The organism is Cellulosimicrobium cellulans (assembly GCF_007679345.1).
GTDB lineage: Bacteria > Actinomycetota > Actinomycetes > Actinomycetales > Cellulomonadaceae > Cellulomonas > Cellulomonas cellulans_A.
The window spans coordinates 56,498-114,168 of sequence record NZ_VEGH01000009.1 but is presented as its reverse complement, the minus strand read 5'-3'; the positions used below and the strand labels follow the sequence as shown (position 1 = coordinate 114,168).

Below are 57,671 nucleotides of genomic sequence, written 5' to 3'. Positions count from 1 at the left end.
ACACCTTCGGGCCGGGCAGCTGGCCGCCCTCGCCCGGCTTGGCGCCCTGGGCCAGCTTGATCTGGATGTCGTCCGCGAACGTCAGGTACTCGGACGTCACGCCGAACCGGCCGGACGCGATCTGCTTGATCGCCGAGCGCCGCTCGGGGTCGTGCAGCCGGTCCGGGTCCTCGCCGCCCTCGCCGGTGTTCGACTTGGCGCCGAGCCGGTTCATGGCGATCGCGAGGGTCTCGTGCGCCTCGGCCGAGATGGACCCGTAGGACATCGCGCCGGTGCTGAACCGCTTGACGATCTCGCTGACCGGCTCGACCTCGTCGACCGGGACCGGCGTCCGCTCGCCGGTCTTCAGCTCGAGCAGGCCGCGGAGCGTCATGAGGCGGGACGACTGCTCGTTCACCCGGTGCGTGTAGTCGCGGAACACGTCCATCTGCCGCGTGCGGGTGGAGTGCTGCAGCCGGAACACGGTCTCCGGGTCGAACAGGTGCTCCTCGCCGTCCCGGCGCCACTGGTACTCGCCGCCGGTCGCGAGGCGGCGGTGCGCCAGCCGGTTGCCGTTGGCCGGGTACGCGTCGTTGTGCCGCGCCGCGACCTCGGCCGCGATGACGTCCAGGCCGATGCCGCCGAGCCGGCTGGTGGTGCCGGTGAAGTACCGGTCCACGAGCGGCTGGGACAGGCCGATGGCCTCGAACACCTGGGCGCCGCGGTACGACGCGATGGTCGAGATGCCCATCTTGGACATGACCTTGAGAACGCCCTTGCCGAGCGCCTTGATGAGGTTCTTGACGGCCTGCTCCGGCGCGACGCCCGCGAGGTAGCCGTTGGCGGCCAGGTCCTCGACGGTCTCCATCGCCAGGTACGGGTTGACGGCTGCTGCACCGTAGCCGATGAGCAGCGCGACGTGGTGCACCTCGCGCACGTCGCCGGCCTCGACGACCAGCGACACCTGGGTGCGGGTGTGCCGACGCAGCAGGTGGTGGTGCACGGCCGAGAGCAGCAGCAGCGACGGGATCGGTGCGCGGTCGGCATCGGAGTCGCGGTCGGACAGCACGAGGAAGCTCACGCCGTCGGCGATCGCCTGGTCGCACTCGGCGAAGATCTCCTCGAGCCGCTGCTCGAGCGCCTCGCCACCGCCGGCCGCGCGGTACAGGCCGCGGACGATCGTCGACCGGAACACGCCCGCCATCGCGGGGTCCTTGTCGATCTTGACGATCTTGGCCAGGCCGTCGTTGTCGAGCACCGGGAACGGCAGCACGAGCTTGCGCGCGTGCAGCGGGGTGTCCTCCAGCAGGTTCGGCTCGGGGCCGATCGCGCCGCCGATGGACGTCACCAGCTCCTCGCGGATGGCGTCCAGCGGCGGGTTCGTCACCTGCGCGAACATCTGCGTGAAGTAGTCGAACAGCAGCCGCGGGCGCTGGGACAGCACGGCGACAGGGGTGTCCGAGCCCATCGCGCCCAGCGGCTCCGCGCCGGAGGCGCCCATGGGCGTCAGGAGGATCTTCAGCTCCTCCTCGGTGTACCCGAAGGTCCGCTGGCGACGGCGCACGGAGGCCGAGGAGTGCGCGATGTGCTCGCGCTCGGGCAGCTGCTCCAGGTGGACCGAGTTCTCCCGGACCCACTCGGCGTACGGCCGCTGCGCGGCGAGCTGCGCCTTGATCTCGTCGTCCTCGACGATCCGGCCCTGGTTGGTGTCGACCAGGAACATCTTGCCGGGCTCGAGGCGGCCCTTGCGGACGACCGTCGCCGGGTCGAGGTCGAGCACGCCCGCCTCCGAGCCCATGACGACCAGGCCGTCCTCCGTCACCCAGAACCGCCCGGGGCGCAGGCCGTTGCGGTCCTGCACCGAGCCGATGAGCGTGCCGTCGGTGAAGGTCATCGCCGCCGGGCCGTCCCACGGCTCCATCAGCGACGCGTGGTACTCGTAGAACGCCCGCCGCGCGGGGTCCATCTGCGCGTGGTTCTCCCAGGCCTCCGGGATCATCATCATGATCGCGTGCGGCAGGGAACGGCCGCCCAGGTGCAGCAGCTCGAGGACCTCGTCGAACGAGCCCGAGTCCGAGCCGCCCGGCGTGCACACGGGGAGCAGCGGGGCGAGGTCGCCGAGCAGCTCCGACTGCAGGGTCCCCTCGCGCGCGGCGACCCAGTTGCGGTTGCCGCGCACCGTGTTGATCTCGCCGTTGTGGGCGATCATCCGGAACGGCTGCGCCAGCGGCCAGGACGGGAACGTGTTGGTGGAGAACCGCGAGTGCACCAGCGCGATCTCGGAGGCGTACCGCGGGTCGGACAGGTCCGCGAAGAACGGCTCCAGCTGCCCGGTGGTGAGCATGCCCTTGTAGGACAGCGTGCGGGCCGACAGCGAGGCGAAGTACACGGCGAGCTCGCGCTCGGCGCGCTTGCGCAGCCGGTACGCCCGGCGGTCCAGGTCGATGCCGGCGAGCTCGCGCGACGGGTCCGCCACCACGAGCTGGCGGAACACCGGCATGGACGAGCGCGCGGTCGGGCCGACCAGGTCGGCCGTCACCTGCACGTCGCGCCACGCGAGCACGTCGAGCTTCTCCTCGGCCGCGATCGCCTCGACGGCGCGCACCGCGACGGCACGCTCCTCGTCGTCCTGCGGCAGGAAGGCCATGCCGATCGCGTAGTGGCCGGCCGGCGGCAGCTCGGCGTCGACGACGTCCCGCAGGAACGCGTCCGGGATCTGGGTCAGGATGCCGGCGCCGTCGCCGCTGTTCTCCTCCGCACCGACCGCGCCGCGGTGGTCGAGGTTGAGCAGCGCGGTGAGACCGGCGTCGACGATGTCGCGGCCGGGGGTACCGCGCAGCGTCGCGACGAACGCGAAACCGCAGGCGTCGTGCTCGGCAGCAGGGTCGTACAGACCGTGCTGCTGCACGGGAGAAGCACCGGGACGCACAGGCGACGCGGGCATCATCGGCACCGTCCTCACGGACCCGGGGACCGGGCCCAGGTAGAGCAATGGGGGGAGGCTGGGACGTCATCGGCCCGGGCTACAAGTGTGGCGACGATACCTGCCGGAAACACGGGCGCTCACATCGCGAGAAAGTGAGGTGGGTCACACGAGCGTTCCCCGCGGTCAGCGGGCCGAGCCGTGCTCCGCCACCTCGTCGTCCTGCGTCTCGGTCTCGTGCAGGAGGGGCGTGGTCTCGCGTCCAGGATGACGACGTCCGACGACCACGAACGCTACCAGCGCCCCGAGGAGCACGATGATCGACGTCCAGACGTTGAGCCGGAACGGGCCGATCATCTCCGCGGGGTCGATCCGGACCAGCTCGATCCAGAGCCGGCCGGTCGTGTAGACGATCACGTACAGCCAGAACGCCCGGCCGTGGCCGAGCCGCAGGCGGCGGTCCAGGTAGACGATCAGCGCGGCCCCGGCCAGGTTCCACAGCAGCTCGTACAGGAACGTCGGGTGGAACAGCGTGCCCGACTCGTAGCCGGCCGGGAGGTGCGCGTCGTCGATCCGCAGGCCCCAGGGCAGGGTCGTGGGGCCGCCGAACAGCTCCTGGTTGAACCAGTTGCCGAGCCGGCCGATCGCCTGGGCCACGAGCAGCCCCGGCGCCAGGGCGTCCGCGAACACCGGGAACGACACCCCGGCGCGGCGGCAGCCGATGTACGCGCCGACCGCGCCGAGCGCCACGGCGCCCCAGATGCCCAGGCCGCCCTCCCAGATGTACAGCGCGCGCACGGGGTCGCCGCCCGCGCCGAAGTACGCGTCCGGGCTGGTGATCACGTGGTAGAGCCGTCCGCCGACGATGCCGAACGGCACGGCCCAGAACACGATGTCGAGGACCTGCTCGGGGTCGCCCCCGCGCTCCTTCCAGCGGCGCTGGGTCATGATCACCGCGACCACGATCCCGGCGAGGATCGCGAGGGCGTAGGCGCGCAGCGGCACGGGGCCGAGGTACCAGACGGCCTGCGGCGGGCTCGGGATCGCGGCGGGGATCATCACACCGGCACTGTATGCGACCTGGGCGCGCGGACGGGACGAGGGTCCCGGGCGCGGACGGGGCTCAGCGGGCGGTGCGGACGCCCTCGGCCAGCCCGGCGGCGACGGCCGCGACCGCCTCCAGGCCCGCCTCGCGCGTCTCGGCGCCCGCGAGGGCCCGGACGAACGCCGAACCCACGATGACGCCGTCCGCGTACCGGCCGATGTCGCGCGCCTGCTCGGGCTTCGACACGCCCAGCCCGACGCACACGTGCTCGGCGCCGGCCGCGCGGGTGTCGGCGACCAGCTGCTCGGCGCGGGCGCCGACCGTGGTCCGCTCCCCCGTCACGCCCATCGTCGACGCCGCGTACACGAACCCGCGGGACGCCGCGGCGGTCATCGCCAGGCGCTCCGGCGTGGACGAGGGCGCGACCAGGAACACCCGGTCCAGGTCGTGCGCGTCGGACGCGGCCAGCCAGTCCTGCCCCTCGTCGGGGATCAGGTCCGGCGTGATGAGACCCGCGCCGCCGGCTCCGGCGAGGTCCCGCGCGAACGCGTCCACGCCGTACCGCAGGACCGGGTTCCAGTAGGTCATGACCAGCACCGGGGCGCCGGTGGCGGCGATCCGCTCGACGGCGCCGAACGCGTCCCGCACGCGGGTGCCGCCGGACAGCGCGACGTCGACCGCGTGCTGGATGACCGGGCCGTCCATGACCGGGTCGGAGTACGGCAGGCCGAGCTCGATCACGTCGACGCCGGCCTCGACCATCGCGACGGCCGCGCGGACCGAGCCCTCGACGTCGGGGAAGCCGAGCGGCAGGTAGCCGACCAGGGCGCCGCGGCCCTCGGCCTTCAGCCGGTCGAGGGTGGCGCCGGTGCGGGACGTGGTCGCCTGGACGTCGCTCACAGCTGCTCCCCCTCGTCGGCCTGGACGACCGGCTTGTCCTCGATCAGGTCGAACCACGCCGCCGCGGTCGCCACGTCCTTGTCCCCGCGCCCGGAGAGGTTCACCAGGATCACCGGCTCGCGGCCGTCCGGGGTGTCCCAGGTCGCGACCTCGCGGCCGAGCTGGATGGCGCCGGCCAGGGCGTGCGCCGACTCGATGGCCGGGATGATGCCCTCCGTCTGGCACAGGACGCGGAACGCCTCCATCGCCTCGGCGTCGGTCACCGGGCGGTACTCCGCGCGGCCGATGTCGTGCAGCCAGGCGTGCTCGGGGCCGACGCTCGGGTAGTCGAGGCCCGCGGAGACCGAGTGGCTGGGCAGGGTCTGGCCGTCGTCGTCCTGCAGCAGGTACGACTTGGTGCCCTGCAGCACCCCCGGCGAGCCGCCGCTGAACCGCGACGCGTGCCGGCCGGAGGAGATGCCCTCGCCGCCGGCCTCGAAGCCGAACAGCCGCACCGACGGGTCGTCGAGGAACGCGTTGAAGATGCCCATGGCGTTCGAGCCGCCGCCCACGCACGCCGCGACGGCGTCGGGCAGCCGGCCGATCTCCTCCGCGAGCTGGACCTTCGCCTCCTCGCCGATGATCTTGTGGAAGTCGCGGACCATCTCGGGGAACGGGTGCGGGCCCGTCACCGTGCCGAGCAGGTAGTGCGTGGTGTCGACGTTCGCGACCCAGTCGCGCAGCGCCTCGTTGATCGCGTCCTTGAGCGTGCGGGAGCCGATCGTCACCGGGACGACCGTCGCGCCGAGCAGCCGCATCCGGGCGACGTTGAGCGCCTGCCGCTGGGTGTCCTCCTCGCCCATGTAGACGACGCACTCGAGGTCGAGCAGCGCCGCCGCGGTCGCGGTGGCCACGCCGTGCTGGCCGGCGCCGGTCTCGGCGATGACGCGGGTCTTGCCCATGCGCTTCACGAGCAGGGCCTGGCCCAGCACGTTGTTGATCTTGTGCGAGCCCGTGTGGTTGAGGTCCTCGCGCTTGAGGAACACCCGGACGCCCGGCGCCACGTGCTCGGCGAACCGCTTCACCTCGGTGAGCGGGCTCGGGCGGCCGGTGTAGGTGCGGTGCAGCCGCGCCAGCTCCGCCGCGAACGCGGGGTCGGCGGCAGCCTTGTGGAACTCGGTGTCGAGCTCGTCCAGGGCGGCGATGAGCGCCTCCGGGACGAACCGGCCGCCGAAGTCACCGAAGTACGGCCCGGCGTGCGTGGCCAGCGGCCCGCCCGGGCTGCTCGTCACCTGCGGACCCGTGCGTCCCGTCGTCACCCTGGTGCTCCTCGTGGTTCGTGCTGCGGGGCCGCGCTGCGGCGGCCGCCCTCGCTGGCTGGACCCGGCCGCGGGGCCGGGCCGGTGGCTACTGCCGGACCGCGCGCAGCGACGGGTGCGCGCCCGCCGCCACCAGGTCCGCGACCGACTGCCGCGGCGCGTCGTCCGTCACCAGCGCCTCGCCGACGAGCACGGCGTCCGCGCCGGCCCGGGCGTAGTCCATGACGTCGTGCGGCCCGCGCACGCCCGACTCGGCGACCTTCACGACGTCCGCCGGGATGGCCGGGGCGACCCGCGCGAACGTGCCGCGGTCCACCTCGAGCGTCTTGAGGTCCCGCGCGTTCACGCCGATCACCCGGGCGCCGGCGTCGACGGCCCGGACGACCTCCTCGGCGTCGTGCACCTCGACCAGGGCCGTCATGCCCAGGGAGTGCACGCGCTCGACGAGCGAGGTCAGCACCGTCTGCTCCAGCGCGGCGACGATCAGCAGGACCAGGTCCGCCCCGTGCGCCCGCGCCTCCCACACCTGGTACGGCGTGACGACGAAGTCCTTGCGCAGCACCGGGATGTCCACGGCGGCGCGGACGCTGTCGAGGTCCGCCAGGCTCCCGTTGAACTTCCGCTGCTCGGTGAGCACCGAGATGACGGTCGCGCCGCCCTTCTCGTACTCCGCGGCCAGGGCAGCCGGGTCGGTGATGGTCGCGAGCGCGCCCTTCGACGGGCTGGACCGCTTGACCTCGGCGATCACCGTCACCGCGTCCTCGACGCGCAGCCGCTGCACGCAGTCCAGGGCGCCGGGGACGCGCGCGGCGCGCTCCTTGAGCTCGGCGAGGGGCGTGGCCGCCTCGCGCACCGCGAGGTCCTCGCGCACGCCCGCCACGATGTCGTCCAGCACGGTGCCCATCGGCGTCTCTTCTCCCCCGAGAGTCGGCGGCGGCGCGCCTCAGGGCACGGGAGCCGGCGGGGCTCCTCGGCGGGACCGCCCGCGGCTGACCACCGTGACGCGGGTCTCGTCCGACCACCTCGGCCATCGTACGGGCGGCGCGCACCACTCCCGACCACGGGGCCAGGGGGTGGGACGAGGGGGCGCGCGGGGGCTGCCGGTGCCGAGATCGGCGGTTCCGCCCGAGATCGGTGGTCCGGACGACCGATCTCGGCGCGGAGCACCGATCTCGACGGCGCGGTCAGTAGCCGGAGTAGCCGTCGCTGAAGCCCTGGATCACGTCGGGGAGGCCGGTGAAGAAGCCGATCAAGCTCCACGCGCAGGCCAGGGCGCCGAGGATGATCCCGGTCAGGGCGAGGCCGCCGTTGTTCGCCTCACCGCGCTCGACCGCCTTGCGGGACAGCACTCCCGTGATGATCGCCGGGATGCCGGCGAACAGGCCGCAGCACACGAGGCCGGCGATGCCCAGCGACAGGGCCCAGACGCCGAGGCCGTTCTTCGGGTAGCCGTACACGGGCACGTAGGGGGCGTTGCCGTACGGGGTCGCGGGGTACGCGGCGCCCGGGAACGGGGAGCCCGGGTACCCCGACGGGGACCCGGGGTCCTGGCCGTAGGGCTGCTGCGCGCCGTAGGGCTGCTGGCCGTAGGGCTGCTGGCCGTAGGGCTGCTGGCCGTAGGGCTGCTGGGCACCGTACGGGTCCTGCCCGGGATACGGCTGCTGCTCGCCGGACGGCTGCTGCCCCGGCTGCCCCCAGGCGAGCTGGGAGCCGTCGCCGGTCCCGCCGGCGCCCGGCTGCTCGCGGTACGGGTCCGTGGGCTGGTCGGGCGTGGTCACGAGAAGGCCTCCTGGTGGGTGGGTCGGCGCGCGCCGCGCCGGTCGGCATCCTAGGGACGCCGACCCGCCCGGGGACGCGCCGAGCTGCCGGTTCACCCGCCCGCCGAGGTCGCGGGCGGCGTCAGGGGGCGAGGACGGCCGCCCAGGCGGGGACGTTGCGCGCGACGCTGTAGAGGACGAGCACCGCGGCGACCGTGACCGCCACCCACGAGGGCGGCGCGGCCGCGCGCCGGCCGGTGCGCAGCGCGCGGACCAGCCAGCGCAGCCACAGCGCGAGGAGCACCGGGACGAGCAGCACCCACAGCGGGTTCATCGCCCAGGCCCCGGCCAGGTCGCCGACGAGCAGGTCGTGCGTCGCGCGCAGGCCGCCGCAGCCGGCGCAGTACAGGCCGGTGAGCGCGTACAGCGGGCACACGCCCCACGAGCCGGGCTCGTGCGGGTCGACCAGGACGAGCCCGAGCGCGGTGACGGCCGCCCCGCCGACGACCAGCAGCGGCGCCCGGGCGGCGCGCAGCCGCGCGCGGGGCGCGAGGGTCTCGGGTGGGGCGGCCGTCGCCACGTGCCGTCAGTACGTCGAGTTGTTGATGGTGTCGAGGTACGCGGCGAACCCGCCGGTCGCGAGCAGGATGATGAAGAGGATGATCCCGACGACGCCGAGGGCCGTCACCACCCAGGACACGATGTACCCGGCGTTCGCGAGCGAGCCGTTGTTCGCCTCGCCGCGGGCGACGGCCTGCTTCGCCTTCGAGCCGACGATGATGCCCGGGATGCTGGTGAGGATCGAGCAGACGAAGAACCCGACGATCCCGAGGACCAGCGACCACACGGCGAGGTTGTTCTTCGGGTAGAAGCCGGCGCCGTAGCCCTGCGCGCCGCCCGGGTACGCGGGCTGGCCGTAGCCGCCCTGGCCGTACCCGCCGCCCTGGCCCTGGTCGCCGCCGGCGTAGGCGCCGTACTGCGGCACGCCGCCCGCCTGCCCGGACTGGCCCGGCTGCCCGTACGGCTCACCCGAGGACGGGGTGCCGCCCGGGTACGGGGGGACGGAGCCCGACTGGTCCCCGGAGCCCTGCCCGTCGGGGGCGGAGTAGGGGTCCTGCGGCTGGTTCGGGGTCGACATGATCGGCTCCTCGTTCACTCGTGGTCCGGCGCGGCGTCCGCCCTGGTGGGCGGCCGTCCGACATCCCCACAGGTGTACCGGAGCGGCCGCGCGGCGTCCACCGCGATCACCCGTCGTCCCGGGAGTCGGGCCTCAGTGGCCGCCGGTGCGGCGGGCCTTCTCGATCGTGTGCTTGCCGCCCTGGCCGTAGCCGAGCACCTGGAGCACCTTGCCGACGACGACGCCGAGCAGCGCGACGGCCAGGCCGGCCCAGAACAGCCACATGAGGGCGAAGATCAGGCCGAGCGCGCCGGCGACGGAGCCGACGAGCACGACGACCGTCGTGGTCCAGGCGGCGGTGGTGTGCCCGTGGTTGGTCGGCGGGGCCTTCGGCGGCAGCCGCAGCGTCTCCGTCCCCGGGACCTGCTGGGCACGCCCGGTCACGACGCCGGAAGAACTGAGCGACTGCTCGACCATCGTGGAACACCTTTCATGACTGTGTGTCGCAAACCCTAGCGGACGGCCGGGGCCGGCTCAGGTCGGGCGCGCGGCCGGGGACGCCCGGGCCCGCTCAGGTAGGGTCGTCGCCCCGGCTCAGCGCGTCCCAGGTGCTCCGCTCGTCCGGCTCGGCCTCCCCCGGTCCCGGCGCCCCCGCGGCGCCCGCACCGGCGCCCGCGGCGCCCCCGGCCGCGGCCCCTCCGGCGGGCGACGCCGCACCGCCGGCCGGCTCCGCGCCGGAGCGCTCGTACCGGTCCGTCGGCGCGACCCAGCGCGCGGACGCGCGCGCGAGGCCGGCGGCGGCCAGCACCACGACCGCGCCCAGCGCCACGGCGACCCACGGCCACGCGGCCACCTGCACGGCGCCCGTGAGGTTCGACACGCCCGTGGCGTCCGCCGCGGCGCGCTCCGCGGTGGCCGTCGCGCCCGAGCGCGCGCCGAGCGCCGACGCGGCGACCAGCGCGCCCGCGGCCGCCACGACGACGACGACGACCCACCGGCCGGCCCGCCCGACCAGCCCGAGCGCACCCGCCGCGGCGAGCAGCACGAGGGCGGCCGCCACGAGGCCGGGGGCGGCGGTCGTGCCGCGGACGGCGATCGCCACCGCGTCACCGAGCGCGTTGGCGCCGGTCGCGGTGATCCACACCGGCAGCGCGGTCAGCGCCACCAGCCCGGAGAGCAGGAGCAGGACGAGCACCCAGCGGCCCCGCCGGCCGCGCGCCCGCGGCCCCGCCGTCCCCTCGCCGGCCACCGGCGCAGGTCCGCGGGTCACGGCGCCCCGACCGGCCGGAGCCGGGACGCCACCTGCACCGCGCGCACCGCGGCCGCGGCCTTGTCCCGGGACTCCTGGTACTCGGCGGCCGGCACGGAGTCGGCGACGATCCCGGCGCCCGCCTGGACGCTCGCCCGGCCGTCCCGGATGAGCGCGGTGCGGATCGCGATGGCCATGTCCATGTCGCCGGCCAGGTCGAAGTAGCCGACGGTGCCGCCGTAGATGCCGCGGCGCGCGGGCTCGATCTCGTCGATCAGGGCGATGGCGCGCGGCTTCGGGGCGCCGGACAGCGTGCCGGCGGGGAACGTCGCGGTGAACGCCCCGAGCGCGGTCGCCCCGGCGCGCAGCCGCCCGACGACGGTCGAGCAGATGTGCATGATGTGGCTGAACCGGCGCACGGCCATGAACTCGACGACCTCGACGGTCGCCGGCTCGCAGACCTTCACCAGGTCGTTGCGGCTGAGGTCGACCAGCATGAGGTGCTCGGCGCGCTCCTTGGGGTCGGCCAGCAGCTCGTCGTGCAGCGCGCGGTCCTCCTCGGGGGTGGCGCCGCGCGGCCGGGAGCCCGCGATCGGGAACGTCGTGACGTGCCCCTCGGTGACCTTGACCAGCGTCTCCGGGCTGGAGCCGACCACGGCGAAGTCGCGCCCGTCGGCGTCCTGCAGCTGCAGGTAGTACATGTACGGGCTCGGGTTGATCGTCCGGAGCACGCGGTAGACGTCGAGCGGCGCGGCCGGGCAGTCCAGGTCGAGGCGCTGCGACAGCACGACCTGGAACACCTCGCCGTCGACGATGGCCTCCTGGCCGCGCGCGACGGCGGCCTCGTACTCGGCGGCGGTCGACCGGAACTCCAGCTCCGGCGCGGGCGCGTCCACGAGGTGCGCCGCGGCCGGCGCGGCGGGGCGCAGCAGCGCCTCCTGCATCGCGTCGAGCCGGGCGACCGCGTCGGCGTGCGCCTCGTCCACCCGCGCGTCGGTGCCGTCGAAGTTGATCGCGTTCGCCACCAGCCACACCGAGCCGTCCCGGTGGTCGGTCACCGCGAGGTCGCTCGCCAGCAGCAGCGTCATCTCGGGCACGCCGAGCTCGTCGGGCGCCGCCGCGGGCAGCGTCGGCTCCCAGTGCCGGACGACGTCCCAGCCGAGCGCCCCGACCAGGCCGCCGGTCAGCGGCGGCAGGCCGGGCACGGCGGGCGTGCGGAGCACCTCGAGGGTCTCCCCCAGCACCGCCAGCGGGTCGCCCTCCGTCGGGACGCCGGCGGGGACGTCGCCCGTCCACACCGCGCGCCCTTCGCGGACGGTCAGCGTCGCCCGGGACCGCACGCCGACGAACGACCACCGGGACCAGGACCCGTCCTGCTCGGCCGACTCGAGGACGAACGTGCCGGGGCGGCCGGCCGCGAGCGTGCGGTAGAGACCCACGGGCGTGGTGTCGTCGGCGAGCAGCCGGCGCACGACCGGGATGACCCGCCGGGTGGCGGCGAGGTCGCGGAACTCGCCGAGCACCGGCCAGGTGGCGCCCCAGGGGACGTCGACGGGGGTCGTCGCGGGGGCGGCGGGCGCGCCGGGCGTCGCGGCGGTCATCCGTGCTGCTCCGTCGCAGCCGGGCGCTCCCCGACGACGGCGCCCAGCGAGCCGCCCGCCTCGAAGCACGTGCGCGTGCCGGTGTGGCAGGCCGCGCCCACCTGGTCGACCCGGACGAGCAGCGCGTCGCCGTCGCAGTCGAGCGCGACGGACTTCACGTACTGCGCGTGCCCCGACGTGTCGCCCTTGCGCCAGTACTCCTGCCGCGACCGGCTCCAGAACACGACGCGGCCGCCGGTGAGCGTGCGGTGCAGCGCCTCGTCGTCCATCCAGCCGAGCATGAGCACCTCGCCGGTGTCGTGCTGCTGCACGACCGCCGCGACCAGGCCGGACGGGTCGCGGCGCAGGCGCGCGGCGAGCTCCGGGTCGAGGGGGCTGGGGGTGCCCGCGGGGGCGGGGGTCTGCGTCTCGCTCACGCCCCCGATCCTCCCACGCCGCGCGTCCCGACCCGCGAGCCCGCACGATCCGCGCGAGCCCGCCAGCCGTCACGTGCGGGCCCGTGCCCGGAGCTGGCGCGGCGCGCGGTCAGCGGGTCTGAGCCACCCAGGCGCGGTGCATCGCCGCGTATACGCCGTCGCGCGCCACCAGGTCCTCGTGCGGGCCGAACTCGACCACGTGCCCCGCGTCGACCACGACCACCAGGTCCGCCGCCTCGGCGGTCGACAGCCGGTGCGCGATCGTCACGGTGCTGCGGCCGGTGGTCAGCGAGTCGAGCGCCCGGGCGATCCGCACCTCGGTGGCCGGGTCGACCGCCGAGGTGGCCTCGTCCAGGACGAGCAGGTCGGCGTCCGCGAGGTACGCGCGCGTCAGCGCGACGAGCTGCCGCTCCCCCGCCGACAGCGCCTCGCCGCGCTGGCCGACCGGCGTGTCCAGCCCGGACGGCAGCTCGGCGACCCAGTCGGTCAGCCCGAGCTCGGCCAGCGCGGCGCGCAGCCGGGGCTCGGCCTCCGCCGGGTTGGGCGCCGCGTGGTCGTCGCCGTCGCGCAGGCCGTAGACCAGGTTCTCCGCGAGGGTGGCGTCGAACAGGAAGCCCTCCTGCGGCACCATGACGACCCGGCGGCGCAGGTCCTCGGTGCGGACGGTGCGCAGGTCGGTGCCGTCGAGCAGCACGGCGCCCCGCGTCGGGTCCATCAACCGTGTGACGAGCTTGGCGATCGTCGTCTTGCCCGAGCCGGTGGCGCCGACGACCGCGACGGAGCGGCCGGCGGGCAGGTGCAGGTCGACGTCGTGCAGCACGGGCGGGCCGTCCGGGTAGGCGAAGCCCACGCCCTGCAGCTCGACCGCGGCCGGGCCGCGCGGGGACGGCACGCCCCGCGGGCCGGGGTCGGCCACCTGCACGGGCGTGTCGATGATGCCGAGCACCCGCCGCCAGCCGGCGACCGCGTTCTGCAGCTCGTTGAGCACCTCGGTCGCCTGCTGCACCGGGCCGGTGAACAGCTGCACGAGGAACAGGAACGCGAGCAGCTTGCCCACGCTGAGGTCGCCCGCGACGCCGAGCGCGGTGCCCGCGACGACCACGACCGCCAGCACCAGGTTCGCGACCAGCACGCCGGAGGAGAACACCAGCGACACCGTGTTCTGCGCACGGACCATCGCGTTCCGCGTCGCGCCGATCCGCTCGTCGACGTTCCGCTGCACCCGGCGCTGCACGCCGTACGCCCGGATGGTCTCCGCGCCGACGACGGCCTCGGACACGGCGCCCAGCATCGCGCCGACCCGCTCGCGGACGGTCGTGTAGGCCACGTTGACCCGGCGCTGGAGCGGGCGCAGCGCGAGCACCAGCGGCCCGAAGCAGAGCCAGACCAGGAGGGTCAGCTGCCAGGAGTAGACCGCCATCAGCACGGTCGCGACGAGCACCTGCAGCGTCGAGACGAGCAGCATGATGCCGCCCCACTGCACGAACATCGAGATGGTGTCGACGTCGGAGGTCACGCGCGACACCAGCGAGCCGCGGCGCTCGGTGTTCTGGGTCAGCACCGACAGGTCGTGCACGTGCCGGAACGCGCGCACCCGGAGCTGGGCCAGCCCGGCCTCGCTGGCGCGGAACAGCCGCACGTTGACCAGCGCGGAGCACAGGCCGCCCGCGACGAGCGCGAGGGTCGCCGCCAGCACCAGCGTGACGACCCGGCGCACGTCCGGGCCGCCGTCGGCGAGGATGCCGGTGTCCATCACCTGCTGGACCGCGATCGGCACGACGACCTTGCCCGCGGCGGCGAGCGTCGCGAGCAGGAACGTCACCCCGATGCCCTGCACCAGCTGCGGCGACACCTCGATGCCGCGGCGCAGCGTGCCCATGACCCCGCGGTGCGTGCCGCCCAGGCCGGCCTGCGCCTCGGCCTGCTGCTCGGCGCTCATCGGGCCCCCTCCGCGTCCAGCTCGTCCTCGTCCTCGTGCTCGAGGTCGGCGCGCTCGTCGGCGGCGGCCGCCTCGGCGTCCAGCGCCTCGGCCCGGCGCGCCGCGCGGCGCTCGGACTCCTGCTCGTAGGCCGTCGCCAGCTCGGCGTAGCCGGGGTCCCGGGCGAGCAGCTCGGCGTGCGTGCCGTGGTCGACCACGCGGCCGCCGGCCAGGTGCACCACCTCGTCGGCGAGCAGCACCGACGACATCCGGTACGCGACCAGCAGCACGGTGGGCCCGCTCGCGTCGCCGCCGGCGTGCGCCCGCAGGCCGGTGAGGATGTCCTGCTCCACCCGCGGGTCGACCGCGGACGTGGCGTCGTCCAGCACCAGCAGCCGGGGCCGGCGCACCAGGGCGCGCGCGATCGCGAGCCGCTGCCGCTGGCCGCCGGACAGGTTCGAGCCCCGCTCGCCCAGCCGGGCGTCGAGACCGCCGGGCAGGTCGCGCACGACGCCGTCGACCCTGGCGAGCCGCAGCGCGGCCCACACCTCGTCGTCCGACGGGGCGTCCGGGTCGTCCGGGTCGCGCAGCGTCACGTTGCCGCGCACCGTGTCCTCGAACACGAACGTCTGCTGGCCGACCAGCACGACCTGGTCGGTGAGGTCGTCCGGTACCAGGTCGCGCACGTCGGTGCCGTCCACCTCGACGGTGCCGGTGCTGGGGTCGGTGAGGCGCGGGACCAGCGACACGAGCGTCGTCTTGCCCGCGCCCGTCGGGCCGACCACCGCGACCACCCGGCCGGGCGCGACGTCCAGGTCCACCCCGCTGAGCAGCGGGAGCGGGCCGGCGGGCCCCGGCACCTGCACGCCGACCCCGGACAGGCGCAGCGCGGCCCCGCCCCCGGCGCCGCGGGCCAGCGGCCGCGCGCCGGGCACCAGCTCGCCCTCGGCGTCGACCACCCGCGCCACGCGCTCGTGCCCGACCAGGCCGCGCGGCAGCTCGCCGAGGACCCAGCCGAACGCGCGCACCGGCACCGCCATGAGGGTGAGCAGGTAGGCCGCGGACACGATGTCGCCCGTGCCGACCGCGCCGGCCTGCACGCGCCAGACGCCGACCAGCAGGACGAGCAGCGTGCCGAGGTTCGGCAGCATGTCGATGACCGGGTCGAAGTAGGCGCGCACGACGCCCACCCGCACGTTCGCGTCCCGGAGCTGCCCGGCGCGCTCCGCGAACCGGCGCTCCTCGCGCTCCTCGGTGCCGAGCGACTTGACCAGGAGCGCGGCCTCGAAGCTCTCGTGCGCGATGTCGGCGACCTCGGCGCGCAGCTGCTGCGCGCGGGTCGCGGCCGGGGACATCCGGCGCTGGAACACCAGGTTGGCCACCACGGCGGCCGGCAGCACGGCCATCGCGGCCACGGCGAGCCACACGTCGGTGCTGAACAGCGCGACGGCGGCGACGCCGATCATCACGACGACGCCGAGCGCGAACGGCAGCGGGTTGAACACGCCGGTCGCGGCCTCGACGTCGGCGGAGGCGTTGGACAGCAGCTGGCCGGTGGGGTGCGCGCGGTGCCAGGTCATCGGGAGCCGCAGGTACTGCCGGGTGACCGCGCGGCGGTGCATCGCCTGCTGGTCGGCCACACCCATGCCGGCGAAGATCCGCCGACCGGCGACGGCCGCGGCCAGCGAGACGGCGACCAGGGCGAGCACGCCGCCCGCGACCCAGATCCGGCCGCGCGCGTCGGGGTCCCCGCCGAGCGCCGGGACGACCACGCTGTCGGTCGCCCACCCCAGCACCCGGCTGATCGCGACCGTCAGCGCGCCGTACGCGGCCGAGGTGCCGATGGCCAGCACGTACGTCCGCGGCTGGGAGGCGATGCCGCGCCCGAGCAGCAGCAGGGAGCGCCGCAGCACCGACCCGGTGAGCATCGCCGGACGGGGCGTGGTGGAGCGCGCGGGCACAGCACGGCCTTTCACGAGAGGAGGTGGCGGCGCCGTCGATCCTCTCACGGGCCACCCACAGGTGAGACGGCGGGGTCGCACCAGGTGAGACGGCGGCCCGCCCGCGGCGACCGGTCCCCGGAACGCCGACGGGCCGGCCACCCGGAGGTGGCCGGCCCGTCGGACCGGTGGCCGGGCGGGACGCCCGGCGGTCGGCTCAGTTGCCGGTGAGCTTCTCGCGCAGCGCGGCCAGGGCCTCGTCGGACGCGAGCGTGCCGGTCGCCTCCTGGGCCGGGGCCGAGGAGTACGAGGAGGACGACGAGGACGACGACGAGCTCGAGGCGGCGGCGTCGCCACCACCCTGAGCGGCCTCCGCGTCGGCCTGGACGGCGTCCAGGACCTGCTTGCGGTGCGCCTCCCAGCGCTCGTGGGCCTGGGCGTACTGCGCCTCCCAGGTCTCGCGCTGGGACTCGTAGCCCTCGAGCCACTCGTTGGTGGTCGGGTCGAAGCCCTCGGGGTACTTGTAGTTCCCCTCCTCGTCGTACTCGGCCGCCATGCCGTACAGCGCGGGGTCGAAGTCCTCGGAGGTCGGGTCGAAGCCCTCGTTCGCCTGCTTGAGCGACAGCGAGATGCGGCGGCGCTCCAGGTCGATGTCGATGACCTTGACGAACACGTCGTCGCCGACCTGGACGACCTGCTCCGGGATCTCGACGTGGCGCACGGCCAGCTCCGAGATGTGCACCAGGCCCTCGATGCCGTCCTCGACGCGCACGAACGCACCGAACGGGACGAGCTTGGTGACCTTGCCGGGGACGACCTGGCCGATGGCGTGCGTCCGGGCGAAGGCCTGCCACGGGTCCTCCTGCGTCGCCTTCAGCGACAGGGAGACCCGCTCGCGGTCGAAGTCGACGTCCAGGACCTCGACCGTGACCTCCTGGCCGACCTCGACGACCTCGGACGGGTGGTCGATGTGCTTCCAGGACAGCTCGGAGACGTGCACGAGCCCGTCCACGCCGCCCAGGTCGACGAACGCGCCGAAGTTGACGATCGAGGACACGACACCGGGGCGGACCTGGCCCTTCTGCAGGGTCTGCAGGAAGGTGGAGCGGACCTCGGACTGCGTCTGCTCGAGCCAGGCGCGGCGCGACAGGACCACGTTGTTGCGGTTCTTGTCGAGCTCGATGATCTTCGCCTCGATCTCCTTGCCGACGTACGGCTGGAGGTCGCGGACACGACGCATCTCCACGAGGGAGGCCGGGAGGAAGCCGCGGAGGCCGATGTCGAGGATGAGGCCACCCTTGACCACCTCGATGACGGTGCCGGTGACGACGCCGTCCTCCTCCTTGATCTTCTCGATCGTGCCCCAGGCGCGCTCGTACTGGGCGCGCTTCTTGGACAGGATCAGACGACCCTCCTTGTCCTCCTTCTGGAGGACGAGGGCCTCGACCTCGTCACCGACCTTGACGACCTCGCCCGGGTCCACGTCGTGCTTGATGGACAGCTCGCGGGACGGGATGACGCCCTCGGTCTTGTAACCGATGTCGAGCAGGACCTCGTCGCGGTCGACCTTGACGATGGTGCCCTCGACGATGTCGCCGTCGTTGAAGTACTTGATCGTGGCGTCGACCGCGGCGAGGAAGTCCTCGGCCGAGCCGATGTCGTTGACCGCGACCTGCGGGGTGCCGGGCTTGGCGGGGGTGGAGATGCTCATGTAGGGATGGGCTCCGATGCGGACATGAAGTAGTGGGAACGGGTTCGGCGGGGCGCCAGACGGGCACGCCACACCGGCGAACACCTTACCCGCGGTGACGACAGCGGGTCAAAGCCGCCCGGGCGCCGCGGTGACGGCTCCCGGGCGGCCGGGCCGCGACGGTCCGGGGCGGTCAGGCGAGCGCCCGGACCACCTGCAGCAGCTCGGCGGGCACGCGCTTGACCTTGCCGGCGATCTCCTGCAGCGGCACCAGCACGACCTCGTCGCCGCGCAGCGCCGTCATGACGTCGGTCTCGCCCCGGCTGACCGCGTCGATCGCGGCCACGCCGAACCGGCTGCCGAGGATCCGGTCGGCCGGGACCGGGCTGCCGCCGCGCTGCACGTGGCCGAGCACGGTCACGCGGGTGTCGAACCCGGTGCGCTGCTCGATCTCCGCCTTGACCCGCGCGGTGATCGCGCCGGCGACGATCTCGCCGAACTGGCCGACCGGGGCCTCGTAGGACATCGAGGTGCCCTCGGCGGGCACGGCGCCCTCGGCCACGACCACGATCGAGAAGTTGGCGTGCGCGCGGTGCCGGTGCTTGAGGAACTTGATGACCTTGTCGATGTCGAACGGCTCCTCGGGGGCCAGCACGACCTCGGCGCCGCCGGCGATGCCCGCCGTGACCGCGATCCAGCCGGCGCTGCGGCCCATGACCTCGACGATCATGACGCGGTTGTGCGACTCCGCCGTGGTGTGCACCCGGTCGATCGCCTCGGTCGCGATCTCCACCGCGGTGTCGAAGCCGATGGACCGGTCGGTGCCCCACACGTCGTTGTCGATGGTCTTCGGGATGGCGACGATCTTCACGCCCGCCTCGGCGACCTTCGACGCGGCGTGCAGCGTGCCGTCGCCGCCGATGCAGATGAGGGCCTCGATCCGCTCGGCCTCCAGCGTCGCGAGCACGGCGTCGATGCCGCCGTTGGACGAGTGCGGGTGGAACCGCGCCGTCCCCAGCAGCGTGCCGCCGACCGGCAGCACGTTGCGGATGTGGTTGCGGCTCAGCGGGATGATGTCGCCGTCCACGACACCGCGCCACCCGTTGCGGAACCCGATGATCGAGTGCCCGTACTCCCCCTCCCCGCGCTTGACGACGGCGCGGATGGCCGCGTTCAGACCGGGGACGTCGCCCCCGCCGGTGAGCAGTCCGACACGCACGCTGAGGTCTCCTTCTGAGGTGGGGTGGCCGCGACGGCCCCGCGCGGCGTGACCAGGCTAACCGTGCCCGTCCCCGCCCCCCGTGAGCCGGAGGTCCCGGGCGATTCGCCGGGCTACCGTCGTGCGGGTGACCGACAGCACCGACGACAGCCACGACTCCCGCCTCGCCGCGGCCGGCTACCTCGACGTCCCCGCCGCCGCGACCGAGGGCGCCGGACGGCGCTGGTGGGACGCGAACGCCGGCGAGTACCTCGACGAGCACGGCGCGTTCCTGGGCGACGACGACTTCCTCTGGTGCCCGGAGGGGCTCCGCGAGTCCGAGGCGGGCCTGCTGGGCGACGTCGCCGGGCGGCGGGTGCTCGAGGTCGGCGCCGGGGCGGCGCAGTGCTCGCGCTGGCTGGCCGCCCGGGGCGCGCAGGCGGTGGCGACCGACGTGTCCGGCGGGATGCTGGCCGCGGCGCGCGAGCTCGACCGGCGGCTCGCCGGCGACCCCGCCCGCGAGGCCGGCCCGGTGGCGGGGCGGGCGGCGACGGTGCCGCTCGTGCAGGCCGACGCGCGGGCGCTGCCGTTCCCCGACGGGTCGTTCGACGTGGTGTTCACCGCGTACGGCGCCATCCCGTTCGTGCCCGACGCCGGCCGGGTGCACGCCGAGGCGGCGCGCGTGCTGCGACCGGGCGGCCGTTGGGTGTGCTCCGTGACGCACCCCGTGCGCTGGGCGTTCCCCGACGACCCCGGCGAGCGCGGGCTCACCGCCGACCGGTCCTACTTCGACCGCAGGCCGTACGTGGAGCGGGACGAGCAGGGGCGGGTGCTGTACGCGGAGTACCACCGGACGATCGGCGACCACGTGGCGGACCTGGTCGGGGCGGGCCTGGTGCTCGACCGGATCGTCGAGCCGTCCTGGCCGGAGGACAACGACCGGACCTGGGGCGGCTGGAGCCCGCTGCGCGGCCGGCACCTGCCGGGCACGGCGATCTTCGTGGCCCACCGCCCGGCGTAGCGCGGCGCGCGGGTCCCGGCCGGCCGGGCCGCCGTGAGGAGGTCCCGCTTCCGTGAGGTCGTCACGCATGTGTGACGACCTCACGCCGTCGTGACGACCTCGTGCCGTCGTCAGCCGGCGCGCCGCGTCAGTGCCCCGCGGCGTGCCAGCTCTCGCCGACGCCCACCGAGACGTCCAGCGGCACCGACAGGTCGTACGCCGACCCCATCTGCGCGCGCACCAGCGCCTCCACCGCCTCGCGCTCCCCGGGGGCGACCTCGAGCACGAGCTCGTCGTGCACCTGCAGCAGCAGCCGGCTGCCGAGCCCCTGCGCGTCGAGCTCGGCCTGCACGCCGAGCATCGCGAGCTTGATGATGTCCGCCGCCGATCCCTGGATCGGGGCGTTCAGCGCCATCCGCTCGGCGGCCTCGCGCCGGACCCGGTTGTCGCTGGTGAGGTCGGGCAGGTACCGCCGCCGGCCGAGGATGGTCGCGGTGTACCCGGTCGCGCGGGCCTCGTCGGCGACGCCGGTCAGGTAGTCGCGCACCCCGCCGAACCGGTGGAAGTAGTCCTGCATCAGCGCCGCGGCCTCGGAGACCTCGATCTTCAGCTGCTGCGACAGGCCGTACGAGGACAGGCCGTACGCCAGGCCGTAGGACATCGCCTTGATCTTGGACCGCTGGGCGCTGGTGACCTCGTCGGTCGGCACGCCGAACACCCGTGACCCGACGTAGGAGTGCAGGTCCTCCCCGGCGGTGAACGCCTCGATGAGGCCCTCGTCGCCGGACAGGTGCGCCATGATCCGCATCTCGATCTGCGAGTAGTCGGCGGTCAGCAGCGTCTCGTAGCCCTGGCCGACGACGAACGCCCGGCGGATCTGCCGCCCGGCCTCGGTGCGGATCGGGATGTTCTGCAGGTTCGGGTCGGTGGACGACAGCCGGCCGGTCGCCGCGATGGTCTGCTGGAACGTCGTGTGGATCCGGCCGTCGGGCGCCACCGAGCGGAGCAGACCCTCGACGGTCTGCCGCAGCCGGATGGCGTCGCGGTGCGCGAGCAGGTGCTCGAGGAACGGGTGCCCGGTGCGGGCGAACAGGTCGGCCAGCGCGTTCGCGTCGGTGGTGTAGCCGGTCTTGGTGCGCTTCGTCTTCGGCATGTCGAGCTGGTCGAACAGCACCTCCTGGAGCTGCTTCGGCGAGCCGAGGTTCACCTCCCGCCCGATCGCGTCGTACGCCTCGCCCGCGGCGCGCTGCACCGCGGTGTCGTACTCCTTCTCGAGCGCCGACAGGTAGCCGGCGTCGGCCGCGATGCCGACGTGCTCCATGCGCTCGAGCACGCCCTCCAGCGGCAGCTCGACGTCGCGGAGCAGGTGGTCCGCACCGCGCTCCACGAGCTGGCCGCCGAGCACGTCGACCAGGTCGAGCACCGCCGCCGCCCGCACGGCGCCGCGGGTGCCCTCGGAGGAGCCCTCCAGGTCGAGGTCCAGCGCGCCCTGGCCCGCCTCGTCCGCCACCGCGCCGAGCTCGCGGCGCAGGTAGCCGATCGCGAGGTCGGACAGGTCGTACCCGCGGCGGTCCGGCTGCAGCAGGTACGCGCCGAGCTCGGTGTCGAACTCGACCCCCGCCAGCGTCAGCCCGCGGCCGGCGAGCGCGTGCCACGCCTCCTTCGCCGCGTGCAGCGCCTTGGGCTGGGCGGGGTCGGCGAGCCAGGCGGCCAGCGCGGCCTCGTCGGCCGGCGCGATCTGCGCGAGGTCGTAGGCCACGGCCTCGCCGCCGACGACGAGCGCGATGCCCCAGGCGTCGCCGCCGGCCGGGGACGCCGAGCCCTGCACGTCCACCGCGGTGCGCACGCCGGCGTGCCGCTCGAGCCACGCCGCCAGGCCGCCGTCGACCGGCGTGACGACGACCGGGCCCTCCGCGGGGCCGGCCACCTCACCGGCGCCGTCGTCCTCGCCCGGCAGCATCGCGAACAGCCGGTCGCGCAGCGTGCGGAACTCCAGCTCGTCGAGGATGGTGTGCAGCGCCTCGCGGTCCCACGGCCGGGCGACCAGGTCCTCCGGGCCCAGCGGCAGCTCCAGGTCGTCGAGCAGCCGGTTGAGCTGGCGGTTGAGCAGCACCTGGTCGAGGTTCGCGCGCAGCGACTCCCCCGCCTTGCCGGTGATCTTCTCGACGTTCGCGACGATGCCCTGCAGGCCGTCGTAGGTGGCGATCCACTTCGCGGCCGTCTTGGGGCCGACGCCGGGGACGCCCGGGAGGTTGTCCGACGACTCGCCGACCAGCGCGGCGATGTCCGGGTAGCGCTCCGGCGGCACGGCGTACTTGGCCTCGACGGCCTCCGGCGTCATCCGCGCGAGCTCCGAGACGCCCTTGACGGGGTACAGCACGGTCACCCGCTCGGTCACCAGCTGCAGGGAGTCGCGGTCGCCGGAGCAGATGAGCACGTCCATGCCCTCGGCGGCGCCCTGGCGGGCGAGGGTCGCGAGGATGTCGTCCGCCTCGAAGCCCGGCTTGTCGAGCGTCGGGATGTGCATGGTCGCCAGGACCTGCTTGATCACCTCGACCTGCCCGCGGAACGCGTCCGGGGACGCCGAGCGGTTGGCCTTGTACTCCTCGTACTGCTCGGTGCGGAACGTGGTCCGCCCGGCGTCGAACGCGACCGCCACGTGGGTCGGAGCCTCGTCCCGCAGCAGGTTCGCCAGCATCGACACGAACCCGAACACCGCGTTGGTGGGCTGGCCGGTCGAGGTGGCGAACTTGTCGACCGGGAGGGCGAAGAAGGCCCGGTAGGCCATCGAGTGGCCGTCGACCAGGAGGAGTCGCGTCGCGTCAGTCACGGGTGCCAACCTATCGGGCATGGCTGACACCGACCTGCCGCGCACCGCCGCCCCCGCCCCCGACGGCGCCACCGCCGCCGACGGCGCGCCGCTGGGCGCCCACGTCCCGCCCGACACGCTCATGGAGCGGATGGGCATCGAGCTCCAGGAGGTGTCCGCGGAGCGCGCGGTGGGCACGATGCCGGTCGCCGGCAACGTGCAGCCGTACGGCCTGCTGCACGGCGGGGCCTCGGCCGTGCTGGCGGAGACGCTCGGCTCGTACGCCGCGAACGCGCACGCGGGCCCGGACCGGCGCGCGGTCGGGATCGAGCTGAGCTGCACGCACCACCGGTCGGCGACCGAGGGCGTCGTGACGGGGACCGCGACCGCCGTCCACCTGGGCGGGCGGGTGGCGACCTACGACGTGGTGGTCTCGGACCCGCGGGGCCGACGGGTCTGCTCCGCGCGGCTCACCTGCATGCTGATCGACGCCCGGCCCGCCTGAGCGGCCTCCGTCGCGGTCACGGCGCGCCCGGCGCGGGCGCGCCGACGACGGGCGATCAGGTCGTCGAGCCCGCCGCGGGCGGGCCGGCGGCCCGGCTGCGGGGCGTCGGCGGAGAGCTTGCGCTGCAGCACCTCGGTGCTGACCACCCGGTGCGCCGCGGCCGGCGCGAAGCCGAGGCGGGCGAGGAACCGGTGCATCCCGCGGGCGCCGGGCAGCGGCACCGCGAGGACGTCGGTCGCGCCGACGCGCCGCGCCTGCTCCACCACGCCGCCGAGCAGCGCGTGCCCGACCCCGCGGCGCCGGGCGCCCTCCGCCACGTAGACCGCCTCGATGGAGACGGTCACCTCGTCGCTGAACAGGCTCGGCCCGACGACCCGTGCGAGCACCAGGCCGCAGAGCTCGTCGTCGAGCGTCCCCACGAGGCCGACCGCGCCGGGCTCGGCCACGAGGGCGCCGATCTGGTGCCGCAGGCGGTCGGCGTCGTCGGTGCACAGCTGGGAGCCGACGAGCGACTCCGAGCGGGCCGCGAGGCTGAGGGACACGAGGACGTCGAGGTCCTCGGGGCGAGCGGGCCGGACGGCGACGGGCGAACGCACGGTGCGACGACCTCCTGGACTTCTCGGACGGCGCGGCGACACCGGTGTCACCGCGATCCCTGCTGCGCCCCCCGCCGCATCGGTCGATCATGGCGCACCACCCCGCGGTCTGCCTAGTCGCGGGAGCGCTCCCGTCCCCGGGACGTGCACGGAGACGCAGGTCACCGCCCGGCGTGGTGGCGCGTCTCACTCCACCGGGTGAACGCTGCTCCGTCCGGGGCCCGACTCGGGCGCGGCTCCCCCGGGGTGCCACCGAGACGAATCGGACACACCGCGCGGCGCGCCGACGTGACGTACGTCTCAAACCTGCCTGTAATCGCCCCGAAACGCAGCATCCCTACTGTCACGCCAACCCACTCGCGGCCTCCTGACCCTCCGCGAGCCCGCTGCCGACAGGTCGACCCCGTCGACCACGACCGGACGGAGGACCAGGTGCGCCGAGTCGCGACCAGGGACCGTTCCACCGCCGGGGCGCCCGCCGCCCTCGGCGTGCTCCTCCTCGCAGTTCTCTTCCTCCTCGCCGTGCCGGGCACCGCCCGCGCGGCCGTGGCCGGGTGCGTCGCCGACGCCGCGACCGGCTGCATCAACGGCACGATCCGCACGGCGGACCAGCAACCCGCGGTCGGCGTCGTCCTCGACGTCGAGGGTCCGGGCGGGACCACGCAGGCCACCACGGACGCCGAGGGCCGCTGGACGGCGGCCGTCACCGAGGCCGGCGCGTACACCGTCACCCTCGACGAGGCCACGCTGCCCGCCGGCGAGAGCCTGCGGGACCCGGCGCAGAACCCCCGCACCGTCACGGTCGCGCTCGGGTCGTCCGCCGGGGCGCTGTTCCCGTTGGGCGCCCCCGCGGACGCCGGCGGCACGGGCTCCGACGAGGACCCCGACGCCGCGCCCGACCCGGAGAGCACCGCCCCCGCGGACAGCGCCGGCGAGGTCGGCGCACCCGTGGGCAGCTCGGACACGGGCTCGTTCTCCTGGGGCCGGCTCGCGCAGCAGGCCAGCAGCGGCCTCGTGTTCGGCGTGCTGCTCGCCCTGGCGTCGGTCGGCCTGTCGCTGATCTACGGCACGACGGGCCTGTCGAACTTCGCGCACGGCGAGCAGGTCACGCTCGGCGCGATCGTCGCCTACGTCGCGGTGCAGTCGTTCGGGCTGCCGCTGCTCGTGGCCGGGGTGATCGCCGTGCTGGTCGGCGCGGCCTCCGGCTGGGTCCAGGACGCCGGGATCTGGCACCCGCTGCGCAAGCGCCGGGTGGGCACGACCCAGCAGATGATCGTCACGATCGGCCTGTCGATGGCGCTGCAGTACACGTACCAGTTCTTCTTCGGCGGCGGCGCGCTGCGCATCGTCACCACCACGCCGACGATGGTCACGCTCGGGCCGGTGCGGATCAGCGCCACCTCGCTGTGGTCGCTGCTCATCGCCGCCGTCGTGCTGGCCGGCGTCGCGTACTTCCTGCTCGGCACCCGCGTCGGCCGCGCCACCCGCGCGGTCTCGGACAACCCGGCGCTGGCCGCGGCCTCCGGCATCACCGTCGACCGGATCGTCCGGCTGGTCTGGGTGCTCGGCGCGGCGCTGGCGGCGCTCGGCGGCGTGCTGATGGGGCTCGACCTGAACGCGACCTCCTGGAACATGGGCGGCGCCCTGCTGCTCCTGATGTTCGCCGCGGTCACGCTCGGCGGCCTCGGGCAGGCGTTCGGCGCGCTGGCCGGGTCGATCGTCATCGGCCTGGTCGTCGAGATGTCGAACCTCGTCATCCCGAGCGACATGCGCTACGCCGGCGCCCTGCTCATCCTCATCCTCGTCCTGCTGCTGCGGCCCCAGGGCATCCTCGGCCGCGCCGAGCGGATCGGTTAAGGAGCCGACATGGACTGGTCCCGCATCCTCGTCAACGTCGCGGGCGAGATCTTCGCCCCGACCACCGCGGCCTACGCGCTCGCCGCCATCGGCCTCAACGTGCACTTCGGCCTCACCGGCCTGCTGAACATGGGCCAGGCCGGGTTCATGCTGCTCGGCGCGTACGGCTTCGCGATCTCGACCATCGCCGGCTGGCCGCTGTGGGCCGCCGTGCTCGTGGCGATCGCCTGCGCCGCCGTCTTCGGGCTGCTGCTGGGCATCCCGACCCTCAAGCTCCGCGGCGACTACCTGGCGATCGTCACCATCGCCGCCGCGGAGATCGTCCGGCTCGTCGGCCGGTCGACCGCGCTCACCGAGCTGACCGGCGCGTCGTCCGGCCTGCGCGGCAACTCCTACAAGGACACCTTCCAGGACGCGTCGCCGTTCCCCGACGGGACCGTCGCGCTCGGCCCGTTCGAGTACGCGATGAACGCGTCGAACTCGTGGTGGATCCGGATCGTCGGCTGGGCGGTCGTCGCACTGGCCTGCCTGCTGATCTGGCTGCTCATCCGCAGCCCGTGGGGCCGGGTGCTCAAGGGCATCCGGGAGGACGAGGACGCCGTGCGCTCGCTCGGCAAGAACGTCTACTCCTACAAGATGCAGGCCCTGGTGCTCGGCGGCGTCATCGGCGCCGTCGCGGGCATCATCTACGTCCTGCCGCGCGCCGTGCAGCCGGACTCGATGGGGCGCCCGATGACGTTCTTCATCTGGACGATCCTGCTGCTCGGCGGGGCCGCGACGGTGTTCGGGCCCGTGCTCGGGTCGATCATCTTCTGGGTGTCGCTCATGCTCATCAAGTCCGTCATGCGCGCCGGGGTGCCCGAGTCGGTCATGCGCACCGAGCAGATCGAGCAGTTCGGCTGGATCATCGTCGGCGTCACGCTGATGCTCCTGGTGATCTTCCGGCCACAAGGCATCCTCGGCGACAAGAAGGAGCTGGCGATCGATGTCCGCTGACCTCCCCCGGGGCCACGTCCCCGCCGCCACGCCGCACGCCACCACCGCGTCCGGCCGGGACCGAGTCACCGCCGACCTGGCGCACGTCGCGCACACCCCCGGCGTGCCCAAGCCCGACGCGATCGTCGTCGCCGACCAGGTCACCCGGCACTTCGGCGGCATGACCGCCGTCGACGTCGGGCACCTCGAGGTGCAGCGCGGCGCCATCACCGCGCTGATCGGGCCGAACGGCGCCGGCAAGACGACGCTGTTCAACCTGCTCACCGGGTTCGACAAGCCGTCCACCGGCACCTGGTCGTTCGAGGGCCGGTCCCTGTCGGGGGTCTCGGCGGCGCGCGTCGCCCGGTCCGGCATGGTGCGCACGTTCCAGCTCACCAAGGCGCTGTCGCGCATGACCGTGATCGAGAACATGAAGCTGGGTGCCACGAAGCAGTCCGGCGAGAACCTGTTCACCGCCCTGATCCCGCCGCTGTGGAAGGCGCGGGAGCAGGAGATCACCGAGCAGGCCGAGGAGCTGCTGGTCCGGTTCAAGCTCGACGCCAAGCGCGACGACTACGCCGGCTCGTTGTCCGGCGGCCAGCGCAAGCTGCTGGAGATGGCCCGCGCGCTGATGTCGAAGCCCACGATGGTCATGCTCGACGAGCCGATGGCCGGCGTGAACCCCGCCCTCACCCAGTCGCTGCTCGGGCACATCCAGGCCCTGCGCGAGGAGGGCACCACGGTGCTGTTCGTCGAGCACGACATGCACATGGTCCGGCACATCTCGGACTGGGTGGTCGTGATGGCCGAGGGCAGGATCGTCGCCGAGGGTCCGCCCGAGGACGTCATGGCCGACCAGGCCGTCATCGACGCCTACCTCGGCGCGCACCACGACACCGACCTGGGCGACGACGCGCTGCTCGACGACGGCAGCATCGAGCAGCTCGAGGCCGAGGAGCAGGCGAACCAGGCGGCGGCCGCGGCCGCCTCCCCGACGACCGAGGAGGGCTCGCGATGAGCACCGCCGTGCAGGGGTCCGACCCCTCGACCGTCCACCGCGGCGCTCCCGCGGGCGAGCCGCTGCTCGCGGCCACCGACCTGGTGGCCGGCTACGTGCCGGGCGTCAACATCCTCAACGACTGCAACCTCGTGGTGCACCCGGGCGAGCTCGTCGGCATCATCGGCCCGAACGGCGCCGGGAAGTCGACGCTGCTCAAGGCGCTGTTCGGGCTCGTGACCATCCGGTCCGGCTCGGTCGTGCTCAAGGGCGAGGAGATCACGAACCACCGGGCCGACTCGCTGGTCCGGCGCGGCGTCGGGTTCGTGCCGCAGACGAACAACGTGTTCCCGTCGCTGTCCATCCAGGAGAACCTCGAGATGGGCCTGTTCCAGGCCCCGAAGCGGTTCACCGAGCGGTTCGACTTCATCGTCGACCTGTTCCCGGTGCTGGGCGAGCGGCGCAAGCAGCGCGCCGGGTCGCTGTCCGGCGGCGAGCGGCAGATGGTCGCCATGGCCCGGGCGCTGATGATGGACCCGTCGGTGCTGCTGCTCGACGAGCCGTCCGCGGGCCTGTCGCCGGTGCGGCAGGACGAGACGTTCCTGCGGACCCGGAAGATCAACAAGGCCGGGGTGTCGGTGGTGATCGTCGAGCAGAACGCCCGGCGCTGCCTGCAGATCTGCGACCGTGCGTACGTCCTCGACCAGGGGTCGAACGCCTACTCCGGCCCCGGGCGCGAGCTGATGCACGACCCGAAGGTGATCGAGCTGTACCTCGGCACGCTGGCGACGGACGTCGAGGCGGCAGCGGCGGACCGCCCGCCGACCACGCCGCCCACACCCCCCGCCACGCCCCCGGCGCCGCCGGCCGGCTGAGGGCCGCCGCCCGGGGCGGACCCGGGACCGCGAGGGGGTAGTCGACGCGTCGAGCGAGCAGTCGCCGGCTACCCCCTCGACGTGTCGACTACTCGCTGGGCGCAGAGCGGCGCGGCGCGGCGCGGCGATCGCGCAGCACCGGGCACGGCGGGGAGAGCCGTGAGCCCCCGCTCGCGGTGGGTGTCAGGCGTGCACGTGGTCGTGCGGGTGCGTGTGCCCGTCGGCGTGGTCGTGCGCGTGACCGTCGTGGTCGTGCGGGTGGTCGTGGTCCGCCTCGTCCCCGCCGAACGGCGGCATGCCCAGGCGCGCGCGGACCTCCGGGCGGCGCAGCGGCGGCACCGTCGCCGGCGGGCGCCGCCGCTCGGGCAGCTCGTCGAGCAGGCGCGTCACGATGGCGGCGATCTCGTCGACCGCGCGGTCGAGCGGCTCGGCCGTCGCGGCGCTCACCGACTGCACGCCGGTGACCTTGCGGACGAACTGACGGGCCGCGGCCACGATCTCCTCGTCGGTCGCGGCGGGCTCGAGGCCCCGCAGCGTGGTGATGTTCCGGCACATGCCGCCCACGGTAGGTCCGCTCCCGCCTCCCGGGAAGCCCTCCGGGCCCCCCGGGGGCGCCTCAGCCGGCGGACGCGTGCATGGTCTGCTGCACGGCCCACCGGTTGCCGTCGGGGTCGGCGAAGAACAGGAACCGCCCCCACGGGAAGTCCTGCACCTCCCCCACGTCGAGCCCGCGGCCGGTCAGCTCGTCCCGCGCGGCGTCGATGTCCGCGACGACGAGCTGCAGCCCCTCGACGGAGCCGGGCGGCATCGTCGTCAGCCCGGTCCCGATCGCGATGGACGCCCTTGAGCCGGGTGGCGTCAGCTGCACGAACCGGATGCCGCCGCCGACCTCGTGGTCGTGGTCGAGCACGAACCCGGCGCGCTGCGTGTAGAAGTCCTTGGCCCGGTCCACGTCGGAGACGGGCACCTGCACGAGCTCCAGTCGGTAGTCCATGCCCGGACGCTACGCCCGACCACCGACACCGCCCTCGCCCGCCGGGGACGACCGAGGGCCCGGGACGCCGCACGCGTCCCGGGCCCTCGTCGCCCGGAGGCCGGTCCCCTGCTCCGGCCGGAGGCTCAGGCTGCCGTCGTCACTCGCCGACGGAGCCCTCGACCGCCTTCACCCAGACGTTCTTGTTGTCGGCGCCGTACTTGTAGACGCCGATGAACGCGGACGACGGGTCGTTGTCCTCGTTGAACGGTCCGACGCCGGCCTGGCCGACGTACTGGATGTCCTCGCCGGCGTCGAGCAGCTCGACGCAGTCCGCGTAGGTGGTGCACTCCTCGCCGCCGTCGGCGCCCGACACCGCGGCCATGTTGGCCTGGATGGTGGGGCCGTCGGTGCCGCCGCCCTTGACCGCCGCGAGGGCCGCCAGGATGGTCGCGTCGTACGACTCGGGGCCGTAGGCGTAGTCCGTCAGCGCCGGGTCGACCTCCTTGAGGCGCGCCTGGAAGTCGTCGCTGGGGAACGCGCCGGGGATGGTGCCCTGCGCGCCCTCGAGGGTGCCCGGGTCGAAGTCCGCGGAGTAGTCGGCCGTGTTGCCGTCGACCATGTAGATCGTGGCGGGGTCGACGCCGGCGGCGACGAGCTCCGGGATGATCTGCTTGGTCTGCTCGAACGCCAGGACCACGACGGCGTCGGGGCTGGTCGCCATGAGCGCGGTGACGTCGGTCGCGAAGCTGCTCGCGGCCGGGTCGAACTCCTCGCCCTCGTTGCCGTAGACGACGGTGGCCCCCGCGTCCTCGACGGTGCTCTTGACGACGTTGCGCAGCGAGGTGCCGTAGTCGTCGTTGAACACCAGGATGCCGATGTTCGCGTGGCCGTCGCCGGTGATGAGGTTGCCCAGCGCGGCGCCCTGGACGGTGTCCGGCGGCGCGGTGCGGAAGTAGAAGTCGGAGTAGCCCGACAGGGACGTCGCGGTGTTCGCCGGGGAGATCTGCACGATCTCGGCGCCCGTGATGTCGTCGACGACGTTGAGCGTGACCGACGAGGACGCCGCACCGACGATGACCTGGACGTCCTGCGAGATGAGGTCCGTGACCGACTGGGTCGCGACCTCGGCGTGGTCGGCGTCGGACGAGTCCGCGTGGATGACCTCGACGTCCGAGCCGAGCACGCCGCCGGCCTCGTTGATCTCCTGGACGGCCAGGTCGACGCCCGCGATCTCCGGCGGGCCGAGGTACGCCAGGGTGCCGGTCTGGGGCAGCAGGGTGCCGATGATCAGCGGGCCGGCGTCGCCGGCCGCCGTCTCGTCACCGCCCGACCCGCCGTCGTCGCTGCTGCTGCACGCGGTCAGCACGAGCGCGACGGCACCCGCGAGGGCTGCCGCCTGGACGGCATGTGTCGTACGAATCATGCGTGGTACTCCTGTCGGTGAGTACTGCCTGCCGGGAGCCCCGGCCGGATGCCGGGGGTCGTGCCACCGGCGGTGTGTGGCCGTGAAGGTATGCGCCCCGTGTGTCCGCCGCGTGTCGTGCATGTCACACCGGATGACCGGTGCCGATTCGTGACCTTCCCCCGGGAAGACGCGGATCGCACCGCGACACGCCGCCGCTGTGTGGCGTGGATCACATCGTGGACATCCCCGCGTGCACCGACAGCACGAGGCCCGGCCCACCGTTCGGTGGGCCGGGCCTCGGGGAGACGCAGGACGCGGGCGTCAGGCGGCGCCGCCGCCGACCTGGTCGATGACGGCGTCCGCGACCTCGCGCATGGTGAGCCGGCGGTCCATCGAGGTCTTCTGGATCCAGCGGAACGACTCGGGCTCCGTCAGGCCCATCTTCGTCATGAGCAGGCCCTTGGCGCGGTCGACGCGCTTGCGGGTCTCGAACCGCTCGGCGAGGTCGGCGACCTCGGACTCGAGCGCGGTGATCTGCGCGTAGCGGGAGATGGCGATCTCCACCGCGGGCAGCAGGTCGGCCGGGCTGAACGGCTTGACGACGTACGCCATCGCGCCGGCGTCGCGGGCGCGCTCGACGAGCTCGGTCTGCGAGAACGCGGTGAGCAGCACGACCGGCGCGAGGTGCGCCTTGGCGATCCGCTCGGCCGCGGAGATGCCGTCGAGCACCGGCATCTTGACGTCCATGACGACGACGTCCGGCTTGAGCTCGGTGGCGAGCGCCACGGCCTGCTCGCCGTCACCGGCCTCGCCGACGACGTCGAAGCCCGCCTCGCGGAGCGTCTCGACGACGTCCATCCGGATGAGGGCCTCGTCCTCCGCCACGACGGCGCGGCGGGCGGGCCTGCCGGACGCCTCGGGCGCCTGCTCGGCCGCGCGGGCCTGCGGGATGTCGAGGTCGAGGGTGGGGTCGGCGGCGTTCTCGTCGCCGCTCGGCGTCGCGTCCTGGGTGCTCACGAGGAGAGATTCTAGGACCTCCGCGGCTCCGGGCGCTCCCGGCCCACCTGTGAACCTCGGCACGCCTACCACCCGGTAGTGAATGGGGCGGCACCCGGACCGCGGGCGGAGCCGTCAGGCGGTCCCGTCGAGCGCGAGCGAGACGGGTGCCGGCGGCACCGCGCGCCGCTCGTCCAGCCACGACGCGAACGCCTCGACGGGCATGGGCCGGGCGTGCAGATACCCCTGGACCCGGTCGCAGCCCAGTCCCCGCAGCAGCGCCTCCGTCGCGCGGTCCTCGACGCCCTCCGCCACGAGCCGCAGCCCGAGGTGGTGCGCGAGCTCGACCGTGCCCGCGACGATCGCCCGCGTCCGCGGGTCGGCGAGCGCCCGTGCGGTGAACGAGCGGTCGAGCTTCAGCTCCTCGGCGGGCAGGTCGTTCAGGTACGCGAGCGAGGAGTACCCCGTGCCGTAGTCGTCGATGCTGAGGCCGATCCCCCGCTCCGCCAGCCGGTGCGTGGCCTCGACGGCCCGCTCCGGGTCGTGCATCAGCGCGGTCTCGGTGATCTCCAGCACCAGCCGGTCCGCCGGGAGCCCGGCGCGCGCGAGCGCGTCGTCCACCAGCTCGAGCAGGCCCGGTTCGTCGAGGCAGGAGGTCGACAGGTTCACCGCGACGCGCACTGCGTGCCCGTCCGGAGCCGCCCAGCCCGCCGCGGCCCGGGTCGCCTGGTCGAGGACGCGGCGCGTGAGCCGACCCATGAGCCCGTGCTCCTCGGCCAGCGCGAGGAACGCGGCGGGCGCCAGGACGCCGCGCTCGGGGTGCTCCCACCGCACGAGCGCCTCCGCGGCGACGACCCGGCCGTCCGCCAGGTCCACCTGCGGCTGCAGGTGCACGGTGATCCGCCCGTGCCGCCCGTCGCGCTCGTCGTCCAGCGCCTGCCGCAGCTCGTCCACCAGCCGGCGCTCCGCACGCGCCCGCGCGTCGGAGTCGCGGTCGTAGAGCCGCACGCCGCCGCCCGCCTGCTTCGCGTCGTACATCGCGGCGTCCGCCCGGCGCAGCAGGCCGGCCGCGTCGCGGGCGCCGACCGCGGTCGTCGCCACCCCGATGCTCGCCTCGAGGCGGACCACCCGACCCTCGACGCCGATGGTCCGGGTGAGCGTGCGCAGCACGACGCGCGCCAGCTCGACGGCGGCGTCCTCGTCCGCGTCGGGCAGGGCGACGGCGAACTCGTCGCCCCCGAGCCGCGCCACCACCCCGCGCCCGTCCACCGCGCCGGCGAGCCGGGCCGCGGCCGACCGGATCACCCCGTCGCCGACCGCGTGGCCGAACCGGTCGTTGACCTCCTTGAACCGGTCGAGGTCGATCACGAGCAGCGCGCCGCGCGGGCCCGACGCCACCGCCCCGAGCTGCTCGAGCAGCGCGCGGCGGTTGGCGACGCCCGTCAGCGGATCGGTGCGCGCCTCCTGCCGCACGGTCGCGAGCTGGGCCAGGTCGGTCACGAGCCGCAGCACCCGCGCACCGCCGCCCACCGCGGCGGCCGCCGCCAGCACGGACGCCACCGGCTGGTCGCCGGGCACCAGCGCGGCGACCACGAGGATCCCCACCCCGGCGCCCATGACCACCAGGGACCCGAGAGTCGTGTCCTGGGAGGCCGCCTCCCGGGGCGGGAGGGCGCGGGCACGCCCCACCCGCAGACCGGCGACCAGCACGGCCAGCCCGGTCCACGCCACGACCACCGCCGGGGCCGGCTCGGCGGACGCGGGCCCGGCGAGCAGCGCGACGATCTCGACCCCGGTGACCACGGCCAGCCCGGCCGTGAGCACCCACGCCCGGACGTCGCGCCGGAGCCCCGCGATCGCCAGCACGGTGCCGGTCGTCCCGAGGGCCACCAGCAGGGCGGCCACCCGCACCATGCCGAGCTGGAGGGCCCACCACCCGGCCGTGCCCGGCTCGGCGCGCAGGACGAGGTCGCCGAGCGCGAGCAGGGCGGCGCCGGCGCTGACGCCGTTCAACCAGTCGCCGGGGTCGGACAGCTCGGTCCGGATCCGGTTCCAGTGGACGAGGCCGTGGTAGAGCGCGCCGGACGCGAGGAGGACACCGACGGTGAAGGCGACCCCGCCCGGACCGCCGGCACCGGCGACCGCCACCTCGGCCACCAGCCCGGCGGTCAGCAACCAGGCGGTCCCACCGGCCCACCGCCACGTCCGGTCGTCCCCGTCCCGTCCCGAGGGACCACCACGCACCAGCCCGCCGACGACCGCCGCGCCCGCCGACGCGGCGGCGGCGACGGCGAGCGCCGCCGTCCCCCGCAGCGCGAGCGCGGCGGCCGCGAGCGCGCCGACGAGCACGAGCAGCACGACGGCGCGTGTCCGACGGCGGGCCGGGGTCGCCTGCGGGGTGGTGGTCATCGGCCTTCTGTCGTCGTGGGCGATCACGACGCGCGGGTGCCGGCGGGGTGTCCGCACCGCCCGGGCCGTCGTCGATCGCCCGGGGGGCGCACCGCGTCCTGATGCACCGTCGATCCTGCGCGCCGAGCACCCCGGACCGCGAGCCGAGGGCGGGTGAATCGCCTGGTGACGCGGGTGGGCACAGGTCAGGGCGCGGTGAACACCCGTTCGGCCCAGTCCGCCAGCAGCGCCGCCAGCACCTCCGGCCGCTCGTGCGGCAGCGCGTGCCCCGCCCCGTCGACCACCGCCAGCGTCGCCCGCGGGTAGCGCTCCAGCAGGGCCACCGCCCCCGCGTAGCCGACGAACGAGTCCCGGCGCCCCGCCACCACCAGCACCGGGCCGCGGTACGGCGCCGCGCCGGGCGCGTCCAGCCCGGTGATCTCCCAGCGCTGCCCGATCCGCGCGTTCGCCCCGGCGTCCGCGAGCGCCGCGCCCGGCTCGACGAACCGCCGGTACCGGTCGAGCATCTCGGGCGTCTGCACGACGAAGTAGCCCCGGAACTCCGCGTCGCCGAGGTCGTCGTCCCGGACGACCGGCTCGTGCGCCGGGACGGCGTGCCCGCCGGCGACGAGCGGGCACACGAGCGCCAGCCCGGCGACGAGGTCCGGTCGGCGCGCCGCGATCCCCCGCGCGTCGTGCGCCCCGGCGGAGTGCCCGGCCAGCAGCACGGGGTCGCCGCCGGCCGCCTCCTCGACGAACCCGAGCAGCACGTCGAGGACGTCGTCCTCGGCCCGCAGCGCCGGCGGCGCGGGGGTCCGGCCGTGCCCCGGTAGGTCCGGGTACACCCGGCGCAGACCGCCCACCGCCGCGAGCGGCCCGTCGAAGCACGCCTCGGCCTCCCGGTGGTCCACCCCGGCGCCGTGCAGGACCACGACGGTCCGGCCGGAGCCGTGCGCGACGTGGTGCACCGTCACCCCGTGCGTCGACGGCACCATGCGCCCACCCCCTCAGCGGAGCACGACCACCCCGTCGTCGCCCTGCCCGTACAGGATGCCGCCCTGGGTCCACACGCTGTCGACCCCCGGCGGCAGCGGGGTCGCCCAGGCCCGCCCTCCCGACACGAGCCGGTAGGCGGCGAGCACCGGCACCCCCGACTCCGGGTCGCGCTCGACGCGGAGCAGGTGCACCCCGTCGGTCATCAGCCGGAAGTCCCGGAGCCTCGCGCCCTCGGCGCGCCACCGCTCCTCGCCGGTCTCCGCGTCGACCGCCCAGACGGTCGTCGCGCCGCTGCCGTAGAGCACGCCGTCGAGCAGCACCTGGTTGGTCCCCGACATGCCGTCCGCGGGCCGCTCCCACAGCACCGCCCCGGACGCCGCGTCGACGCCGCGCAGCAGGCGCTGCAGCGAGCCGTCGTTCACCTCCACCACGAGCACGCCCGGCGCGGAGCCGTCGTCGGGGGCTGCCGGGCGCGCCTGGCCATCGGCCTCGGCCGTCCCCGACCCGTCGACGCCGAGCAGCAGCGTCCGGCTGGACCCCTGGACGTCGACGAGCCGGTCGCCCCGGGCGACCTCCAGCCCGGCGCCCCCGGCCTGCACGCGCCCGGTCCCGGCGTCGACGGCCCAGGTCGCCCGGCCGGTGGCCACCAGGACGTGGCTGCCCGCGCGGGACAGCCAGCCGGTGCTCGAGCCCGGGGACAGGATCGGCTCGGGCACCTCGGTCGCCCACAGCTGCTCGCCCGACGAGACGTCGGTCGCGACCAGGCGCACGGACTCCGCGGCCGGGGTGCCGACGACCAGGGTCGCGTCCCCGACGGGGGTCGCCGCGGCGCCGGGCGCCAGGTCGCGGGTGCTGCGCACCGCGTGGTCGCCGAGATGCACCTCGACGAGCCGCGTGGCGGACGCGGTCCCGGCGAGGTCCCGGCTGTCGGTGATCACGCACCACAGGGTCCGCGCGGGCCCGTCGTCCCCGCTCCGGCAGTCGCCGCCGCGGCTGGTCAGGTCGGCGGGCGGGGGGTCCGCGACGTCGACCCGCCACACCTCCTCGCCCGTCGCCGGGTCGAGCCCCAGGACGCTCGCCGGTCCCGCACCGGGGCCCGTCCCCGTCCCGAGCACGAGCCCGGCGAGGTCCCCCTGCTGCGTGCGGGTCCCGGAGAACAGCGCGCCCGCCAGCTCGGGCGACCCCGTCGAGGTCACGTCCAGCGGCGCGGTGACGGTCGCGTCGATCACCCCGGGCGTCGCGCGCAGCCGCTCGGCCGCCGACTCGGTGCGGGCGTCCGTCACGGACTGCCACGCCACGACCGCGAGGACGCCCGCGACCGGCAGCGGCCACCAGCGCCGGAGCAGCGCGCGGGCCCGCCGGGCGCGGTCGTGCTCCGGCTCCCGCGGGTCCGGCGGCGGTCCGCCGGCGTCCTCCAGCAGCACCTCGGCCATGCCGCCCGCCCCCATGCGCCCACTGTAGGCGGGCGGGACCGGGCCGGCGGGGCGTTCGCGAGGTCGGTCCGGGGACGACGCAGCGCCCGGGCACGGGGTGCCCGGGCGCTGCGTGTCGCGGAGCGGACGACGGGATTCGAACCCGCGACCCTCACCTTGGCAAGGTGATGCTCTACCACTGAGCCACGTCCGCACGGCCTCGTCCTCGGCCCGACCGGGCCGCGAGGCGAGATAGGACAGTACAGGGCGCGCCGGGCTTTCGCGAAACCGCGAGGCGCGTGTCGGCGGCACGTCAGGGGGTCGCGCGGGGGCCGCCGATCGCCGCCAGCCAGTCGACGAGGTGGCCGGCCGCGGGCGCCTCGACCGCCACCTCCACAGCTCCCCCGGGCACGTCGAGCTCGAGGATCTCCAGGCCGGGCGCGACCCGCAGCGCGTCCCCCCGCCCGGTGCGCCGACCTGTCCGGCGCACGCCGTCGACCGCCAGCCGGACCGGCGCCCGGCGCAGCGGCCGCATCCCGGCCACCAGGCGGACGACGGTGAGCCCCGCGTCGTCGACGTCGAGCCGGGCGCCCACCCAGCGCGGGCCGAGCACGCCGGTGCCGCCCGCCGACCGGACCGACGCCTCGAAGCGGCCCGCGCGGGCCCCCGCCGCCGCCCGACGCCGCCGGACGCGCGTCGCGGCGGCGTCCCCGACCACCGCCGCCACGGCGGTGGCCCCGCCGATCGCCCACGCGGACGCGGGGTCCTCGTGGAGGACCCAGCGAGCCGCCGCAGCGGCCACCGCGGCGGCGAGCACGCCGGCGACCAGCACGGCGAGGACGGTCCAGCGGCGAGACCCCATCAGGCCAGCATGGCGGTGACGGGCCGCCGACGTCCGGGGAACGGCGTCCCGATCCCGGCCGGCCGACGACCGCGCGGGCGTAGCCTGGACCGCACCACCACGGCCCGGGACGGGAGGACGCACGTGCTCGACGCGCTGCTGACGCTCCTCCGCGACGTCCCCGCCTCGCTCGCGGTGCTGCTCGGCACCGGCACCCTGACCTCCGTGCTGCTGCTCGTCGGCGCGACGGCCTTCGCGGTCGCCGCGCTGTCGCTGGTGTCCCGCGGTGCCCGCGCCCTCGTGCTCGTCGCGGCACCCGCGCGCGGCGTCCGCCGCGTGGCGGCGGCGCTCGAGCTGCGACCGGCCGTGGCGCAGAGCGACCCGGGCGCCCCGGGGCGCGCCCGCCCGCGCGCACCCGCCCTGCTCCTCGGCTGATCACCCCCGCCGCAGCCCGCCCGGTCCCCTCCGCCCCGCGCCCTCGCGCGCCCGGTGGCGGCCGCCCGGTCGTGCGCCCGGGGCTGATCGGCGAACGCCTCCCCAGCCGTTCGACCGAGGACCCCCACCATGGACCTGCTCGCCCTGCCCCCCGTCGCCGCGGTGCTCGACGCCGCCTACCGCGCCCTCATGGGCCTGACCCACCTGCTCGACCCGCTCGCCGGAACCGGCGCCGCGGCCGCCGCCGTCGTCGTGGTCACCCTCGCCGTGCGCGCCGCGCTGATCCCCGTCGGCGTCGCCCAGGCCCGGGGCGAACGCACCCGCGCCCGCCTCGCACCCCGGCTCGCCGCCCTGCAGCAGCAGCACCGCGACGACCCCGCCGCCCTGCAGCGCGCCACGATGGCGCTCTACGCCGAGGAGGGCACCTCGCCGTTCGCCGGCTGCCTGCCGGTGCTGGCGCAGGCGCCGGTGGTCGGGGTCGTGTACGCGGTGTTCGTGCACCCCCGGATCGCGGGGCACGGCAACGACCTGCTCGGGCACACGCTGCTCGGGGTGCCGCTCGGCGACAGCCTGCTCGGGTCGCTCACGGGCGGCACGGCGACCATGGCGACCCTCGCGGTGTTCGGGGTGCTCGTCGCGGCGGTCGCGGCGGTCGGCGAGCTGACGCGGCGGTCCGTGGCTCCGGGCGGGGCCCTGGCGTCGCCCGCCGGGCCCGCCGTCGGCCCGGCCCCGGCCGGCGCTCCTGCGAGCCCGCTCGCGGCGCCCGGGATGCAGCGCGTCCTCGGCGCCCTGCAGTTCCTCACCGCCGCGGTGGCGTGCGTGGTGCCGCTCGCGGCGGGGCTGTACCTGCTGGTGACCGTCTGGTGGACCTACGCCCAGCGGCTCGTGCTGCGCCGGCGGTTCCCGCTCCAGGGCGCGGCTCGCTGACGTCCGACGGTCCGGCGGTGCCCCGAGTGGGATTCGAACCCACACTGGATCGGGTTTGAGCCGATTGCCTCTGCCGTTGGGCTATCGGGGCGCCGCACCAGGCTACCGGCGCTCGACCGGGCCCCCCGACACCCCGACCGCACCCGGGGCCGGGCGCGGTCGGCCGACGGCTTCCGGCGCAGCCCACGTCGATCGGGGTGGGCCGGCCAGGAACCCGTGGGCCGGGTGGCTGGCGCCGCTCGCGGCACCCCGGCGGCGCGGCCACCCAGGGGGCCGGCTGCGCACCACTCAAGCGGCCCGGCGGCGTGCTGCACTGGCGCGGTCCCCCCGGTCTGAGGGGTCCGCGGGGACCCGGCGGCGGGGCCGGGGCAGCACACCCGGCCCCGCCGCCGCCTCGGGCCCGGCGCGCCCATCTCCCGCGCGGCCCGCGCGCCTCACCTCCCGCCCGCGACCCCCGCGTCCGCGGCCACCCGCTCCGGCGCCGGCAGCACGCCCGCCCGGGCCAGCGACCCCAGCCACGCCAGGCTCGGCTTCGGCGTCCGGGCGAACGTCCCCCGGTCGACCGCCACCAGCCCGAACGTCGGCCGGTACGACCCCCACTCGTAGTTGTCGAGCAGCGACCAGTGCAGGTAGCCCCGCACGTCGCAGCCGTCCTCGACGGCCGCGGCGAGCCCGGCGAGCGCCCCGGTCGTGTAGGACACCCGCCGGTCGTCGTCGTCCGTCGCGATGCCGTTCTCGGTCACCAGCATGGGTACCCCGCCGGTCACCTCGCGGGTGTGCCGCAGCGCGTGCCCGAGCGCAGCCGGGTAGTACTCCCAGCCCGTCAGGGTGCGCTCGGTCCCGGGCGGGAGCTCGACGGGGCCGTCCGGTCCGATGATCGTGCGCAGGTAGGCCTGGACGCCCACGAAGTCGTCCTCGCGGGACTGCTCCAGGAAGAAGTCCTCCCGCCAGTAGGCCCACGCGTCCCGGGCCTCCTCGGACCCGGGCAGCGCCTGGTAGTCCTGGTTCGCGACCGACCACCCCGAGCGCACGTGCCCGAGCCCGCGCAGCACCTCGACGGCGGCGTGGTGCGCGGCCGCGATCACCCGGGAGGCGTGCGGCGACGGTCCGGGCCAGTTGACGCCGACCTCGGTGTCGATCCGCGCCTCGGCCTGGTTGACCATCATGTTCGGCTCGTTGATGGTGACGACCCAGCGCACGTCGTCGAGGATCGTCGCGGCGGCCTCTACGTACCGGCGGAACCGGTCGACGACGTCGGGGGCGTACCAGCCGCCCTCGCGGTGCTGCCAGGCCGGCACGGTGAAGTGGTGCAGCGTGACGACCGGCTCGACGCCGCTCTCCCGGCAGGTGTCGATCATCCGTCGGTAGTGGTCGAGCTGGGCCCGGGACACCTCGTCGCGAGCCGGCTCGATCCGGGCCCACTCCAGGGAGAAGCGGTACGCGGCCAGGCCCGCGTCGGCGAGCAGCCGGATGTCCTCGGGGTACCGGTGGTACGAGTCGCAGGCGTCGCCGGAGACCTCGTCGACGTGCGTGCCCGGCTGGTGCTCCAGCAGCCAGTTGCCGGTGTTGGTGTTGCCGCCCTCGACCTGGTGGCCGGCGGTGGCGGCGCCCCAGAGGAACCCGTCGGGCGCGGGCACGGCGGCGGGCGGGGGCGGGGTGGTGCGCGAGGTCATGCGGTGGGTCCTTCCGGGTCGGGAGGTCGCGGGGCGGTGGTGGGGCGGGCGGGGCGTCGCGGTCAGCGCGCCAGGTCCAGGACGGCGTACCCGTGCCCGTCGAGGTGCACGGCGTCACCCGCGGCCCGGCAGCCGCGTGCCAGCACGACCGCCGCGTCCCCGGCCCCGGGGAGCTCCGCCGACACCGGCGCACGCCCCGGGTTCAGCAGGACCGCGAGCGTCTCGCCGCGGACGTACGCGAAGGGGTACCCGGTCGACAGCACGCGGACGGGCGACCCGACGTCGAGCCGCCGGTCGACGTGCCGCAGCGCGACCAGGGCGCGCACGTGGTGCAGCAGCGACCCGGGGTCGGCGACCGCCCCCGCGACCGTGGGCGCGCCGGGCGCCGGGTCGTGCGGCAGGTACCGGGAGTCGTGGGGCGCGCCGGGGCCGAACCCGTCGGCGGTCAGCCCGCCCCACGGCATCGGCGTCCGGGACCCCGCGCGGTCGTACCGCGGGCCCAGACGGGAGCCCTCGGTCGTCGGCGCGTCCGGCAGGTAGCGCATGCCGATCTCGTCGCCGTAGTAGATCGACGGCATCGAGGGCCAGGTCAGCGCGAGCACGAGCGCGGCGCGCGCCTGCTCGGCGTCCCGGTCGCCCGCGACCAGCCGGGTGAAGTCGTGGTTCGACGTCGGGAGCCCGGTGACGCCGCCACGACCCGAGGCGGTGATGGCGGCGTCCGCCTCGCGCCACGCCGCGACGAACGGCGCGGCGTCGCCGAGCCCGGCGGCGTCGGCCCAGGCGTGCCGGTGCTCCCAGACCTCGTCCACCGTGCCGGCGCCGTTGTTCCAGAGCGAGCGCAGCGCCAGCCCCTCGTCCCCGCCACCGAACTGCAGGAAGAAGTCGGCGTGGAACCCGGCGGGCACGGACGCCCGCGGGTCGCCCCACTCGGCCACGAGCACCCGCCCGGGGTGGGCGGCGTCCACCCAGTCGCGCATCCCGCGCCACAGCCGGCCGGTCTCGACCAGGCCCGGGTCGTCCTTGACGAGCGAGCCGGCCATGTCGACCCGGAAGCCGGCGATGCCGCGGTCGAACCAGAACGCCATGATCTCCCGCAGCGCCGCGCGGTTGGCCCGCGGGCCCGGGGCGTCGACCGGCTGCCGCCACGGCTGGGCGGGGTCGGGCCGGGCGTAGCCGAAGTTGAGGGCGGGCTGCACGGGGAAGAAGCTCGGCAGGTAGTACCCGCCGCGGCGCCCCGGCCCCGGCTGGAAGCCGTCGACGGGCGTCGCCGACCACACGTACCGGTCGTCGGCGGGGTCGTCGGCCGCGGCCCGGAACCACGGGTGCTGGTCGGAGGTGTGCCCGGCGACCAGGTCGAGCAGCACGGCGATCCCCCGGCGCGCCGCCTCGTCCGCGAGCGCCACGAGGTCGTCGTTCGTGCCGTACCGCGGCGCCACCCGGAGGAAGTCGGCGACGTCGTACCCGGCGTCGGCGAACGGGGACGCGAAGCACGGGCTCAGCCACACCGCGTCGACCCCGAGCCAGGCCAGGTAGTCGAGCCGGTCGGCGATGCCGCGCAGGTCGCCGATCCCGTCGCCGTCGGCGTCCGCGAACGACTGCGGGTAGATCTGGTAGAGCACCGCGCGGTCGAGCCGCCCGGCCAGGTCCGTCACGCCCATCGGGCCGCCCCCTCCGCGCCGGCGTAGCCGAGCGTCGCCGTGTCCGCGCCGGGCGGCTGCACCAGCCACGCCCCGGACCGCGCGGGCAGCGCGAGCACGCCCGGCACCCCGCCGGGCCCGGAGCCGGCCCCGGGCCCCGCCAGCGGCACCCCGCCCCGCGCCAGCGACACCTCCGCCGGCCACGGCGACACGTTCAGCACGTGCACCACCCGCGTCCCGTCCGGCGCCGCCGTCGGCACCACGACGACGGGCGCGGTCGACGTGGCGGCGACGACCGGCTCCGCTCCCAGCGCCGCGAGCAGCGCGGCCCACGCCGGCAGCGCGCACGGCAGGTCGGCCGCGACCAGCAGCGCCTCCCCCGCGCCGCACGGCACCCGGACCACGCACGGCGCGCCGGAGCCCGTCACCCGGGCCAGCACGTCCGCGCCGGCCGGCAGCCCCGTCAGCGGCTGCACGAACCCCGCCCGCACCTCGGCGAGCGGCAGCCGGTCGTCCGCCGGCGTGACCGACGGGAACCGCGTCGCCGACGACTCCACCCGCGCGCCGGCCGCGACGCCGAGCGCGTCGAGCAGCACCGTGCACGGCTGACCGACCGGGTCGAGCGTCGGCACCGGCCCGTGCAGCAGCAGCCGTCCGCCCGCCCGCACCCAGTCCGCGAGCCGCGCCTGCACGCCGGGGTCCAGCACCGGCGTCGACCCCAGCGCCAGCACGCGTCCCGCGGGCAGGCCGGCGAGCGTCCGCGCCCCGGAGCAGCCGTCCGCCTGCAGGTCGACGGCGTCCGGCGCGAACCCGCCCAGCACGAGCGCGCGGGTCAGCACCTCCCGCGGCCCCGAGCCCCGCGACCGCTCCAGGTCCGCGACGTGCGCGGCCTCCCGCGCGGACCCGGGGTACCGGTACTCGGTCATGTAGTGGTCGGGGACGAACCCGAGCGTCACCGGCGCCGGCTCGGGACGGGCGCCCCGGAGCAGCGCCGCCGCGTCCGTCACGGCCCGGGTGGCGCCACGCAGCGCGTCCCACCCCGGCGAGCGCCGGCCCTCGGGGTCCACCGGCGCGGCGAACCCGTGCCGCTCCCCCGTGCTGGCGACCCGGTCGTTGCCGTCGCCCACCGGCGCGGGCAGCAGCGGGTTCCGCCCGCCGGTCAGCAGGTAGTAGTTCACGAACGTCTGCCCCTGCGCCACGCACAGCTGGAGCTTCAGCGGCGCCGCCTCCGGCCCGCACGCGACGTCGAGCGCCTCCCCGTAGTCGCCGGTGCCGACCTCGAACTCCAGGGTCCCGGTCGGCTGGCCGGGCGCGACGGTCGCGGCGAGGAACGCGTTCGACGCCCACAGGCCCGGCAGCTTCGCGAGCGTGAGGTCGCCCAGGTAGTAGTCGGCGCCGGGCAGCACGTCCGGCCGGCCGGCCCAGGTCCGGTGCAGCTGGGCGACGCCGAGCGGGAAGTGCCGTGCCTCGCCGCCCCAGCAGCCGTGCACGTTGACGAGCAGCGGCACGTCGATCCCCGCCGCCCGGACACGGTCGCGCAGCAGCCCCACGTACTCCGCGTACCGGTCGCGGGCCTGCCGGCCGAGGTCCCCGCGCAGCGCCAGCACCGCGCCCTCCGCCGGCGACCGCACCGCGGCGGCCCACGCCGCGGGGTCGCGCGGGTCGGCCCCGTACCGGGCGCGCAGCGCCTCCGGCCCGCCCGCACCGGCCTCGGCCGACAGCCGGCGCCCCAGGTCCGCCACGGTCGCGCCCGACAGGTCCGGGCTGTTCGTCACCCACGGCAGCATCCCGACCTCGTTGTCCAGCTGCACCGCCACGACCGGCCCGCCCCGGTCGACGGTGCGGCGCGCGAGGACCGGCAGCACCGCGTCGAGCCAGTCCCCGCACGCGGCGAGGTACGCCGGGTGCAGGTAGTCGACGACCGTGGCGTCCGGCACCGCGCCGTCCCAGCCGGGCGGCACCACCTCGGGGTGCTCGCGGAGCAGCCGCTGCCCCAGGCCCTCGTGCTTGAGCTCGGCCATCACGAACGGCCCGGGCCGGGCGATCACCGCCAGCCCGCGGTCCGCGCACAGGTCGAGGAACGCGCCGACGTCGAGCTCGGGCCGGGTGCGGCCGGTGACGTCGACGCCCCCGTCCACGGTCTCGTGCACCAGCCACGGGACGTAGGTCGCGACCGCGGTCAGCCCCAGGTCGAGGGCGTCGTCGAGCCGGTCGGCCCAGTCGGAGCGGTCGAGCCGGAAGTAGTGCACCTCCCCGGCCAGGACGAGGTCGTCGGTCAGGGACGGGAACCGTACGGGTGCCACGCGCTACCCCTTCGTAGCTCGGAGGACCGGCTGAGATCGGGTCTTGCTTGTAACCGGTTACGACTGCACAGTACGAGTCGTAACCGGTTACATCCAGAGCCGGTTCGTCGGACGAAGGAGACCGAGATGGCCGGAACCGGGCGACCCACCGTCCGCGACGTGGCGCGGCACGCCGGCGTGTCCGTCGCGACCGTCTCCCGGGTCACCCACGACGACCCGGTGGTGACCGGCAGCACCCGGGACCGGGTCCTCGCCTCGATGGCGGCGCTGGGCTACACCCCGTCCGTGCTCGGCAGCGGGCTCGCCTACCAGCGGCACCACACGCTCGGCGTCGTCCTGCCGGGCCTCGGCGGGCCGTACTTCGCCGCGCTCATCCAGGGCGCCGAGTCCGTCGCCGCCGAGGCGGGCCTCGCGGTCAACGTGCTCGGCACCCACCTCCGGCACGACGCGGTCCAGGCGGTGCACCAGCTCGCGCTGCGCACCGACGGGCTGATCGTGCAGGGCGGCACGGTGCCGGACGACCTGCTCACCTCGATCGCCGAGAAGCTGCCGGTGGTGCTGGTCGCGGGCGAGCACCCCGACCTGCTCACCGTGCGCACCGACGGCCGGGCGGCGGCGCGCGAGCTCACCGCGCACCTGATCGAGACGCACCGCCACCGCCGGCTGCGGTTCGTCGGCACGACCGACGGCTCGCCCGACACCACCGCGCGGTACGCCGGGTTCCGGGACGCGCTCGCCGCCGCCGGCCTGGTGGAGCACGGCGCGCCGGTGCACCACGGCCTCGAGGCCCGGTACGGCGCGATGGCCGCGCGGCAGCTGCACGCCGAGGGCGACCTGCCGGACGCGCTGGTGTGCGCCAACGACGAGCTCGCGTTCGGGGTGCTGGCGACGCTGCCGGGCCTCGGGGTCGCGATCCCGCGGGACGTGGCGATCGTGGGGTTCGACGACCTCGACCTCGCGGCCCTCGCCTCCCCCACCCTCACGACCGTGCACCAGCCGGTGCACGACCTCGGCTCGACCGCCGCGGAGCTCGTGCTCGCGGCGACGCGCCGCAGCCGGGAGCCGTTCGCTCCCCTGCCCCCCGACGACCGGGTCCTGCCGACCCGGCCGGTGATCCGCGAGTCCTGCGGCTGCGCGACCTGGCCCGACGGCACCGCGGCACCACCCTTCAACGAGGAAGGACGCTCATGCACGCACGAACACGACGGAGGTCCCGGGCGCGGCTGACCGCCTGCGCCGCGGCCGCCGCGCTCGCCCTGACCGCCTGCACCGGCGGTGGCAGCGGGGGCGGCCAGGGCAGCGGCGCGCCCGGCGACCGGCTCACGGACGAGGGCCGGGTGTCGCACCTGGTGCTCGGCGACTTCTCCGGCCAGACCAACCCCAAGGCCAACTACAACCCGTTCTCGGCGACGGCGCTCGGTCCGCTGTGGACGATCTACGACCAGCTCTACGTGATCAACACCTACGACTGCACCGAGGAGCCGCAGCTCGCGACGGGTTACGAGTGGACCAGCCCGACCGAGCTGCGGATCACCACCCGCGAGGGCGTGACCTGGAACGACGGCGAGCCGTTCAGCGCGCGGGACGTGGCGTTCACGTTCACCCTGCTCCGCGACAACCCCGCCCTCGACACCCGCGGCGTCGCGCCCGGGCTGGTCGGCGCCGAGGCGACGTCGGACACCGAGGTCGTGCTCACGTTCGAGCAGCCGTCCTTCTCGCGGTCCGGGATGTACCTGCAGACGCTCGTCGTCGCGGAGCACGTGTGGGCGGACGTCGAGGACCCGGTCACGTTCACCGCCGAGGACGCCGCGGTCGGCACCGGCGCGTTCACCGTGAAGTCGTTCAACCCGCAGCGGTTCACCGTCGAGCGGAACCCGGGCTCCTGGCGCGCGGACGACGTCGTCGTCGACGAGCTGTGGTTCGAGAAGGCGGACGCCGGCGGCCAGGTCGATCAGCTGAAGCTGGCGCGGGGCGAGTACGACAACAACTCGATGTACGTCCCCGACATCGAGGACACCTACGTCGCCAAGGACCCGGAGCACCACCACTACTGGTTCCCGTCCGGCTCGCCCATCTCGCTGTTCATGAACCTGGAGAAGGCGCCGTTCGACGACGTCGAGTTCCGCCGGGCGATCTCGGTCGGCCTCGACCGGGTGGCGCTCACCGAGGACGCCGGGTCCGGGTACGTCGAGGTCGCGAGCCAGACGCTGCTCGTCCTGCCGGGCCAGGCCGACTGGCTGGACCCGACGATCCCCGACGAGGGCATGCTGCCGTACGACCCCGACGCGGCGGACGCGGCCCTCACCGCCGCCGGCTACCCGCTCGACGACTCCGGACGCCGGCTCGGCACGGACGGCGAACCGCTGCGGTTCTCGTTCATCACCCCGCAGGGCTGGAGCGACTGGACCGCGGCCGCCAACTCGCTCAAGGAGGACTTCGACGCGCTCGGCATCGCGGTCACCGTCGAGACGCCGGAGTTCCCGACGCTCGAGCAGGACCGGCTGGTCGGCAACTTCGACATGACGTTCGGCGTCCGCGCCGGGCAGTGCTCGATGTTCCAGAACTACGACGAGCCGCTCGGCTCGGCGAACACCGCGCCGATCGGCGAGCGCGCCACCACCAACGAGGTCCGCTGGTCCGACGCGCACACCGACGACCTGCTCGCGCAGCTCGCCGGCACGCCCGACGCCGACGAGCAGAAGCCGATCGTGCACCAGCTCCAGCAGGTGATGGTCGACCAGGTCCCGTTCATCCCGCTCTGGTACGGCGGCAAGTGGTTCGAGTACACCACCAAGAACGTGACCGGCTGGCCCAGCGCCGAGGACCCGCACGCGGGCCCGGACAACCAGCACCTGATCTTCACGCGGCTGACCCCGGTCACCGGCTGACCGCCCGCGGCGGGGCGCCGGGCTCGACCCGCGCGCCCCGCCGCGACCAGCGACGGAGCGACGACATGGCCTACTTCGCGCGGCGCATCGGGTTCTTCTTCCTCACCCTGTGGGGCGCCGTCACCCTGAACTTCCTCATCCCCCGGCTCTCCGGCGGCGACCCCGCGCAGGCGATCCTGCAGCGGATCGCCGGCAAGGAGGCCCGGGTCGACCCCGCCCAGCTCGCCGCGGTCCGAGCGATGCTCGGCGTCCCCGACGAGCCGCTGTGGCGGCAGTACGTCGACTACCTCGGCAACATGGCGAGCGGGAACTTCGGCGTCTCGTACACGTACTTCCCCTACTCGGTGTCCGAGGTGATCGGCGAGGCCGTGCCGTGGACGATCGTGCTGGTCGGCGTCACCCTCGTGCTGTCGTTCGTCATCGGCACCCTGCTCGGCACCTGGGTGGCCTGGCGGCGCGGCACGACGTTCGACTCGGTGCTGACGGTGACGTCCGCGTTCGTCGGCACGCTGCCGTTCTTCTGGATCGCGCTGGTGCTCATCTACGTCTTCGCGATCACGCTCGGCTGGCTGCCGCCGTCCGGCGGGTACTCGGGCCTGATGGAGCCGGCACCGACCGCCGCCTTCCTCGCCGACGCGTGGCCCTACTTCATCCTGCCCGCCGCGGCCATCATGATCACCGGCCCGATCGGCTGGCTGCTCGGCATGCGCAACAACATGGTCCAGTCGCTCGGCGAGGACTTCGCGCGGTTCGGCCGCGCCAAGGGCCTGTCGAACCGGCGGCTGGCGATCGCGTACGGCGCGCGGGTCGCGATCCTGCCGAACGTGACCGGGTTCGCGCTCGCCCTCGGCGGCCTGATCGGCGGCACGGTGCTGGTCGAGCAGACCTTCAACTACCCCGGCACGGGCCGCCTGCTGCTCGAGGCCGTCTCGAACAAGGACTACCCGCTCATGCAGACGATCTTCCTGTTCATCGCGGTCGGCGTCCTGGTCGCCAACCTGGTCGCGGACGTGCTGTACGGCGTCCTCGACCCGCGGGCCCGGCGCAAGGAGGCGGCGTGACCGCCGCGGCCCTGCGGCCCCGCGCCCGGGCGCCGCAGTGGTTCACGATCCTGTGGCGGAACAAGAAGGCGCGGTTCGGGATGCTCCTGCTGCTGGCGTTCGTCCTGCTCGCCCTGCTGGCGCCCGTGATCGCGCCGTACGACCCGCGCGACCGGTCGTTCGCCGGCGGGCTGCCCCCGTCCGCCGCGCACTGGTTCGGCACCACCGGCAAGGGCTACGACGTGGCGTCCCAGGCGATCTTCGGCGCCCGGACGTCGCTGCTGATCGGCCTGGTCGCCGGGGCGATCGCGACCACGATCTCGCTGCTGGTCGGCATGACCGCGGGCTACCTCGGCGGGATGGTCGACGAGGTGCTGTCCTTCGTCACCAACCTCGCGCTGGTGGTCCCCGCGCTGCCGCTGATGATCACGCTCGCCGCCTACGTCCCCGGCGGCGGCAGCGAGTGGATGGTCATCATCGTCATCTCGATCACCGGCTGGGCCGGGGCCGCGCGGCTCAAGCGCGCGCAGATCCTCACGCTCCGGAACCGCGAGTACATCCAGGCCGCGCGCATGGCCGGTGACGGCACGTTCCACGTCATCTTCCGGGAGATCGCGCCCAACATGACGTCGCTGATCGTCGTCGGGTTCATCGGCGCGGTCGGCGGGGCCATCGGGGCCGAGGCCGGCCTCGCGTTCCTCGGCATCGGCAACCCCGACACCATCTCCTGGGGGACGATGCTCTACTGGGCGAACACCGACGGCGCCCTGCTGACCGGCGCGTTCGCCCGCCTGGTCGTGCCCGGCCTGCTGCTGGCCCTCCTCACCACCGCGCTCACCTTCGTGAACTTCGGGGTCGACGCGCTCAGCAACCCGCACCTGAGGGAGCCGTGATGCCGCTCGTCGAGGTCCGCCACCTGTCCGTCGACTACCGGTCCCGGGACCTGCCGCCCGCGCACGCCGTCCGGGACGTGTCCTTCGACCTCGCCGAGGGCGAGTTCGTCGGCCTGCTCGGTGAGTCCGGCTGCGGGAAGTCCACCCTGGGCAACGCCCTGCTCCGGCTGCTCGACCGGCCCGCGCACCACGCCGGTGGCGAGGTCCGGTTCGACGGCCGGGACCTGTACGCCCTGACCGACCGCGAGCTGAACCGGCTGCGCTGGCGGGAGATCGCCACGGTGTTCCAGTCGTCGATGAACGCCCTGAACCCCGTGCTCCGGGTCGAGCGGCAGTTCCGGGACACGATGGAGGCGCACCGCTGGGACCCGCGCACCGAGGGCGACCCGCGCGAGCGGGTGCTCGAGGTGCTGCGCGACGTCGATCTCGACGCCGAGCGCGTGCTGCGGTCCTACCCGCACGAGCTGTCCGGCGGGATGCGGCAGCGGGTCGTGCTGGCGCTCGCGCTGCTGCTCCGGCCCCGGCTCGTCGTGCTGGACGAGCCGACGACCGGGCTCGACGTGGTGGTGCAGCGGTCGATCGTCGACCTGCTGCGCCGGCTGCAGCGCGAGCACGGGTTCTCGGTGCTGTTCATCAGCCACGACCTCGGAACCGTGCTGGAGATCGCCGACCGGGTGCTGGTGATGTACGCCGGGCAGATCGTGGAGTCGCGGCCCAGCGCCGAGCTGGCGGCGGACCCGCTGCACCCGTACACCCGGGGGCTGCTCGGGTCGTTCGCGGACCCGCGGGACGAGCGCGTGTCCGTCACCGCGGTGCCGGGGCGGCCGCCCTCGCTGGACTCCCCACCCGCGGGGTGCGCGTTCGCGCCGCGGTGCCCGGTGCGGGTGGCGGCGTGCGCGGCGGTGCCGCCGGTGCTGGCGCCGCCCGGGGCCGGGGACGCCGGGGACGGGACGGCGGTCGCCGGTGCGGGGCGCGTCGGCGGTCGCGCGCACGCCGGCACGGCCTCCCCCGACGACGCGGACGGGCTGGTGCGCTGCCACCGGCACACCCCCGAGGGGGCCGACGAGCCGACCGTCCCGGACGCCGCGCCGCCGTTCCCGGAGGTGATGGCGTGGGCGTCCGGACCGGCGGGGTCCGCCGGGGCCGCCACGGCGCCCTCGCCGCTGCTGGTCGCCGACGGCCTGGTCAAGACCTACACCCGGCGCCGTGGGCTGCGCCGCGAGGAGGTGCGCGCCGTCCGCGGGGTGTCGTTCGCGCTCGCGCCCGGGCGGGTCCAGGCGCTCGTGGGGCAGTCGGGTTCCGGGAAGTCGACCGTCGCCAAGATGCTCACCGGCACCGAGCGGCCGACGGCCGGCACCGTGACGCTGGAGGGCCGGGACGTCACGCGCCTGCGCGGCGCCGAGCTCCGGTCGTACCGGTCGCAGGTGCAGATGGTGTTCCAGGACCCGTTCGCGGCGCTCAACCCGACGAAGTCCGTGGGCGCCTCCGTCGGCCGGCCCCTGCGCAACCACCTCGGGCTGTCCGGCGACGCGCTGCGCGAGCGGGTCGTCGCGCTGCTCGACGGGGTCGGGCTGTCGCCCGGGTCGCTGTACGTCGACAAGCTGCCGCACCAGCTCTCCGGCGGCCAGCGGCAGCGCGTCGTCATCGCCCGGGCCATGGCGCCCCGCCCGCGGCTGCTCATCGCGGACGAGCCGATCTCGATGCTCGACGTGTCGATCCGCGCGGAGATCCTCGAGCTGCTGGCGACGACCGTGCAGGAGCAGGACGTGGCGATGCTCTACATCACGCACGACCTGCTGAGCGCGCGGTTGCTCGCCGACGACCTCATGGTGATGCGGGACGGCGCGGTGGTGGAGCAGGGCCCGACGGTGCAGGTCGTGCGGGAACCGGAGCACGCCTACACGGAGACGCTGCTCGCGGCGGTGCCGCGGCCGCCGGGGGTCGTGGCGCGGTGAGTCACCCGACGTCGGGCACGATCCCGAGGATCGGCACGTTCGCGATCCTCGACCCGGGCTGCCAGGGCCACCGCCCGTCCCGGTCCGGGTAGATCACCTGCAGCGCCGGCAGCGGCCGCGTCGCGCGCGCCATCGGGTGCGCCATGACCAGGTGCTCGCGGGAGTCCAGCACCTCCATGACCCGCGCGTGCCGCCACACGTCGTCGATCGAGTCGCCGTCCACGTACCGCTGCCCTGCGCGCATCCGCGCGCCCAGCGTGTTCAGCAGCCGTGCGGCGTCGTCCGGGCACGGGCCGAACACGATGAGCTCCGGCAGGTCGTACTGGTAGAGCCCCGTCGTGTAGCAGAACTGCAGCTCGCCGTCGCCCGGGCCGACCCACTGCAGGGCCCATCCGCGCTCGTCCGCCATGCCCAGCAGGTGGCTCAGCCACCCGACCGCCTCGACCTCGTCCATGACCCCACCCTGCACCCGACCACCCACACGCCGGCCGCCGGGCGGGAGGTCCCGTGGCACCGGCTCAGCCCTGCTGCACCAACGCGCCGTACCAGCCGAGCCCGGCGTAGGTCTCGTACCCCGGGGTCGCCGCGAACCCCACCGCGCGGCCGTCCTCCTCGTACGCCCCGGTCGCGCGGTCGCCGGTGCGCAGCGCGACCCGCTCCGCGAGCACCCCCGTCCGGTCCGACGCCGCCAGCACGAGCCCGTCCCGGTCGAGGATCAGCACGCGGGTGGCCTCGCGCTCGCCCGGCCCGAGCCGCACGCCGTCGACGATCGCCTGCGCCTGCCGCTCCCAGTCGAAGAACACGCCGAGGGCGCCGATCGGCCGGCCGTCGGAGCGGCCGCCCTCGCGGACCGCGGTCGCGTACGTCGCGGTCAGCGCCCCGAGCGCGCGCTGCGGGGCCACGTCCAGCGCGGCGTACTCGTCGCCGGACCGGGTGGCGAGCGCGGAGCGGAACCACGGCTCGTCCCGCACGTCGGACCCCAGCACCCCGGCCGCGCCACCGGTGCCCGCCCGGGCCACGACCCGCCCGGACGCGTCGGCGAGCCACAGGTCCAGGTAGACCGTGTAGCTGCGCAGGATCGTCGCCAGCCGGTCGCCCGCGTGCCGGGCCGCCGCCGGGTCCGCCGTCGCGAGCGCCTCCACCAGCGCCGCGTCGGTCGCCCACCACCGCACGTCGCAGGACCGCTCGTACAGGTTGCGGTCCATCAGCTCGATCACGTTCAGCGCCAGGTCCGCGAGCCGCTGCCCGCGCACCCGGCCGACGAGCTCGTGCCCGAGCACCGTGAGCTCGTCGATCCGCGGGCGCAGCTCGGAGGACAGCTCCTCGGACAGGGAGCGCGCCCGGTCCGCGACCTCCCCGACCTCGCGGGCCACGACGGCGAACCCCGCCCCGGCCTCGCCGACCCGCGCCGACTCGATGAGCGCGTTCAGCGCGAGCATCTTCGTGCTGCGGGCGACCTGCTCGATCCCCTGCAGCTTCTCCCCCGTGACGCGACCGACCTCCTCGGCCAGCCGCACGACCCGTTCCGGCACGACGCGTCCCTTCGACGACACAGCGGTCCCCCGACCTGCTCGGCCTATCGGCGGGGCGGGGCGTCCGCTGAGCGGCACGGGGACGCGGGTTCGGCGGCCGCGACCGCGTAGATTGCCCGCCGTGCCCGTCACCCCCGACCCCGCCGCGCTGGCCGCGCTCGTGACCCGGCTGCGCGCGGCCGGCTGCGTGTTCGCCGAGGACGAGGCGGCGCTGCTCCTCGCCGAGGCTCCGGATGCGGCCGCGCTCGACGTGATGACGGCGCGCCGGGTGGCCGGGGAGCCGCTGGAGCAGGTCGTCGGGTGGGCCGAGTTCCGGGGCCTGCGGATCGGGGTCGAGCCGGGCGTGTTCGTGCCGCGGGCCCGCACCGGGCTGCTGGTGCGGGAGGCGGTGCGGGCACTCGGGTCGCGCGTGACCGGGACCGCACCCGGGGACCCTCGCGTGCGGGGACGGACCGGCAGCACCGGCGACGGCCCGGTCGTGGTCGACCTGTGCTGCGGCACGGGCGCCGTCGGGCTCGCGGTCGCCACCGAGCACCCCGGGGTCGCGCTGTGGGCCGTCGACCTCGACCCCGCGGCCGTCGCGTGCGCCCGACGGAACGCGGCGGCGCTCGGTCCGGCGGACGCGACCGTGCTGCTCGGCGACCTGGACGCGCCGCTGCCCGCCGCGCTCGCCGGCCGGGTCGACGTGCTGGTGGCCAACGCGCCCTACGTGCCGACCGCCGAGATCGCGCACATGCCCTCCGAGGCGCGGGACCACGAGCCGCGCACCGCGCTGGACGGCGGCGCCGACGGCGTCGACCTGCACCGCCGGGTCGCCGCGGCCGCGCCGCGCTGGCTCGCGCCGGGCGGGCGGCTGCTGATCGAGACCAGCGTCCGCCAGGCCGGCGCCACCGCCGCGGCGTGCGAGGGGCAGGGACTCGCGGTGCGGGTCGTGCACGACGACGACCTGGACGGCACCGTGGTCGTGGCGACCAGCCGCGCCCGCTGACTTTCGTCGCTCCGACCCCGGCGGTACCCGGACCCGGCGCGCGCTCCCGGCCCGGCCCTGATCCCCAGCCGATCGTCGCCGCGTGCCCGCCCGATCGATCAGGCGGCCGGGCGACGACGCGGTGGGAATGCGGCGCAGCGCGGCGCGGGGCAGCGCGGCGCGCCGCAGCGCGGGGCGCGGCGAGGGGCGAGGGTCCCGGCCTGCGCTTCGCGCCTAGGGTGGGTGCCGGCGGGCGCACCCCGGCGCCCGGCGAGGAGGAGGTCCCGGTGGCTCGCGCGCTGATCGTGGTGGACGTGCAGAACGACTTCTGCGAGGGCGGCGCCCTGGCGGTCACGGGCGGCGCGGCGGTCGCCGAGCAGGTCACCGCGTTCCTGGACCGGACCGCGGACGCCTACGACGTGGTGGTGGCGACGGCCGACTGGCACGAGCCGCTGCCCGACGACAACGCGGGCCACTTCGCGGTCGACGCGGAGCCGGACTACGTGGCGACGTGGCCCGAGCACTGCGTCCGGGGCACCGCGGGCGCGGCGTACCACCCGGCGCTGCGGCTGCCCGGCGACGCCGTGCACGTGCGCAAGGGGCAGGGTCGGCAGGACTACTCGGGCTTCGAGGGCGTGGTGACGCCGGGCGCCGGGCCCGGCGCGGAGTCCGCCGCCGAGGCGGGTGCGCTCGCCGACGCCGCACCGGCCGGGCTCGCGGACGCGCTCCGGGCGCGGGGCGTCGACGGCGTCGACGTCGTGGGCCTCGCCACCGACCACTGCGTGACGGCCACCGCGCTCGACGCGCTGGACGCCGGGTTCGACGTCCGGGTGCTCACCGACCTGACGGCGGGGGTCGGCGTGCGCACCACGATCGACGCGCTCACCCGGCTCGCGGCCCGGGGCGTCACGCTGACCACCTCCGACGCCCGCTGACCGGGGCTCGCGCCGCCCCGACGCGGCGCGGCGCTCGGCGCCGCGCCGGCCGGCGCGCCGCCGTCAGGCCGCGTCGCCCGCCGCGATCGGGACGCCCGGCCGCTCGCGGCGCCACGCCCGGCCGCCGGACACGGCCGCCACCCCGCCGACCACGGCGAGCACCGGCACCACCAGGAACGCGGTGTGCGGGCCCACGGCGTCCGCGAGCGCCCCGAGCAGGAACGGGGCGAGTCCGATGGCCACCCCACCGCCGACGGTCGCCCGCGCCTGGGCCGCGTCGGTCGCGCCGCCCGACGCGCCGAGCAGCAGCGCGATCCCGAGCGGGTACTGCGCGCCGTACCCGAGCCCCGCGAGGAACAGCCCGGCGAGCGCGACCGGCGCGTCCGTCGCCGTCCAGAGCACGGCCCAGCCCGCCACGGCGACGCCGAACGACACGGCGAGCAGCCGTGCGGGTGACATGCGGAGCGACAGCGGCCCGACCACGAACCGGATCAGCGTCATGCCGGCGACCAGCCCGGCGGTCGTGGCGGTCGCGATGCCCGCGCCGGCGCCCGTGCGGTCACGGACGAGGTCGGTCGCCCAGTAGGTCGTGGCGTTCTCGAGCGCCAGGGCCGCGACGACGGTCACGAGGAACCACCGCGAGGCCAGCACGGCGCGGGCGGTCCGGGAGGCCTGGGCGGCGCCCGCGGGGCCCGTCGCCGTCGGGCCCGCCGCCGGGCCCGCCGGGTCCGCCCGTCCCCCGCGCACGGCGGGGCCGACCGGCTCGGCGCGGCTCGCGTCCCCGCCGGCCCCCGCGTCCCCGTCCGCCCCCGCGCTCGCGCGCCCGCGTCCACCCGCCCGACCCAGCGCGCCCACCGTCGGCAGCAGCCGCACCGCGACCGCCGTCGCCAGCGCGAGCACCGCCGTCACCGCCACCGCCGGCCGCCACCCCCAGCCCGCGGCGACGCACGCGCCGACGGCGATCGGCCCCAGCAGCCCGACCCCGGAGCCGACGCCGTTGGCCTCGGTCACCGCCGCGGACGCGGTGCGCCCGTGGTGCAGCACCAGGCCCGCCTGCGCCGCGCTGATCGCGACGTTGCCACCGAGCGCCACCACGACCATCCCGGTCAGGGTGACGGGCAGCGTCCAGCCGCTGACCAGGAGCCCGATGCCGGCGCCGAGCAGCACGCACGCGGCGACGAGCGCCGTCCGCCGGCCCAGGCGCAGCACCGCTCGCGGCGTCACCGCGGCAGCCAGCACCGCGCCGACCGCCATCGCGGTGCCGTGCAGCCCGGCCTGGGCGTTCGACACCCGGAGCTCGGCGGCGAGCAGCGGCACGCTCGGGTTGAAGGAGTACAGCAGCCAGCCCCACGTGACGAACACGCCGTCGAGGGTGAGGGTGAACCGGTCCCGCCGGAGCCGCGGCGCCGGTGCCGGTGGCTGCGTCGTCACGCGCCGACCCTAGCGGCCCTCCGAGCCACGGGCCGGGACCCTAGGACAGGACCCCGGCCCGTGGCCGGTGGGCGTGCGCCGCTCAGTCCTGCACGGACACCGCCGCGGCGAACTGGCTCGCGTACAGCCGGGCGTAGGCGCCGCCGGCCGCGAGGAGCGCCTCGTGCGACCCCTGCTCGACGATCGAGCCGTGCTCCATGACCAGGATGACGTCCGCGTCCCGGATGGTCGACAGCCGGTGCGCGATGACGAACGACGTCCGCCCCGACCGCAGCGCGTTCATCGCCTGCTGCACGAGCACCTCGGTCCGCGTGTCCACCGACGACGTCGCCTCGTCGAGCACGAGGATCGCCGGGTCGGCGAGGAACGCGCGGGCGATGGTGAGCAGCTGCTTCTCCCCCGCCGACAGGTTCGCCGCCTCGTCGTCGATCACCGTGTCGTAGCCGTCGGGCAGCGCCCGGACGAACTGGTCGACGTGCGTCGCGACCGCGGCCTCGACCAGCCGGTCCTCCGGGACGTCCTCGACCCCGTACGCGATGTTCTCCCGGATCGTGCCGCCGAACAGCCAGGTGTCCTGGAGCACCATGCCCACCCGCGAGCGCAGGTCGTCGCGCGTCAGCTCACGCGTGTCGACGCCGTCGAGGGTGATCCGCCCGCCGTCGATCTCGTAGAACCGCATGAGCAGGTTGACCAGCGTGGTCTTGCCGGCACCGGTGGGCCCGACGATCGCGACGGTCTGCCCGGGCTCGGCGACCAGGGACAGGTCGTCGATCAGCGGGCTGTCCGGCACGTACCGGAAGGACACGTCCTCGAACGCGACGCGCCCCTGCACCCGCGCCGGCAGCCGGGCCGGGCTCGCCGGGTCGGGGTCCTGCTCCTCGGCGTCGAGCAGCTCGAACACCCGCTCGGCGGAAGCGACGCCCGACTGCATCAGGTTCATCATCGAGGCGATCTGCGTGATCGGCTGCGTGAACTGGCGCGAGTACTGGATGAACGCCTGCACGTCGCCGAGCGTCAGGCTGCCGGACGCGACCCGCAGGCCGCCGACCACCGCGACGATCACGTAGTTGAGGTTCGCGATGAAGCCCATCGCCGGCTGGATGATGCCCGAGATGAACTGCGCCTTGAAGGAGGCCTCGTAGAGCTCGGCGTTCTGGTCGTGGAACTCCTGGACCGCCTGGCGCTGCCGGCCGAACACCTTCACCAGCGCGTGCCCGGTGTACATCTCCTCGATGTGGGCGTTGAGCTTGCCGGTCCAGGTCCACTGCCCGATGAACTGCGGCTGCGACCGCTTCGCGATGGCGGTCGTCACCGCGACCGACAGCGGGATGGTCACGAGCGCGACCAGCGCCAGCACCGGCGAGATCCAGAACATCATCCCGAGCACGCCGACGAC

At 75.2% G+C, this 57,671-nt stretch carries 48 protein-coding genes and 2 tRNA genes (2 of these 50 running past the window's edge); 15 read left to right on the top strand and 35 right to left on the bottom strand.

Annotated elements, in window-relative coordinates; translation table 11 throughout:
- The 16 genes from gltB to FS882_RS13475 form a co-directional block, all read right to left on the bottom strand.
- Positions 1–2,923, bottom strand: partial view of a glutamate synthase large subunit gene (gltB, locus tag FS882_RS13550; RefSeq protein ID WP_410053283.1) — the 5' portion only. Its footprint begins 1,646 nt before the window's first position; 2,923 of the gene's 4,569 nt are visible here — the first part of the coding sequence; it begins with the start codon at positions 2,921–2,923; its stop codon lies off the left edge, out of view.
- A 165-nt stretch (positions 2,924–3,088) separates the two neighbouring features.
- Positions 3,089–3,961 (bottom strand): prolipoprotein diacylglyceryl transferase, encoded by an 873-nt coding sequence (gene lgt, locus FS882_RS13545; protein ID WP_158373676.1) that lies wholly within the window; start codon positions 3,959–3,961, stop codon positions 3,089–3,091.
- A gap of 64 nt (positions 3,962–4,025) precedes the next feature.
- Positions 4,026–4,847 (bottom strand): tryptophan synthase subunit alpha, encoded by an 822-nt coding sequence (gene trpA / locus FS882_RS13540; protein WP_158373577.1) that lies wholly within the window; start codon positions 4,845–4,847, stop codon positions 4,026–4,028.
- Positions 4,844–6,118: a tryptophan synthase subunit beta gene (trpB, locus tag FS882_RS13535; protein WP_158373674.1), complete on the bottom strand. Its 1,275-nt coding sequence runs from the start codon at positions 6,116–6,118 to the stop codon at positions 4,844–4,846. The genes trpA and trpB overlap by 4 nt, the downstream gene beginning before the upstream one ends.
- A gap of 115 nt (positions 6,119–6,233) precedes the next feature.
- Positions 6,234–7,049 carry an indole-3-glycerol phosphate synthase TrpC gene (gene trpC, locus FS882_RS13530; RefSeq protein ID WP_158373576.1) on the bottom strand — a complete coding sequence of 272 codons (816 nt, stop codon included), beginning with the start codon at positions 7,047–7,049 and terminating at the stop codon, positions 6,234–6,236.
- Between the two features lie 280 nt (positions 7,050–7,329).
- Positions 7,330–7,923, bottom strand: coding sequence for a DUF4190 domain-containing protein (locus FS882_RS13525; RefSeq protein WP_158373575.1), 594 nt, complete (start codon positions 7,921–7,923; stop codon positions 7,330–7,332).
- Between the two features lie 121 nt (positions 7,924–8,044).
- Positions 8,045–8,482: a DUF2752 domain-containing protein gene (locus FS882_RS13520; protein WP_262348290.1), complete on the bottom strand. Its 438-nt coding sequence runs from the start codon at positions 8,480–8,482 to the stop codon at positions 8,045–8,047.
- A 6-nt stretch (positions 8,483–8,488) separates the two neighbouring features.
- Positions 8,489–9,040 carry a DUF4190 domain-containing protein gene (locus FS882_RS13515; protein ID WP_158373574.1) on the bottom strand — a complete coding sequence of 184 codons (552 nt, stop codon included), beginning with the start codon at positions 9,038–9,040 and terminating at the stop codon, positions 8,489–8,491.
- 132 nt (positions 9,041–9,172) lie between these two features.
- Positions 9,173–9,496, bottom strand: a complete 324-nt coding sequence (locus FS882_RS13510; protein WP_262348289.1) for an HGxxPAAW family protein — start codon at positions 9,494–9,496, stop codon at positions 9,173–9,175.
- Between the two features lie 94 nt (positions 9,497–9,590).
- Positions 9,591–10,289, bottom strand: a complete 699-nt coding sequence (locus FS882_RS13505) for a Trp biosynthesis-associated membrane protein (RefSeq protein WP_158373573.1) — start codon at positions 10,287–10,289, stop codon at positions 9,591–9,593.
- Positions 10,286–11,869 (bottom strand): anthranilate synthase component I, encoded by a 1,584-nt coding sequence (locus FS882_RS13500; RefSeq protein WP_158373572.1) that lies wholly within the window; start codon positions 11,867–11,869, stop codon positions 10,286–10,288. Before FS882_RS13500 ends, FS882_RS13505 begins: the two co-directional genes overlap by 4 nt.
- Positions 11,866–12,285 carry a phosphoribosyl-AMP cyclohydrolase gene (hisI, locus tag FS882_RS13495; protein WP_158373571.1) on the bottom strand — a complete coding sequence of 140 codons (420 nt, stop codon included), beginning with the start codon at positions 12,283–12,285 and terminating at the stop codon, positions 11,866–11,868. The genes FS882_RS13500 and hisI overlap by 4 nt, the downstream gene beginning before the upstream one ends.
- Before the next feature lie 109 nt (positions 12,286–12,394).
- The gene (locus FS882_RS13490; RefSeq protein WP_158373570.1) at positions 12,395–14,224 is read right to left on the bottom strand and encodes an ABC transporter ATP-binding protein; all 1,830 of its coding nucleotides are present in this window, start codon (positions 14,222–14,224) and stop codon (positions 12,395–12,397) included.
- Complete coding sequence (locus FS882_RS13485; protein ID WP_158373668.1) at positions 14,221–16,131, bottom strand: ABC transporter ATP-binding protein; 1,911 nt, start codon at positions 16,129–16,131, stop codon at positions 14,221–14,223. Before FS882_RS13485 ends, FS882_RS13490 begins: the two co-directional genes overlap by 4 nt.
- 229 nt (positions 16,132–16,360) lie before the next feature.
- On the bottom strand, positions 16,361–17,854 hold the full coding sequence (gene rpsA, locus FS882_RS13480) for a 30S ribosomal protein S1 (RefSeq protein WP_158373569.1): 1,494 nt from the start codon (positions 17,852–17,854) through the stop codon (positions 16,361–16,363).
- 172 nt (positions 17,855–18,026) lie between these two features.
- On the bottom strand, positions 18,027–19,052 hold the full coding sequence (locus tag FS882_RS13475) for a 6-phosphofructokinase (protein WP_158373568.1): 1,026 nt from the start codon (positions 19,050–19,052) through the stop codon (positions 18,027–18,029).
- A 127-nt stretch (positions 19,053–19,179) separates the two neighbouring features.
- On the opposite strand from FS882_RS13475, the gene FS882_RS13470 reads away from it, so the two are divergent.
- Complete coding sequence (locus FS882_RS13470) at positions 19,180–20,052, top strand: class I SAM-dependent methyltransferase (protein ID WP_158373567.1); 873 nt, start codon at positions 19,180–19,182, stop codon at positions 20,050–20,052.
- A gap of 127 nt (positions 20,053–20,179) precedes the next feature.
- Here the strand turns inward: FS882_RS13470 and polA are convergent, their stop codons facing one another.
- The gene (gene polA / locus FS882_RS13465) at positions 20,180–22,882 is read right to left on the bottom strand and encodes a DNA polymerase I (protein WP_158373566.1); all 2,703 of its coding nucleotides are present in this window, start codon (positions 22,880–22,882) and stop codon (positions 20,180–20,182) included.
- A 100-nt stretch (positions 22,883–22,982) separates the two neighbouring features.
- Between polA and FS882_RS13460 the strand changes: the two genes are divergently transcribed.
- Positions 22,983–23,345, top strand: a complete 363-nt coding sequence (locus FS882_RS13460; RefSeq protein WP_239196381.1) for a PaaI family thioesterase — start codon at positions 22,983–22,985, stop codon at positions 23,343–23,345.
- On the opposite strand, the gene FS882_RS13455 is transcribed toward FS882_RS13460, so the two are convergent.
- On the bottom strand, positions 23,258–23,941 hold the full coding sequence (locus tag FS882_RS13455) for a GNAT family N-acetyltransferase (RefSeq protein WP_158373564.1): 684 nt from the start codon (positions 23,939–23,941) through the stop codon (positions 23,258–23,260). The genes FS882_RS13460 and FS882_RS13455 overlap by 88 nt on opposite strands.
- Positions 23,942–24,373: 432 nt before the next feature.
- Between FS882_RS13455 and FS882_RS13450 the strand changes: the two genes are divergently transcribed.
- The 4 genes from FS882_RS13450 to FS882_RS13435 are packed head-to-tail and all read left to right on the top strand — an operon-like array spanning position 24,374 to position 28,645.
- Positions 24,374–25,798 carry a branched-chain amino acid ABC transporter permease gene (locus tag FS882_RS13450; protein ID WP_158373563.1) on the top strand — a complete coding sequence of 475 codons (1,425 nt, stop codon included), beginning with the start codon at positions 24,374–24,376 and terminating at the stop codon, positions 25,796–25,798.
- 9 nt (positions 25,799–25,807) lie between these two features.
- Positions 25,808–26,794, top strand: coding sequence for a branched-chain amino acid ABC transporter permease (locus FS882_RS13445; RefSeq protein WP_158373562.1), 987 nt, complete (start codon positions 25,808–25,810; stop codon positions 26,792–26,794).
- On the top strand, positions 26,784–27,791 hold the full coding sequence (locus FS882_RS13440; RefSeq protein WP_158373561.1) for an ABC transporter ATP-binding protein: 1,008 nt from the start codon (positions 26,784–26,786) through the stop codon (positions 27,789–27,791). Before FS882_RS13445 ends, FS882_RS13440 begins: the two co-directional genes overlap by 11 nt.
- A complete protein-coding gene (locus tag FS882_RS13435) occupies positions 27,788–28,645 on the top strand; it encodes an ABC transporter ATP-binding protein (protein WP_158373560.1) in 858 nt (285 codons plus the stop codon). Before FS882_RS13440 ends, FS882_RS13435 begins: the two co-directional genes overlap by 4 nt.
- Before the next feature lie 183 nt (positions 28,646–28,828).
- On the opposite strand, the gene FS882_RS13430 is transcribed toward FS882_RS13435, so the two are convergent.
- From FS882_RS13430 to FS882_RS13390, 9 genes are all read right to left on the bottom strand, one after another.
- On the bottom strand, positions 28,829–29,200 hold the full coding sequence (locus tag FS882_RS13430) for a DUF2277 domain-containing protein (protein WP_158373559.1): 372 nt from the start codon (positions 29,198–29,200) through the stop codon (positions 28,829–28,831).
- A 61-nt stretch (positions 29,201–29,261) separates the two neighbouring features.
- Positions 29,262–29,639 carry a VOC family protein gene (locus FS882_RS13425; RefSeq protein ID WP_158373558.1) on the bottom strand — a complete coding sequence of 126 codons (378 nt, stop codon included), beginning with the start codon at positions 29,637–29,639 and terminating at the stop codon, positions 29,262–29,264.
- A 139-nt stretch (positions 29,640–29,778) separates the two neighbouring features.
- Complete coding sequence (locus FS882_RS13420) at positions 29,779–31,044, bottom strand: ABC transporter substrate-binding protein (protein WP_158373557.1); 1,266 nt, start codon at positions 31,042–31,044, stop codon at positions 29,779–29,781.
- A 303-nt stretch (positions 31,045–31,347) separates the two neighbouring features.
- Complete coding sequence (locus FS882_RS13415; RefSeq protein ID WP_262348294.1) at positions 31,348–31,977, bottom strand: ANTAR domain-containing response regulator; 630 nt, start codon at positions 31,975–31,977, stop codon at positions 31,348–31,350.
- Between the two features lie 180 nt (positions 31,978–32,157).
- The gene (locus FS882_RS13410) at positions 32,158–34,431 is read right to left on the bottom strand and encodes a putative bifunctional diguanylate cyclase/phosphodiesterase (RefSeq protein WP_158373555.1); all 2,274 of its coding nucleotides are present in this window, start codon (positions 34,429–34,431) and stop codon (positions 32,158–32,160) included.
- Between the two features lie 185 nt (positions 34,432–34,616).
- Positions 34,617–35,405, bottom strand: coding sequence for an alpha/beta fold hydrolase (locus tag FS882_RS13405; RefSeq protein WP_158373554.1), 789 nt, complete (start codon positions 35,403–35,405; stop codon positions 34,617–34,619).
- Between the two features lie 12 nt (positions 35,406–35,417).
- Entirely contained in the window at positions 35,418–36,854 is a 1,437-nt protein-coding gene (locus tag FS882_RS13400; RefSeq protein ID WP_158373553.1) for a PQQ-binding-like beta-propeller repeat protein, read from the bottom strand.
- A gap of 106 nt (positions 36,855–36,960) precedes the next feature.
- Positions 36,961–37,032 (bottom strand) — tRNA-Gly (locus tag FS882_RS13395).
- 99 nt (positions 37,033–37,131) lie between these two features.
- Positions 37,132–37,680: a hypothetical protein gene (locus tag FS882_RS13390; protein WP_158373552.1), complete on the bottom strand. Its 549-nt coding sequence runs from the start codon at positions 37,678–37,680 to the stop codon at positions 37,132–37,134.
- A gap of 123 nt (positions 37,681–37,803) precedes the next feature.
- Here FS882_RS13390 and FS882_RS13385 point away from each other — a divergent pair, with 123 nt between their 5' ends.
- Positions 37,804–38,094, top strand: a complete 291-nt coding sequence (locus FS882_RS13385; RefSeq protein ID WP_158373551.1) for a DUF6412 domain-containing protein — start codon at positions 37,804–37,806, stop codon at positions 38,092–38,094.
- A gap of 129 nt (positions 38,095–38,223) precedes the next feature.
- Complete coding sequence (gene yidC, locus FS882_RS13380) at positions 38,224–39,021, top strand: membrane protein insertase YidC (RefSeq protein WP_158373550.1); 798 nt, start codon at positions 38,224–38,226, stop codon at positions 39,019–39,021.
- Positions 39,022–39,039: 18 nt separating this feature from the next.
- Here the strand turns inward: yidC and FS882_RS13375 are convergent.
- The 4 genes from FS882_RS13375 to FS882_RS13360 all read right to left on the bottom strand — a co-directional run bounded on the left by FS882_RS13375 (position 39,040) and on the right by FS882_RS13360 (position 44,634).
- Positions 39,040–39,112: transfer RNA gene (locus FS882_RS13375), tRNA-Leu, on the bottom strand.
- A gap of 343 nt (positions 39,113–39,455) precedes the next feature.
- Positions 39,456–40,694 (bottom strand): glycoside hydrolase family 1 protein, encoded by a 1,239-nt coding sequence (locus tag FS882_RS13370; RefSeq protein ID WP_158373549.1) that lies wholly within the window; start codon positions 40,692–40,694, stop codon positions 39,456–39,458.
- Positions 40,695–40,756: 62 nt separating this feature from the next.
- Positions 40,757–42,352 (bottom strand): alpha-amylase family glycosyl hydrolase, encoded by a 1,596-nt coding sequence (locus tag FS882_RS13365; RefSeq protein ID WP_158373548.1) that lies wholly within the window; start codon positions 42,350–42,352, stop codon positions 40,757–40,759.
- A complete protein-coding gene (locus tag FS882_RS13360) occupies positions 42,343–44,634 on the bottom strand; it encodes a beta-galactosidase (RefSeq protein ID WP_158373547.1) in 2,292 nt (763 codons plus the stop codon). Before FS882_RS13360 ends, FS882_RS13365 begins: the two co-directional genes overlap by 10 nt.
- A 126-nt stretch (positions 44,635–44,760) precedes the next feature.
- Between FS882_RS13360 and FS882_RS13355 the strand changes: the two genes are divergently transcribed.
- The 5 genes from FS882_RS13355 to FS882_RS13335 all read left to right on the top strand — a co-directional run bounded on the left by FS882_RS13355 (position 44,761) and on the right by FS882_RS13335 (position 51,410).
- The gene (locus FS882_RS13355) at positions 44,761–45,861 is read left to right on the top strand and encodes a LacI family DNA-binding transcriptional regulator (RefSeq protein ID WP_158373546.1); all 1,101 of its coding nucleotides are present in this window, start codon (positions 44,761–44,763) and stop codon (positions 45,859–45,861) included.
- On the top strand, positions 45,822–47,522 hold the full coding sequence (locus tag FS882_RS13350; protein WP_158373545.1) for an ABC transporter substrate-binding protein: 1,701 nt from the start codon (positions 45,822–45,824) through the stop codon (positions 47,520–47,522). The genes FS882_RS13355 and FS882_RS13350 overlap by 40 nt, the downstream gene beginning before the upstream one ends.
- A 65-nt stretch (positions 47,523–47,587) precedes the next feature.
- Positions 47,588–48,583, top strand: a complete 996-nt coding sequence (locus FS882_RS13345; protein ID WP_158373544.1) for an ABC transporter permease — start codon at positions 47,588–47,590, stop codon at positions 48,581–48,583.
- Positions 48,580–49,455, top strand: coding sequence for an ABC transporter permease (locus FS882_RS13340; RefSeq protein ID WP_158373543.1), 876 nt, complete (start codon positions 48,580–48,582; stop codon positions 49,453–49,455). Before FS882_RS13345 ends, FS882_RS13340 begins: the two co-directional genes overlap by 4 nt.
- The gene (locus FS882_RS13335; RefSeq protein ID WP_158373542.1) at positions 49,455–51,410 is read left to right on the top strand and encodes an ABC transporter ATP-binding protein; all 1,956 of its coding nucleotides are present in this window, start codon (positions 49,455–49,457) and stop codon (positions 51,408–51,410) included. The genes FS882_RS13340 and FS882_RS13335 overlap by 1 nt, the downstream gene beginning before the upstream one ends.
- A 1-nt stretch (position 51,411) precedes the next feature.
- On the opposite strand, the gene FS882_RS13330 is transcribed toward FS882_RS13335, so the two are convergent.
- Positions 51,412–51,864: a DUF4262 domain-containing protein gene (locus tag FS882_RS13330; RefSeq protein WP_158373541.1), complete on the bottom strand. Its 453-nt coding sequence runs from the start codon at positions 51,862–51,864 to the stop codon at positions 51,412–51,414.
- A 64-nt stretch (positions 51,865–51,928) separates the two neighbouring features.
- On the bottom strand, positions 51,929–52,942 hold the full coding sequence (locus FS882_RS13325) for a methyl-accepting chemotaxis protein (RefSeq protein WP_158373540.1): 1,014 nt from the start codon (positions 52,940–52,942) through the stop codon (positions 51,929–51,931).
- Between the two features lie 121 nt (positions 52,943–53,063).
- Here FS882_RS13325 and FS882_RS13320 point away from each other — a divergent pair, with 121 nt between their 5' ends.
- Both FS882_RS13320 and FS882_RS13315 read left to right on the top strand, forming a co-directional pair.
- On the top strand, positions 53,064–53,930 hold the full coding sequence (locus FS882_RS13320) for a putative protein N(5)-glutamine methyltransferase (RefSeq protein ID WP_158373539.1): 867 nt from the start codon (positions 53,064–53,066) through the stop codon (positions 53,928–53,930).
- A gap of 266 nt (positions 53,931–54,196) precedes the next feature.
- On the top strand, positions 54,197–54,844 hold the full coding sequence (locus FS882_RS13315) for an isochorismatase family protein (RefSeq protein WP_158373538.1): 648 nt from the start codon (positions 54,197–54,199) through the stop codon (positions 54,842–54,844).
- A gap of 63 nt (positions 54,845–54,907) precedes the next feature.
- Here FS882_RS13315 and FS882_RS13310 read toward each other — a convergent pair whose 3' ends face one another.
- Both FS882_RS13310 and FS882_RS13305 read right to left on the bottom strand, forming a co-directional pair.
- Positions 54,908–56,275, bottom strand: coding sequence for an MFS transporter (locus FS882_RS13310; RefSeq protein WP_158373537.1), 1,368 nt, complete (start codon positions 56,273–56,275; stop codon positions 54,908–54,910).
- Between the two features lie 82 nt (positions 56,276–56,357).
- On the bottom strand, positions 56,358–57,671 hold the 3' portion of the coding sequence (locus tag FS882_RS13305) for an ABC transporter ATP-binding protein (RefSeq protein WP_410053282.1). It continues 738 nt past the right edge of the window; 1,314 of the gene's 2,052 nt are visible here — the last part of the coding sequence; its start codon lies beyond the right edge, outside the window; its stop codon occupies positions 56,358–56,360.

What these genes read in the sequence shown, in the direction of transcription:
- lgt (WP_158373676.1), bottom strand. Translation starts at nt 3,961, where the DNA reads ATGATCCCCGCCGCGATCCCGAGCCCGCCGCAGGCCGTCTGGTACCTC.
- trpC (WP_158373576.1), bottom strand. Translation starts at nt 7,049, where the DNA reads ATGGGCACCGTGCTGGACGACATCGTGGCGGGCGTGCGCGAGGACCTC.
- FS882_RS13515 (WP_158373574.1), bottom strand. Translation starts at nt 9,040, where the DNA reads ATGTCGACCCCGAACCAGCCGCAGGACCCCTACTCCGCCCCCGACGGG.
- FS882_RS13510 (WP_262348289.1), bottom strand. Translation starts at nt 9,496, where the DNA reads ATGGTCGAGCAGTCGCTCAGTTCTTCCGGCGTCGTGACCGGGCGTGCC.
- FS882_RS13500 (WP_158373572.1), bottom strand. Translation starts at nt 11,869, where the DNA reads ATGACCGCCGCGACGCCCGGCGCGCCCGCCGCCCCCGCGACGACCCCC.
- FS882_RS13490 (WP_158373570.1), bottom strand. Translation starts at nt 14,224, where the DNA reads ATGAGCGCCGAGCAGCAGGCCGAGGCGCAGGCCGGCCTGGGCGGCACG.
- FS882_RS13485 (WP_158373668.1), bottom strand. Translation starts at nt 16,131, where the DNA reads ATGCTCACCGGGTCGGTGCTGCGGCGCTCCCTGCTGCTGCTCGGGCGC.
- rpsA (WP_158373569.1), bottom strand. Translation starts at nt 17,854, where the DNA reads ATGAGCATCTCCACCCCCGCCAAGCCCGGCACCCCGCAGGTCGCGGTC.
- polA (WP_158373566.1), bottom strand. Translation starts at nt 22,882, where the DNA reads ATGCCCGATAGGTTGGCACCCGTGACTGACGCGACGCGACTCCTCCTG.
- FS882_RS13460 (WP_239196381.1), top strand. Translation starts at nt 22,983, where the DNA reads ATGGAGCGGATGGGCATCGAGCTCCAGGAGGTGTCCGCGGAGCGCGCG.
- FS882_RS13445 (WP_158373562.1), top strand. Translation starts at nt 25,808, where the DNA reads ATGGACTGGTCCCGCATCCTCGTCAACGTCGCGGGCGAGATCTTCGCC.
- FS882_RS13440 (WP_158373561.1), top strand. Translation starts at nt 26,784, where the DNA reads ATGTCCGCTGACCTCCCCCGGGGCCACGTCCCCGCCGCCACGCCGCAC.
- FS882_RS13435 (WP_158373560.1), top strand. Translation starts at nt 27,788, where the DNA reads ATGAGCACCGCCGTGCAGGGGTCCGACCCCTCGACCGTCCACCGCGGC.
- FS882_RS13430 (WP_158373559.1), bottom strand. Translation starts at nt 29,200, where the DNA reads ATGTGCCGGAACATCACCACGCTGCGGGGCCTCGAGCCCGCCGCGACC.
- FS882_RS13425 (WP_158373558.1), bottom strand. Translation starts at nt 29,639, where the DNA reads ATGGACTACCGACTGGAGCTCGTGCAGGTGCCCGTCTCCGACGTGGAC.
- FS882_RS13420 (WP_158373557.1), bottom strand. Translation starts at nt 31,044, where the DNA reads ATGATTCGTACGACACATGCCGTCCAGGCGGCAGCCCTCGCGGGTGCC.
- FS882_RS13410 (WP_158373555.1), bottom strand. Translation starts at nt 34,431, where the DNA reads ATGACCACCACCCCGCAGGCGACCCCGGCCCGCCGTCGGACACGCGCC.
- FS882_RS13405 (WP_158373554.1), bottom strand. Translation starts at nt 35,405, where the DNA reads ATGGTGCCGTCGACGCACGGGGTGACGGTGCACCACGTCGCGCACGGC.
- FS882_RS13400 (WP_158373553.1), bottom strand. Translation starts at nt 36,854, where the DNA reads ATGGGGGCGGGCGGCATGGCCGAGGTGCTGCTGGAGGACGCCGGCGGA.
- FS882_RS13390 (WP_158373552.1), bottom strand. Translation starts at nt 37,680, where the DNA reads ATGGGGTCTCGCCGCTGGACCGTCCTCGCCGTGCTGGTCGCCGGCGTG.
- yidC (WP_158373550.1), top strand. Translation starts at nt 38,224, where the DNA reads ATGGACCTGCTCGCCCTGCCCCCCGTCGCCGCGGTGCTCGACGCCGCC.
- FS882_RS13370 (WP_158373549.1), bottom strand. Translation starts at nt 40,694, where the DNA reads ATGACCTCGCGCACCACCCCGCCCCCGCCCGCCGCCGTGCCCGCGCCC.
- FS882_RS13365 (WP_158373548.1), bottom strand. Translation starts at nt 42,352, where the DNA reads ATGGGCGTGACGGACCTGGCCGGGCGGCTCGACCGCGCGGTGCTCTAC.
- FS882_RS13355 (WP_158373546.1), top strand. Translation starts at nt 44,761, where the DNA reads ATGGCCGGAACCGGGCGACCCACCGTCCGCGACGTGGCGCGGCACGCC.
- FS882_RS13350 (WP_158373545.1), top strand. Translation starts at nt 45,822, where the DNA reads ATGCACGCACGAACACGACGGAGGTCCCGGGCGCGGCTGACCGCCTGC.
- FS882_RS13345 (WP_158373544.1), top strand. Translation starts at nt 47,588, where the DNA reads ATGGCCTACTTCGCGCGGCGCATCGGGTTCTTCTTCCTCACCCTGTGG.
- FS882_RS13335 (WP_158373542.1), top strand. Translation starts at nt 49,455, where the DNA reads ATGCCGCTCGTCGAGGTCCGCCACCTGTCCGTCGACTACCGGTCCCGG.
- FS882_RS13330 (WP_158373541.1), bottom strand. Translation starts at nt 51,864, where the DNA reads ATGGACGAGGTCGAGGCGGTCGGGTGGCTGAGCCACCTGCTGGGCATG.